Origin of the sequence: Fibrobacter sp. UWT3, assembly GCF_900230125.1 — a bacterium.
Taxonomy (GTDB): Bacteria; Fibrobacterota; Fibrobacteria; order Fibrobacterales; family Fibrobacteraceae; genus Fibrobacter.
Genome location: NZ_OCSS01000001.1, coordinates 57,672 through 115,342, shown reverse-complemented (window position 1 = coordinate 115,342; position 57,671 = coordinate 57,672). Strand labels below are relative to the sequence as shown.

Annotated in this window: 45 protein-coding genes and 2 tRNA genes (2 of these 47 cut by a window edge); 13 read left to right on the top strand and 34 right to left on the bottom strand. The window is 55.7% G+C overall.

The genetic code is table 11. The annotated features are described in order from the left end of the window. Together CRO08_RS00520 and CRO08_RS00515 are read right to left on the bottom strand one after the other, a co-directional pair. Positions 1 to 24, bottom strand: the beginning of a protein-coding gene (locus CRO08_RS00520; RefSeq protein ID WP_141398170.1) for a carboxypeptidase-like regulatory domain-containing protein. It extends 1,218 nt beyond the left edge of the window; 24 of the gene's 1,242 nt are visible here — the first part of the coding sequence; it begins with the start codon at positions 22 to 24; its stop codon lies off the left edge, out of view. Beyond that, positions 21 to 884 carry a DUF4423 domain-containing protein gene (locus CRO08_RS00515; RefSeq protein ID WP_097034635.1) on the bottom strand — a complete coding sequence of 288 codons (864 nt, stop codon included), beginning with the start codon at positions 882 to 884 and terminating at the stop codon, positions 21 to 23. The genes CRO08_RS00520 and CRO08_RS00515 overlap by 4 nt, the downstream gene beginning before the upstream one ends. Positions 885 to 1,103: 219 nt before the next feature. Here CRO08_RS00515 and CRO08_RS00510 point away from each other — a divergent pair, with 219 nt between their 5' ends. The 4 genes from CRO08_RS00510 (at position 1,104) to CRO08_RS00495 (ending at position 3,723) form a co-directional block, all read left to right on the top strand. Beyond that, complete coding sequence (locus CRO08_RS00510; RefSeq protein WP_097034634.1) at positions 1,104 to 2,147, top strand: HD domain-containing phosphohydrolase; 1,044 nt, start codon at positions 1,104 to 1,106, stop codon at positions 2,145 to 2,147. A 156-nt stretch (positions 2,148 to 2,303) separates the two neighbouring features. Further along, positions 2,304 to 2,795: an RNA polymerase sigma factor gene (locus CRO08_RS00505; RefSeq protein ID WP_255252178.1), complete on the top strand. Its 492-nt coding sequence runs from the start codon at positions 2,304 to 2,306 to the stop codon at positions 2,793 to 2,795. Further along, a complete protein-coding gene (locus CRO08_RS00500; protein ID WP_073113543.1) occupies positions 2,788 to 3,138 on the top strand; it encodes a hypothetical protein in 351 nt (116 codons plus the stop codon). Before CRO08_RS00505 ends, CRO08_RS00500 begins: the two co-directional genes overlap by 8 nt. 3 nt (positions 3,139 to 3,141) lie before the next feature. Then, complete coding sequence (locus CRO08_RS00495; protein WP_097034632.1) at positions 3,142 to 3,723, top strand: Spy/CpxP family protein refolding chaperone; 582 nt, start codon at positions 3,142 to 3,144, stop codon at positions 3,721 to 3,723. A 137-nt stretch (positions 3,724 to 3,860) separates the two neighbouring features. Here the strand turns inward: CRO08_RS00495 and pgi are convergent, their stop codons facing one another. Next, positions 3,861 to 5,525, bottom strand: coding sequence for a glucose-6-phosphate isomerase (gene pgi / locus CRO08_RS00490; protein ID WP_097034631.1), 1,665 nt, complete (start codon positions 5,523 to 5,525; stop codon positions 3,861 to 3,863). 70 nt (positions 5,526 to 5,595) lie between these two features. Between pgi and CRO08_RS00485 the strand changes: the two genes are divergently transcribed. The 3 genes from CRO08_RS00485 to CRO08_RS00475 are packed head-to-tail and all read left to right on the top strand — an operon-like array spanning position 5,596 to position 8,610. Continuing rightward, positions 5,596 to 6,996: a TIGR02172 family protein gene (locus tag CRO08_RS00485; RefSeq protein WP_176495009.1), complete on the top strand. Its 1,401-nt coding sequence runs from the start codon at positions 5,596 to 5,598 to the stop codon at positions 6,994 to 6,996. Positions 6,997 to 7,011: 15 nt separating this feature from the next. Further along, positions 7,012 to 8,124, top strand: a complete 1,113-nt coding sequence (locus CRO08_RS00480; protein ID WP_097034629.1) for a GTP pyrophosphokinase family protein — start codon at positions 7,012 to 7,014, stop codon at positions 8,122 to 8,124. A gap of 30 nt (positions 8,125 to 8,154) precedes the next feature. After that, positions 8,155 to 8,610, top strand: a complete 456-nt coding sequence (locus CRO08_RS00475) for a hypothetical protein (protein ID WP_097034628.1) — start codon at positions 8,155 to 8,157, stop codon at positions 8,608 to 8,610. Positions 8,611 to 8,695: 85 nt separating this feature from the next. On the opposite strand, the gene dacB is transcribed toward CRO08_RS00475, so the two are convergent. Genes dacB through aroA form a run of 3 tightly spaced genes read right to left on the bottom strand, consistent with a single transcriptional unit; the run spans position 8,696 to position 13,775 of the window. Then, a complete protein-coding gene (gene dacB / locus CRO08_RS00470) occupies positions 8,696 to 10,882 on the bottom strand; it encodes a D-alanyl-D-alanine carboxypeptidase/D-alanyl-D-alanine-endopeptidase (RefSeq protein ID WP_097034627.1) in 2,187 nt (728 codons plus the stop codon). After that, the gene (locus CRO08_RS00465; RefSeq protein ID WP_176495008.1) at positions 10,882 to 12,465 is read right to left on the bottom strand and encodes an extracellular solute-binding protein; all 1,584 of its coding nucleotides are present in this window, start codon (positions 12,463 to 12,465) and stop codon (positions 10,882 to 10,884) included. The genes dacB and CRO08_RS00465 overlap by 1 nt, the downstream gene beginning before the upstream one ends. Positions 12,466 to 12,470: 5 nt before the next feature. Beyond that, a complete protein-coding gene (gene aroA, locus CRO08_RS00460) occupies positions 12,471 to 13,775 on the bottom strand; it encodes a 3-phosphoshikimate 1-carboxyvinyltransferase (protein WP_097034625.1) in 1,305 nt (434 codons plus the stop codon). 102 nt (positions 13,776 to 13,877) lie between these two features. Between aroA and CRO08_RS00455 the strand changes: the two genes are divergently transcribed. Continuing rightward, positions 13,878 to 14,522, top strand: coding sequence for an acyl-[acyl-carrier-protein] thioesterase (locus tag CRO08_RS00455; protein WP_255252177.1), 645 nt, complete (start codon positions 13,878 to 13,880; stop codon positions 14,520 to 14,522). Between the two features lie 156 nt (positions 14,523 to 14,678). Here the strand turns inward: CRO08_RS00455 and CRO08_RS00450 are convergent, their stop codons facing one another. Beyond that, entirely contained in the window at positions 14,679 to 15,848 is a 1,170-nt protein-coding gene (locus CRO08_RS00450; RefSeq protein ID WP_255252176.1) for a ComEC/Rec2 family competence protein, read from the bottom strand. Between the two features lie 65 nt (positions 15,849 to 15,913). Here CRO08_RS00450 and CRO08_RS00445 point away from each other — a divergent pair, with 65 nt between their 5' ends. Both CRO08_RS00445 and CRO08_RS00440 read left to right on the top strand, forming a co-directional pair. Then, positions 15,914 to 16,276, top strand: coding sequence for a hypothetical protein (locus CRO08_RS00445; protein WP_072809268.1), 363 nt, complete (start codon positions 15,914 to 15,916; stop codon positions 16,274 to 16,276). Positions 16,277 to 16,374: 98 nt separating this feature from the next. Next, positions 16,375 to 16,448: transfer RNA gene (locus tag CRO08_RS00440), tRNA-His, on the top strand. A gap of 53 nt (positions 16,449 to 16,501) precedes the next feature. Here the strand turns inward: CRO08_RS00440 and CRO08_RS00435 are convergent. The 15 genes from CRO08_RS00435 to CRO08_RS00365 form a co-directional block, all read right to left on the bottom strand. After that, positions 16,502 to 18,085, bottom strand: coding sequence for a fibrobacter succinogenes major paralogous domain-containing protein (locus CRO08_RS00435; RefSeq protein ID WP_097034624.1), 1,584 nt, complete (start codon positions 18,083 to 18,085; stop codon positions 16,502 to 16,504). Between the two features lie 24 nt (positions 18,086 to 18,109). Beyond that, entirely contained in the window at positions 18,110 to 21,133 is a 3,024-nt protein-coding gene (locus tag CRO08_RS00430) for a fibrobacter succinogenes major paralogous domain-containing protein (protein ID WP_097034623.1), read from the bottom strand. Next, positions 21,123 to 21,986, bottom strand: coding sequence for a TIGR02147 family protein (locus CRO08_RS00425; RefSeq protein WP_097034622.1), 864 nt, complete (start codon positions 21,984 to 21,986; stop codon positions 21,123 to 21,125). Before CRO08_RS00425 ends, CRO08_RS00430 begins: the two co-directional genes overlap by 11 nt. A gap of 186 nt (positions 21,987 to 22,172) precedes the next feature. Then, on the bottom strand, positions 22,173 to 24,476 hold the full coding sequence (locus CRO08_RS00420; protein WP_141398169.1) for a hypothetical protein: 2,304 nt from the start codon (positions 24,474 to 24,476) through the stop codon (positions 22,173 to 22,175). Between the two features lie 38 nt (positions 24,477 to 24,514). Continuing rightward, complete coding sequence (locus CRO08_RS00415) at positions 24,515 to 25,360, bottom strand: TIGR02147 family protein (RefSeq protein WP_176495007.1); 846 nt, start codon at positions 25,358 to 25,360, stop codon at positions 24,515 to 24,517. A gap of 182 nt (positions 25,361 to 25,542) precedes the next feature. Next, positions 25,543 to 27,351 carry an FISUMP domain-containing protein gene (locus tag CRO08_RS00410; RefSeq protein ID WP_097034619.1) on the bottom strand — a complete coding sequence of 603 codons (1,809 nt, stop codon included), beginning with the start codon at positions 27,349 to 27,351 and terminating at the stop codon, positions 25,543 to 25,545. 2 nt (positions 27,352 to 27,353) lie between these two features. After that, the gene (locus CRO08_RS00405) at positions 27,354 to 28,202 is read right to left on the bottom strand and encodes a TIGR02147 family protein (RefSeq protein WP_097034618.1); all 849 of its coding nucleotides are present in this window, start codon (positions 28,200 to 28,202) and stop codon (positions 27,354 to 27,356) included. Between the two features lie 172 nt (positions 28,203 to 28,374). After that, complete coding sequence (locus tag CRO08_RS00400; RefSeq protein WP_176495006.1) at positions 28,375 to 30,123, bottom strand: FISUMP domain-containing protein; 1,749 nt, start codon at positions 30,121 to 30,123, stop codon at positions 28,375 to 28,377. A gap of 8 nt (positions 30,124 to 30,131) precedes the next feature. Beyond that, positions 30,132 to 30,998: a TIGR02147 family protein gene (locus tag CRO08_RS00395; RefSeq protein ID WP_097034616.1), complete on the bottom strand. Its 867-nt coding sequence runs from the start codon at positions 30,996 to 30,998 to the stop codon at positions 30,132 to 30,134. A gap of 299 nt (positions 30,999 to 31,297) precedes the next feature. Beyond that, positions 31,298 to 32,374, bottom strand: coding sequence for a TIGR04133 family radical SAM/SPASM protein (locus CRO08_RS00390; RefSeq protein WP_097034615.1), 1,077 nt, complete (start codon positions 32,372 to 32,374; stop codon positions 31,298 to 31,300). Continuing rightward, positions 32,374 to 33,093: a hypothetical protein gene (locus tag CRO08_RS00385; protein WP_097034614.1), complete on the bottom strand. Its 720-nt coding sequence runs from the start codon at positions 33,091 to 33,093 to the stop codon at positions 32,374 to 32,376. The genes CRO08_RS00390 and CRO08_RS00385 overlap by 1 nt, the downstream gene beginning before the upstream one ends. Before the next feature lie 171 nt (positions 33,094 to 33,264). Beyond that, entirely contained in the window at positions 33,265 to 34,425 is a 1,161-nt protein-coding gene (locus CRO08_RS00380; protein WP_097034613.1) for a sodium ion-translocating decarboxylase subunit beta, read from the bottom strand. Positions 34,426 to 34,438: 13 nt separating this feature from the next. Beyond that, entirely contained in the window at positions 34,439 to 34,798 is a 360-nt protein-coding gene (locus tag CRO08_RS00375) for an acetyl-CoA carboxylase biotin carboxyl carrier protein subunit (protein WP_073188184.1), read from the bottom strand. Positions 34,799 to 34,845: 47 nt separating this feature from the next. Further along, the gene (locus tag CRO08_RS00370) at positions 34,846 to 35,700 is read right to left on the bottom strand and encodes a hypothetical protein (RefSeq protein ID WP_255252175.1); all 855 of its coding nucleotides are present in this window, start codon (positions 35,698 to 35,700) and stop codon (positions 34,846 to 34,848) included. 168 nt (positions 35,701 to 35,868) lie between these two features. Continuing rightward, positions 35,869 to 37,614, bottom strand: coding sequence for a beta-galactosidase (locus CRO08_RS00365; protein ID WP_176495005.1), 1,746 nt, complete (start codon positions 37,612 to 37,614; stop codon positions 35,869 to 35,871). 163 nt (positions 37,615 to 37,777) lie between these two features. Here CRO08_RS00365 and CRO08_RS00355 point away from each other — a divergent pair. Next, a tRNA-Lys gene (locus CRO08_RS00355) sits at positions 37,778 to 37,850 on the top strand. 42 nt (positions 37,851 to 37,892) lie between these two features. Here the strand turns inward: CRO08_RS00355 and CRO08_RS00350 are convergent. The 8 genes from CRO08_RS00350 to CRO08_RS00315 all read right to left on the bottom strand — a co-directional run bounded on the left by CRO08_RS00350 (position 37,893) and on the right by CRO08_RS00315 (position 52,281). Then, complete coding sequence (locus CRO08_RS00350; RefSeq protein ID WP_097034610.1) at positions 37,893 to 39,368, bottom strand: PP2C family protein-serine/threonine phosphatase; 1,476 nt, start codon at positions 39,366 to 39,368, stop codon at positions 37,893 to 37,895. 42 nt (positions 39,369 to 39,410) lie between these two features. Next, positions 39,411 to 40,958 (bottom strand): histidine phosphatase family protein, encoded by a 1,548-nt coding sequence (locus tag CRO08_RS00345; protein WP_255252174.1) that lies wholly within the window; start codon positions 40,956 to 40,958, stop codon positions 39,411 to 39,413. A gap of 7 nt (positions 40,959 to 40,965) precedes the next feature. After that, positions 40,966 to 43,266 (bottom strand): histidine phosphatase family protein, encoded by a 2,301-nt coding sequence (locus CRO08_RS00340; RefSeq protein ID WP_141398167.1) that lies wholly within the window; start codon positions 43,264 to 43,266, stop codon positions 40,966 to 40,968. Positions 43,267 to 43,302: 36 nt separating this feature from the next. Then, a complete protein-coding gene (locus tag CRO08_RS00335) occupies positions 43,303 to 45,324 on the bottom strand; it encodes a histidine phosphatase family protein (RefSeq protein WP_097034608.1) in 2,022 nt (673 codons plus the stop codon). A gap of 131 nt (positions 45,325 to 45,455) precedes the next feature. Then, positions 45,456 to 46,943: an acetyl-CoA hydrolase/transferase C-terminal domain-containing protein gene (locus tag CRO08_RS00330; protein WP_097034607.1), complete on the bottom strand. Its 1,488-nt coding sequence runs from the start codon at positions 46,941 to 46,943 to the stop codon at positions 45,456 to 45,458. Positions 46,944 to 46,958: 15 nt separating this feature from the next. Continuing rightward, complete coding sequence (locus CRO08_RS00325) at positions 46,959 to 47,375, bottom strand: GtrA family protein (RefSeq protein WP_072809649.1); 417 nt, start codon at positions 47,373 to 47,375, stop codon at positions 46,959 to 46,961. A 299-nt stretch (positions 47,376 to 47,674) separates the two neighbouring features. Beyond that, on the bottom strand, positions 47,675 to 50,140 hold the full coding sequence (locus CRO08_RS17475; RefSeq protein WP_097034606.1) for an OmpA family protein: 2,466 nt from the start codon (positions 50,138 to 50,140) through the stop codon (positions 47,675 to 47,677). Positions 50,141 to 50,160: 20 nt separating this feature from the next. Further along, positions 50,161 to 52,281, bottom strand: coding sequence for a polysaccharide biosynthesis tyrosine autokinase (locus CRO08_RS00315; RefSeq protein WP_097034605.1), 2,121 nt, complete (start codon positions 52,279 to 52,281; stop codon positions 50,161 to 50,163). A gap of 208 nt (positions 52,282 to 52,489) precedes the next feature. On the opposite strand from CRO08_RS00315, the gene CRO08_RS00310 reads away from it, so the two are divergent. Together CRO08_RS00310 and CRO08_RS00305 are read left to right on the top strand one after the other, a co-directional pair. Continuing rightward, complete coding sequence (locus CRO08_RS00310) at positions 52,490 to 53,248, top strand: ABC transporter ATP-binding protein (protein ID WP_097035669.1); 759 nt, start codon at positions 52,490 to 52,492, stop codon at positions 53,246 to 53,248. A 44-nt stretch (positions 53,249 to 53,292) separates the two neighbouring features. Continuing rightward, complete coding sequence (locus tag CRO08_RS00305; protein WP_097034604.1) at positions 53,293 to 54,498, top strand: ABC transporter permease; 1,206 nt, start codon at positions 53,293 to 53,295, stop codon at positions 54,496 to 54,498. Between the two features lie 19 nt (positions 54,499 to 54,517). Here the strand turns inward: CRO08_RS00305 and CRO08_RS00300 are convergent, their stop codons facing one another. The 4 genes in view from CRO08_RS00300 to CRO08_RS00285 are tightly spaced (at most 23 nt apart) and all read right to left on the bottom strand, a layout consistent with a single transcriptional unit that may run on beyond the window. Next, positions 54,518 to 56,542, bottom strand: a complete 2,025-nt coding sequence (locus CRO08_RS00300; RefSeq protein ID WP_097034603.1) for a GTP-binding protein — start codon at positions 56,540 to 56,542, stop codon at positions 54,518 to 54,520. Positions 56,543 to 56,565: 23 nt separating this feature from the next. Further along, positions 56,566 to 57,216 carry a fibrobacter succinogenes major paralogous domain-containing protein gene (locus tag CRO08_RS00295; protein ID WP_097034602.1) on the bottom strand — a complete coding sequence of 217 codons (651 nt, stop codon included), beginning with the start codon at positions 57,214 to 57,216 and terminating at the stop codon, positions 56,566 to 56,568. 8 nt (positions 57,217 to 57,224) lie between these two features. Next, positions 57,225 to 57,470, bottom strand: coding sequence for a hypothetical protein (locus CRO08_RS00290; protein WP_097034601.1), 246 nt, complete (start codon positions 57,468 to 57,470; stop codon positions 57,225 to 57,227). A 10-nt stretch (positions 57,471 to 57,480) separates the two neighbouring features. Beyond that, on the bottom strand, positions 57,481 to 57,671 hold the 3' portion of the coding sequence (locus CRO08_RS00285) for a DNA methylase (RefSeq protein ID WP_097034600.1). The gene runs 1,198 nt beyond the window's last position; 191 of the gene's 1,389 nt are visible here — the last part of the coding sequence; its start codon lies off the right edge, out of view; it ends in the stop codon at positions 57,481 to 57,483.

Genomic DNA, 57,671 nt, shown 5'->3' with positions numbered 1-57,671 from the left:
TAATTTCCACACCCTATTCATCATTTTTTAACTCCTGCGCCTTCCCCCATTATAGCATTTTCAGGGAAGCCTCCTTTTCTGGCGACCGGATAAAATGCCATCGAAAGTTGCATAACGCGGTCGGAATTCTTGGCTTCGTCAACCCGTTTTTGCACTAATCTGCGGAATTCCCTCAGCATATCGCCCAAATCCTCGAAACAGGCCTGGTCTACGGAGAGGGTAAGAGTGGACACGTTGCGCTCGGTAACGGGCACGTTATCCAGGGAATCGCTGGCAAGGGAGAGCACCTGGCGCTGGAACTTGCGGACCGCCTGTGCCTTTTCGGGGCCACCTACCGTGAGGTGCGCATCCGTGAGGGCAAGTCGACCGCTGGCAAGTTTCTTCACCAGGCCCACCTCTTTCAGGATTTCAATAGCCTCGGTAACCTGCTCCTCCGAAATCGGGGGGCAGATGTCCTTTGCAATCTGCTTCACGTTCACCACGCCGCCGTTCAAGTCCAGGTAGGCACGCACGGCAGGGATCCACCAGTTCTCGAGCAGCTTGAGTTCCGCCGCCTGGAGGCTGTGGCGTTCGACATCGCGAAGGGAAAGCGCCTTCGCCATGAGTTCTTCTTTCTTCGCCTTGTCCTTGCTGACCGCGGCAGAGAAGAGCAAATCAAAGTATTCGGCCTCGCGACCGCTCAGGGCCAAAATTTCCTTGGCCGCCTGTAACGCATGGGCGGGGAGGTGCTGCTTCTTTTGCAACACGCGGTAGAGGTAGCTGGAATCCAGCCCCAGCTTATCGCCCATCATGCGATAACTGTAGAAGGGCATCTCCGCCTTGCGGCGGTCGTAGTAGTCCTTCAAAAAATCGCGGTAGTCCGCTATGTCCGAAAAAGTAACCATCAACAATAAGATACCTTTTCCAAATTAGAAAAATTTACATTGCAGCCCATCTTTCATTGACGTTTTATCCATAGCGGACTTGACAAAAATCACATTTTTGATGAATTTCTGCAATTTTCGGGACAAAAAGTGCCTTTTTTCCTAAGAAAAAAACGCGTTCCCCCCTATACAACAGGCCCTCAGTTTTTTACTATATGTAAATAAAAGACAAAAAAATGTATGATGTCAGCCAACCTAGACGCAACAAATAATGACGTGATATCGCGGAACATCATCCGCGACATGGGGAACGGAGTCCTCGTGATAGACAAGGCGAACAGGATAATCTCGTTCGTGAACGATTCCGCCGCAAAGATTCTCGACAAGACCAAGGAAGAGATGATTGGCCAGAAGTTCGCCGCGTGCTTCTTCGAGTACGAAGAGAACGACGCCTTCAACGACTGCGTCAACAAGGCCATCTACGAATCCGACGTGTCGCACAAGATGACGACGCCCTACTATACCGGCAAGGAAACCAAGACGCTCTACGTGACATCCTCGTACACCAAGGACGACAACGGGAAGCCGGTCGGCGTGGTGCTCATCCTCGATGACATTACCGAGAAAGCCAAGCTGGAACAGCGCCTGATGAAAAACCAGGTCGGCACCATCATGATGATGGCAGAACTGGTGGAAAGCCGCGACGGCAACACGGGCGGGCACATCAAGCGCACGGCGGAGTACGTGAAGATTATCGCGCAGCAGCTCTTTGACGACAAGAAGTTCCCGGAAGAAATCGACGACAAGTTCTTAAACGACATCACCACAGCGGCCCCGCTGCACGACGTGGGCAAGATAAGCGTATCCGACGCCATCCTCAACAAGCCGGGCAGGCTTACCGACGAGGAATTCGCCATCATGAAGAGCCACGCCGCCGTTGGGCGCAAGCTCCTGAAGGACGCCGTAGAGGCAACCGAGCACTCCTCGTTCCTCGATACCGCCATCGACATGGCGGGGGCGCACCACGAATGGTGGAACGGCAGGGGCTACCCCGATGGAATTGCAGGTGAAATAATCCCCCTCAGCGCAAGAATCATGGCGATTGCCGATGTATTCGATGCACTTGTATCAAAACGCGTCTACAAGCCGGGCATGCCGCTAGAGAAGGCTTACGCCATCATCCGCGAAGAGACGGGCACGCATTTTGACCCGGTTTGCGTGGAAGCGTTCTTCAAGGCGCAGGATAAGATCGAGAACGTGCTCAAGAGCCACGCGGAAGACTAGTTATTGGTCATTGGTTATTAGAGATTGCGGGTATGGGGATGTTTTTTTTCGGGAAAATAGATGCAACCGAAGGTTTTTCCCGTGCATCCAAATAGCAGAATGGACGAACAGGTTATTGCAAAAGGTATCCGTGAAGGCAGCCGGGAGGCACTTGGAATGCTGTGGAGAGAACACAGCACCAAGATGCTGAACCTCGCCTTCCGCATGCTCAAGGACCGCGACCGCGCCGAAGACATCCTCATGGACGTATTTGTCGGCATTCCGGACGCCATCCGGGCATTCCGCGGGCAAAGCGCCCTCGGGACCTGGCTCTACCGGCTCACCGTGAACGCCTGCCTCATGAAGCTGCGGGCAGAAAAGCGCCACGGCGAACTCGAGGAACTGAACCTCGACACGATTGTCGAGGAGACCCTCGGGAAGCAGGAAGCCCCCCGCAACGACCAGTTCGACCCGGAACTCTTGCAACTCGGGCTGAACGCACTCCCCGCCGAGACGCGGGGCATGCTCTGGCTCAAGGATGCCGAAGACCTCGACGTGAAGGACCTCGCCGAAATATATGGCATGCCGGACGGCACCATCAAGGCGCGTCTCAGCCGCGCAAGGCACTTCGTGAAGGACTACATAACGGAGAAACTGAAAAATGCTTGACAAGATCGACTTCTCGAAAATGGAGCGCATTACACCCCGGGAGGATTCCTGGAGCAAGGTATGCGCACGCCTCGACGCGAAGGCCAACGCCAGCGCCCACAAGGGGAATATCTTGAGCATCAGGAGCCTGTACAGCGCCATCCCGCTCGCGGCAAGCCTCGTGCTGGTAAGCCTCACCGCAATTCTCCCCGCAATCGAAAGTTCCACCGAAGAAATCTCCCTCGAGAACGTCGCCTCGGAAGATATCACCAGCTGGTACAACGGCCTAGGGAATTCAACAAACGACGACGATTTCGAAACCCTCGAGGAAACTGTCGGGTTCAGCTATTTAACCAAGGAGTAATCTATGAAAGATTCCAAACTGTTCATCGCAGGCATAGTCGCATTCGCGCTTGCCCTCGGGGTTATCCTCGGGAACTTCTGCAGCAAGAACAGCGCCTGCTGCTGCCAGAAGGCAGACATGTCGCAGTGCATGCGCCAAGGCATGACGCCTCCCCCGCCTCCGGGACCGCATGGCGATTTTCACAAGGACCACCGCCCGCACGGCGACTTCCACAAGGGGCATAAGCACAGGGGGCACATGAACCCGGAAGTCATCGATTCGCTCCTGCAGGTGACACCCGAGCAGAAGGCTGCCCTCGATGCCAACCGCGCGAAGGGAGATTCCATATTCAAGGAACTGCGCCAGCAGAAGCACGACGCAGAGAAGGCACTGGGCGAAGCGCTCGAAAGCGGCGACCAGGCCGCAACCGAAAACGCGAAGGCCAAGGTGCTCGATGCCGACAAGGCCCTGCTCGAACACCGCATCAACGGCGTGCAGTCCCTCGCGAAAGTGCTTTCCAAGGAACAGCTGGAAAAGTTCAATCAGTTCCGCAAGGAGCGCATGAAAGAATTCAAGGACCGCAGGAAAAAGGGCCCGCAGGAATAACTTTTAGACAAACTTGTCGTAAATAGCAAAAAACCGCGGTTTAAACCGCGGTTTTTTAAGTTCCTAGATTCTATCGTGTCCTTGCGGACACTCCAGAACGACATGTCACCCTGGAGTGCGAAGCGCGATAGGGTCCATTAAGCCTGGTGAGCCTTGAACCACTTGATGAGCCCGTTGGTAGAGCTGTCGTGGTTCAGTTCGGCATCGGCCTTGGCGAGTTCCGGAAGGATCTTCTTGGCAAGCTGCTTGCCGAGTTCAACACCCCACTGGTCGTAGCTGTTGATGTTCCAGATAACGCCCTGAGTGAAGATCTTGTGTTCGTACATGGCGATGAGGGCGCCGAGCGTTTCCGGAGAAACGTAGTCCATCATGATGGAGTTGGTCGGCTTGTTGCCTTCGAACACCTTGTGCGGGGCGAGGAATGCGATTTCTTCTTCGCTCTTGCCATCCTTGCGGAGTTCTTCCTGGGCCTGGGCGAGGGTCTTGCCGTTCATCAAGGCTTCGGGCTGTGCAAAGAAGTTGGAGAGGAGCTTCTGGTGATGGTCGCCGACCTTGTTGTGGCTGTTGGCCGGGGCGATGAAGTCGCAAGGAATCATCTTGGTGCCCTGGTGGATGAGCTGGTAGAAGGCGTGCTGGCCGTTCGTACCCGGTTCGCCCCAGAGGATCGGACCCGTCTGGTAGTTCACGCGCTTGGAGTCGCGGTCAACGGTCTTGCCGTTGGATTCCATGTCGGCCTGCTGGAAGTAAGCGGCGAGGCGGTGGAGGTACTGGTCGTACGGGAGCATCGCGTAGCTGGAGGCACCGAAGAAGTTGTTGTACCACACGCCGATGAGGGCGAGGATAACCGGCATGTTCTTGTCAGCCGGAGCGGTCTTGAAGTGCTGATCCATTTCGTAAGCGCCCTGGTGGAGCTTCATGTAGTTTTCGAAGCCGATGCGGAGCGCGATGGAGAGGCCGATGGCAGACCACAGGGAGTAGCGGCCGCCGACCCAGTTCCAGAATTCGAACATATTGGCAGTGTCGATACCGAAGGCAGCGACGGCCTCGGTGTTGGTGGAAAGCGCAACGAAGTGCTTGGCGATGGACTTTTCGTCGCCATTGAAAGCCTTGAGGACGGCGGCCTTTGCGGTTTCGGCGTTCGTCATGGTTTCAAGAGTGGTGAAGGTCTTGGAAGCGACGATGAAGAGCGTTTCTTCGATGTTCACCTTCTTGAGGGTCTCGGCCATGTGGGTGCCATCGATGTTAGAAACGAAGTAGACTTCCGGGGAGTATTCGCCGGCAATCGGCTTGTCGGCATACGGCTTGAGGGCTTCGGTGACCATCACCGGACCGAGGTCAGAGCCGCCGATACCGATGTTCACCACGTACTTGATGGACTTGCCGGTGTGGCCTTTCCACTTACCGCTGCGGACGAGGTGGGTGAAGTCTTCCATGTGCTTGAGAACCGCACGGACTTCGGGCATCACGTCCTTGCCGTCGACGCAAATCGGGTCATTACCCTTGTAGCGGAGAGCGGTGTGGAGCACGGCGCGCTTTTCGGTGGTATTAATCTTCTCGCCGGCGAAGTACTTCTTGCGCATGTCTTCGAAGTTCGCGGACTTGAGCAAGTCCTGGAGCTTCGCCATGGTCTCGTCGGTGATGATGTTCTTGGAGTAGTCCAGGAAGAGTCCGCAGGCTTCCAGGCTGAACTTCTCGGCACGGGCCGGGTCCTTCGCGAAGAGTTCCTTCATGTGCCAAGTCTTGGCGACTTCGGCGTGGGCCTCAAGGGCCTTCCATTCCTGAGAATCAGTCAGTTTCGACATAGATTAATCCTTTCCGCAAAAGCGGTTATTGTTGCGGAGCTAAATATAGAAATTTTATTACATTATGAACATGGATACTTCATTACTTGACAAGGCAATCGTCTTTGCCGTAAAAGCGCACCAGGGCATAGAGCGCCGGGGCAAGGACTTCCCGTACATTGTCCACCCGATGGAGGCAGTCTCGATTGCCGCCACCATGACCGGCGACCAGGAACTCCTGGCGGCAGCCGCACTGCACGATACGGTTGAAGATACCGATGTCACGCTCGACGACATCCGCCGTGAATTCGGCGAGCGCGTTGCGAAACTGGTAGAAGAGGAATCCGACGTATTTATGGAAGGGGTCTCCGAGGAAGCTTCCTGGCATGCCCGCAAGCAGGCCTCGATGGAGCGTCTCTCAAAAGCAAGCCGCGACGCAAAAATCGTAGCGCTTTCCGACAAGCTCAGTAACGCCCGTGCCATCTACCGCGACTTCAAGGAAAAGGGTGACGCCATCTGGAATATATTCCACGTGAAGGATGTTGCCGAACACGAATGGCACTACCGCGGGCTCCAGCGCGCACTGCACGAACTGGCGGGCACATTTGCCTTTACCGAATTCGGGCAACTCGTCCGCGAAATCTTTGGCGAGCCCAAGCCCGAACGCATCGATATGCAAGATTACGAAGAAAGTGGCGACGGCTTTACCGCGATAAGCTACAACCACAAGAACGGCAAGACGATGATGAAGCTCTACGCGCCGTTTGTCCCGATAAGCGAGCCCCACCGCGAACTTGAGGTGGCATGGAACCTTGCCGACAAGGGCCTCAATATCCCGCATGCGCACCGCCTGGTAACGGACGGCACCCGCATCGGCGTGGAATTCGAGCGCATCTCGCCCAAGAAGTCCTTTGCCCGCGCAATTTCGCAGGAACCGGAAACTCTCCAGCGCTATGCGGAGGAATTCGCCCGCGAATGCAAGAAACTCCACGCGATTCCCTGCGACACAAAACTGTTCAGCCCGACAGAGAACCGCTTCCGCGCGGCAATCACCAAGCTCAAGGAATACTCCGACGAGGAAAAGGCGAAAATCTCGGCGTTTATCGACAGCGTACCGAAGGCGACCACCTGCATCCATGGTGACATGCACATCGGGAACATCATCACGAACGGCGAAAAGAACTTCTGGATAGACCTTTCCGCCTTCAGTTACGGCAACCCGCTCTACGACGTGGGCATGCTCTATTTTGTTTCGCACACGGGCGACGACGAACTAGCGCAGAAGCTGTTCCACATCAGCGCGGCGCAGATGCTCGAGGTCTGGACCTACTTCGTTCCCGAATATTTCGGCAAGGAAGAGCCGCTCGCAAGCATCGACGAGAAGGTGAAGCCCTTCGCGGCACTCCTCATGCTCATGTACTACACCTGGACGGGAAACCCGCCCACGGGAATGTTCGAACTCGTGAAACATTCCATCCTGGAAAAATTCTAGCCGGAGACTTGCCCCATGCCTGTTGTTCCTGTAGAAAGTTACGGCCTGCATCCGCAGGGTACGTTCATTATCGAGGAATTCCGCGAGAAGCACGCGATGTTCGAGAAACTGCTTACGGTCGTGCGCGGGATTCTCGAGAACGCCATGGCAGAAAACCACATCTACGTGAATGCCATCGAGGCGCGCGTCAAGGACGAGAAGAGCCTCGTGGGCAAGCTCGAACGCAAGGGCGAAAAGTACCACACGCTCAGCGACCTTACCGACATTTTGGGTGCGCGCGTCATCACGTTCTACTACGACGAGGTCGACAAGATTGCGGCAATCGTCGGGAACACTTTCGAGGTGGACTGGGAAAACAGCATCGACAAGCGCAAGATGCACGACCTGCACAGTTTCGGCTACAGTTCGCTACACTACATCTGCCGAGTCCCGAAAAAGCTGTTCTTTGACCCGGAATTCCCCGAGATAAACGACATACGGTTCGAAGTGCAGATGCGTACCGCATTGCAACACGTATGGTCGGTGCTCGACCACGATACCGGATACAAGTCAGGGGTCGAAATCCCGAAGGAATACCTGCGCAGCATCAACAGGCTCGCGGGCCTGCTGGAACTTGCCGACGAGCAGTTCTGCCAGATACGCACGGGCATCAACGAATACCGGCGCCGCGTGCAGTCGCTCGTGAGTACCGGAAACTTCGAGGAGGTCTCGCTCGACGGCGATTCGTATGCGAACTACCTGAAGCTCAAGCCCTTCGATGCGCTCAACAACCGCATCGCATCCATAAACCAGGCCGAAATCAGCAAGTCCCCGCTGCGCCAGTACCTGGACGTGTTCAAGCATCTGGGGTTCAAGACCCTCGGCGATTTGGACAGGTTCATCAAGGAAAATTCCGATGACGCCTTCCAGTTAGCGGCATTCCAGCTCGCGAATACCGACCTGGACATTATCAGTTCTTCGCTCGGGGTAATGAGCCTCATTACCGTCTACGCGCTCAAGTCGGGCTCGGGCCCGCTCGGGCTCAAGGACATATTCGATATCCTGTACGGTGAATCCGACGGCAACAAACAGCGGGCCGAACGCCTTTACGAGAAGGCATCGCAGCTCTCGTTCATGCAGAAAAAATAGCGGGATTGTCCAGGAACAGCGGATTTGAACATGTCTGAAATTGAAGCTCTCATCAAGAAACTTTCACCGCTCATGGAAGAAGGTTCCGAAATTTTCAGGGAACTGGCGGTCTTTTTCGGGCCCGGGTCAAAGATTGCAACCCACCAGGGCGACCTCGCGAAGTTCCTGGGACGCAAGCGCCTTTACCGCGTGCTGAGGCTTTCGGGCAGCAGCTACAAGGATTGCGTGTACCAGCTGGTCGACGAGCATCCCGAATCGATGGAGGCGCTCGGGATGCTGCGCTACTACACATCGCCCGGCGGGAGCATCAAGTGGGAAGACATCGAGTCGGCAGAAATCGCCCTCGGGAAGGAACTGACGACAAACGCCTACGGGTGGATGCCTGACGCATGGACCGCTTTTGAAGGTGCGGACGGCGACGGGCAAGATTCTAGCGAAAAGACGCACGGGCTTGTCGCCATACTGGCATTCGATTACGGGGACTAGACTGTCATACCGCAGCCGGACATTGTCCAGCAAGAGTATCCATGGACACCCTTGCGCCGAGGGCGCTTCGGTGTGACGAGCAGGATTATGGTGCAATAAATTCGAACAAGGTAACGCCGGGAAGTTTCCCCTTGCGGCTTACAAGATATTCGGCAAAAGGCTGGTCCACGACGCGCTTCTTCTGGGACGATGCATGGCGCAGCCTGGGTGCCTCTCCCGGATTTAGCACGACAAACCCGGTGTGGGTAGCATCGATTTTTTCGGACTTCGCGACAAAGGCAACGCCAAGCACCTTCAGGCTATCGGAATGCGGGACCTTCGCCCATTCAAGCGCCTTGTCGTAGGGCAGGTAACGGATTTCCACCTGCGGGTCATCGGCCTCCTTGCCATCGACCAGGTACTTCATGCGTTTCGCCTTGAAAAAGTCCTTCTTCGGGAGCGTGCGCGATATTACCGTATCGCCTTCCACGGGGAGCACGCGGGCAAACCTGCCCTCGCCCACCCAGTCGGCAAGCAGGTAGTGTTTGCGGGTGCGGTAACTTATTTCCCCGCCAAGATAGCGGATTTTCTGCAGTACGTTAAACAGCGAATCCTCGCTCGGGGCAAGAGCCATTGCCAGCGTGTGTTCCAGGAAGGTCACACAGTCCACGGAATCCAGATAAACGAGCGGCTTGGGCTCAATCGGATCAAGCGTTCCCTCGCCCATGGGCCCGAGACGGTAGGGCGTTCCCTGCAATTTCTTGGAGAAGTATTCCAGGCGGGCATCGAGGCCCTTCACGCCCTGCGCGGCAATCCACATGTCCTTCATGCGCACAAGCGACGGGAAGCCCTCATTCGCCCACTCGACAAGCTTGACCCACAGGGTATCCATCACATCCTTGCAGTCGCCGTCCTTGTTCTTGCCCGTCTTGTTCAGGTACATTGCCACGGCAAGCGTATCGCCCTGCGCAAATATGTAACCCGCAAGGCCATGCACCTCCGCAATGTAACCCGTCTTGAAGCGCGTCGCCCACGGGTACTGCAGCGTGTACATGCGCTTGCTGCCGGAACCGATCTTGGGGCTCGCGAAGGAATTGATGTAGTATTCGTGCTTGGGGTGGCGCGCCATGGCGGCAAGCATCTGCGATTCGGCGGAGGGTTTCAGTTTATTCTTTGGAGCAAGCCCGCAACCGTCGTACACTTCGAACCCGCTGGAATCCACCCCGATGGAGGCAAGGAACCTGCGTTCAAGCATCTTGCCCGTCTCGACGCTCCCCACCCCGAACTCGCGGGCGGCGGCGTTGCGGAAAAGCGTTTCGGCATGCAGATTCTGGCTCCGCTGGTTAATCTCATCGAGCATGCTGAGCAACGGCGCGGTAGAGAACGCATACTGTTTCACGAGAGGGTTCGCAGGAGCCGTCGTATCTTCGCGGAAGGCTACCCCGCGGTCACGGAGCGCGGTAAGCATTGCCGCACGGAAATACCCGATACCGCCACGGACGGGAATCACGAACTGGCTCGAGTCGGAATCGATATCGAACTCGCCCTCTACGGTAACTACGGGTTCTACCGGGTCAAGAGAACGGTTCCACTTGAGTTTCATCTTGCGCCCGCGCTTGTTCAAGGGCGCCTTCGTCGTAATTAACTTGTTCACAACACGCACATAACCCACGTCGGGCAACACGGAAACACGCACCGTATCCCCCTCGTTTACACCGGGCCTAATACGCACTACAGCACTGTTGTCGTTGAACTGGAGCGGAGTCACCTCGGCCCCGTACCAGAAATCGTAAAAGTCGCTGCGCCAGTGTTCCGGTTTCCAGGGTGGCAAAAAATACGACGTGTCGAGAACGAGCCTTCCCCTGAGGGTATCGACGCCGAGCGCCTTGATGGAATCGGCAATACCGTAGAGCCACATGAGCGGATCAGTGTAGTAACGTGCCGAAATGTTCGGGTCGCCCTCGCCGCGGACGTTCAGCGTGCCTCTAAACACATTCCCATCCTGCGCCCCCATAAGCGAGAACTTCGTCTCGGGTTCGTAATCGAGCGGCAAGAAATGGAGTGCCGTCGCCGTGGAGAGCGTCTTCATGGTGCTCGCGGGCGTAAACAGTTCGTTCCCGTTGATGTTCGCCAGCTCCTTGCCCGTATTTACGGAACGCACGGATAGCCCGAAACTCACCTCGGGCAACAGCGAATCCACGTAAGCCTGGTATTCCGCGACATCCAGCCCCGCGCCAACCGCAGGCAGTACCGCCCAAAGGGCAAGGGAAACCAACCTCGCGAAAAACTTCATCAGGACTTCGTCCCTTTTTTCTTGCGGTTATGAACAAAATAAACAATCAGCCGCGCGAAAAGGGCAATCATCACGAGCCCCGCGGCAATACCCGCAAAGAACACCATGCGCCACGCCGGCTGCGGAGTCGGGAGCGGTTCGAACTGCAGGTCTTCGGGTTCGATTTCCTGTATTTCTGTCGCAAAGGCAGTTTCCGCGCGCGCAACCAGGTCAGCTTCCTTTTCAGTTTCCTTCTGGCCCAGTATCTCCATTATCCTGAAATGCGCCTGCACCAGGAGTTCCGCGAGTTCATGGTTGCGGGCAGCCTTGTCTTCCGTCACGGCGAACATGGAGCCCATGTCGTTTGCAAACTTGATAAGCACGCCCTCGATGGCGCCCCACTGAGGAATGTTCGGGAAGCTCTTGCCGCTTTCGAGGCTCTGTACCAACTGCGAGTAACGGCGGTCCTGGTTCCAGATGCTTATGAGCCCGCGGTCGGAAGGCAAAAAGCCCACGGCACGGCAGTACGCGTCCAGGTTGTCGGTACGCAACAGGTAAGCAAGCAGGGACTGCGCCGCGGCAAACTTCGTCGAATCGCCCCCTGTCGGCAAGGCAAGGTGGCTCCCGCCCACAAACGTGGACTTGAACGAGGACGCAAGGAAGGGAAGGATGATGATGCCGTCATCGGCAATCGCGCTGGAACGCAGCCCGCCCGCCTCTTCGGAAAACTCCAGCTGGCGGATAAGTTCGGAGGTACCGTAATGGATAAGCAGTTCGGAATTGATGAACCGCACCGCGTTCTGCTGGGAATTTTCGTGCAGGCTTTGCGGGGCCAGTTCCTCGTCACCGAGAATCGCCGCATACACGGCAAGCCCGTCAAGCGTCTTCTGGTCAAGCAGGGCACTCGTGCATGCGCCCTGCCTGCAGTCCAGGAAATCACCACCGAGATTCCAGATAAACGGAGCCATCTGCTGGGGGCCGGTCCAATCCTCGTGACCGGGCAGAGCGAACGCCGCCACGCGCTTCATCTCGGAATTCTTGAGTTCACCACGATTGATGGCACGGAGCGCACCCATGAACTTGGAATACGACGCGATGTCCGATTCCTCGATACCGAGCGTATGCCACAGCCACTCGTTCGCAAAAAGTGCACGCACGTCGAGGAACCACGGGAACGAGTACACTTCCTTGCCTGCGCCGATGTGACTTGCGCGGAACGCTTCCACATAGAATCGGGACGAATCGACCTGGGCAATGAGGGAATCGAGAGGGCGAAGGTTGCCAACCGAGGCAAAGTGCGGAACCCACGTGGAACCCAGCTGGATGATATCCGGGAAATCCGGAACGGAATCCGGATGCGCAAACGCCTTCGTAATTACATCGTACGCCTCGCCCCAGTTGAGCACGCGCACCTCTACGGGGACTCCCGTATCGCGGTGATATTTTTTCACCAGTTTCTTGACCGCCTTCTGCGAGCCAAGCCCGTTGTCCATCATCCACAGGTGCAGCGTATCGACATCGGCACGCCTCAGTTCGGGCACCGCAAGCGACGCCGTCGCCACCATGGCAACCGCAACTGCTGCACGCACGATATGTCGGGACAAACGGATCATTTTGCGAGTCGGGTAAAGTCTTCGAAGAAGTGGGGGTAAGTCTTGTTTACGCAGGCGGGGTCCATGATCTTCACCGCAACACCACCGAGCGAGACCAGGCTAAAGCACATCGCCATGCGGTGGTCGTTGTATGTCTCGACTGTCGCGGGCACAAGTTTTTCCGGAGGCACAATCGTGATGCTGTCCATGTCGGTCGTCACGCGCGCGCCGAACTTCTGGAGTTCCGCAGAAATCGCCGCAATGCGGTCGGTTTCCTTCACGCGCCAGCTCGCGATACCGCTTATCTTCGAGGGGCTGTCGGCAAACAGTGCAAGCACCGATACCGTCATCGCCGCGTCGGGAATGTCGTTCAGGTTCAGGTCCACTCCGTGGAGGCTGCATCCGCTACCGTCGCACTCGATCCAGTCCGGACCGACTTCCACCCTTGCCCCCATCTTGCGGAGGACATCCACAAACGCGACATCGCCCTGGATGCTGTCCTTGCCCACGCCGAGCACGCGCACCTTGCCGCGAGCAATGGCAGCAGCGGCCAGCGGGTAGCTTGCCGAACTCGCGTCGCCCTCCACGTCGTAATCGGCGGGAGCAGTGTACACGCCCTGCGGCACGTAGAAGTCGCGCAGGTTTTCGTGCCTGACCTCGATACCGAAACTGCGCATGACATCCATCGTCAGTTCGATATACGGAGCAGAAATAAGTTCACCCTTCACGTGGATATGCAGCGGAGCCTTGCAATACGGCGCACAAATGAGGAGCGCCGTCAGGTACTGGCTCGAAATATTGCCGTTTACCTCCACATAGCCGCCCGCAAGGCCCGAGGCCTTGATATGCACCGGCGGGTAGCCTTCCGTCTCGCGATACTCGATGCTTGCCCCGAGCGAACGGAGAGCGTCCACCAGGTCGCGTATCGGGCGTTCGCTCATGCGTTCTTCGCCCCCGAGGGAAAATTCCCCGCGGCCGAGCGTGAGCGCCGCCGTAAGCGAGCGCATCGCCGTACCCGCATTGCCGAGGTACAAATCTACCACGCCCTCGACCGAAATCGGGCCCGCGTTCCCGGTCACTACCGCCTCGGAATAGTCATCCGAAAAATCAATCTTCACGCCGAGTTTCTGGAGCGCCTCGCCCATGTAGCGGGTATCGCCGCTCTTGAGCAGGTTATGGAGCCGGGTTGTGCCGCGCGCGAGGGCCGCAATCAAAAAAGCCCTGTTGGTAATGCTCTTGGAGCCCGGGAGCCGGACTTCACCGCTAAAAGTGCTAAATGCCGATAACTGTATAAAAGAGGGGCGGAACTGAAACTCATCCATATTTCAAAATTATACATTTTTACAAGATAACCGTAAATCAGCCCGTTCCAAAAACGGGCCATTTGACGGCACCGGCAATCACATACAACGTGCAGGTAAAAAATGGAACAAGGCATCACGACCAAAGACTTTGAAGTCCGTTTCTCGGACTGCGACCACCACAGCCGCCTGAAGCTTTCAAACCTGTTCCTGTTCATGGAAGAGACCGCCATCGCCGATGCCGAGGCGAACGGGTTCGGGCTCTGGAAGATGATGAAGGCGGGCTACACCACCGTCATCACGCGCATCAAGATACGCATACTGCACCAGCCCGTGTGGGGCGAGAAGATTTCGATATCCACCTGGGCGAAGGACTTCTACAAGGACAAGGTCGTCCTGAAGGACTACTCCATCGTGGATTCGCAGGGGCATTCCATCGCGCAGGCGACATCAAGCTGGCTGCTCGTGAACATGCAGACGGGCAAGTCGGAAAACCCGGCGAACAGCCCCTACCCCATCCCGCTATTTGCGGGCAAGAACGCTCTCCCCGAGATGATGGACATCCTGAATCCGGAAATCGAGCCGCGGGTACTGCGTACCGAGCAGGCGCACTACAGCGACCTCGACATGAACAACCACGTGAACCACTGCCGCTACGTGGACTGGGTTATGGACTCGCTCGATGCCGACGAGGTCAAGAGCCGCCGCATCCGTTCCATACAAATGAATTTCATCTCGCAGGTCCCGCTCGGGGGAACGTCGCCATAGTGCGCTTCAAGAACACGAACCACCACGCCTATATATTCGGGATGAACGAGGGCGACATGCAAGCCGCGCAGACCGCAGGAGGTTTGCTAGCCACGGGGAATGCGCAACCTCCACGCTGCCATTTCCAGGCACGCATCGGTTTCGCGGACTAGTTCACTAGTCGCTGCCGGCAACCACCCCGATATCGGGCCACATTTCAAACGCGACACTCCCCTGCAGGTCGGTGCGGAAGAACCGCGCCGTATCCCCGAGCACGTAGGCGTACTTGCGCACGACATCTTCGCGGGGGTGCCCGTAGGCGTTGCCCGCACCCACACTCACCACGGCGTAATCCGGCGCAACACGCGAAATGAACCGGAGCGAACTGCTGCCTGCAGACCCGTGGTGCGGCACCTGCAACAAGCCCGCGGAGAGCGTGGGTGAAAGTTCCAGCAGGCGGCGTTCCCCCACAGAGTCCAGGTCGCCCGTCAACAGGAGGGAGGCCGCCCCGAATTCCACCCGCACTACCACACTTGCGGGGTTTCCGCCCTCCCGCACGTAGTCCGGCGGCCAGAGCACGTCAAACCCGGGGGCATCCCCGATGTTCGAAGACAGCCCGCGCGAACCTTCCCCGTCGCCCGAGGACTGCCCGAGCGACATGCCCCGCACCAGCGTATCCACCGGAATGCCAAACCCGCGGGCCACCCGCAGCACGCTATCCCGAATGAAGCCGCCCGAAGTATCGGGCCCGACGTACAGGCGGCGCACGTACACCCGCGGTGCAGTTCCGGCCCGAACAACACCAGCGCTCCCGCCCCGAGCGAGCCCCACATCCCGCGGCGCATCTCCGACCCGAGATAAACCTCCCACATCCCGCGGCGCATCTCCGACCCGAGATAAACCTCCCCCGATCCGCGGCGCACGCCTAACCCGCGATAAACTATCCCCAACCCGCGGCACAGTTCCGCCCAGAAACAAGCCATCTCCAGCCCGCGACAAACTTCCCTCGACCCGAGCGGAGCCCGAACCCCCACCGCGACCCGCAAGTTCCATGAACCCGCCCGCATGGTCCCTGTGGTTGTGGCTCACCACCACCCACTCGAGCGTATCGACCCCGCGGGCAACAAGCGAGTCAATCACGCCCGCGGAATCGGGCCCCATGTCGTACATCGCGAACCGCCCCCCGCAATCGAGCAGCACCGCAAGTCCCTGCCCCACGTTCAGGAACGTAACCCGCAGGGGCGAAGGTTCGGGCGCCCCCTCCTCGATAACGAACCCGCACGATGCCACCAGGGCGAAAATGGCCACGAAGGCCAGCATTTTTGCTTGCAAAAAGAAGTATCTCATACCTATATATACGGGATTACCCCCCAAAATGAGCCAAAACGCCACTTTTTTTCTATCTTTACAGCATGCAGTTACCCAAATACAAGAAAAAGAAGCGAATCAAGCTCAAAATCTGCCAGGAACCCGGCTGTGGCCGCGAGTTCTGGGGACACCCGATTGCCAAGTACTGCGAACTGCACCGCGACATCAAGTTGCGCCAGAAGCAGAAAAAGAACGTGGAGAGCATCGAGTCCAAGAACATCATCTTCCGCCACAACTACACGGAATCGATGGACCTGACCTTCAAGTGCTGTCTGGAAGGCTGCAACGAGCTGTTCACCATCAAGGTATTCCCCAAGCAGACCGTGTATCCGCGTTTCTGCATGGAACACCGCAACGACTTCAAGCGCGAGAACTTCATCCGCGTCATGCAAAAAAAGAACGCGTAAAACCGCTACCGGCGGCGCATTTTCGCCTTTTTTACCAAAAAATTCACGCCATCCCTTGAAATTTGGGATGGCTTTTTTATATTTGGTCTCGCTACATGGTGGATGTAGCTCAATTGGTTAGAGTCCCAGATTGTGATTCTGGATGTTGCCGGTTCGAGTCCGGTCATCCACCCGAAAAAGACCCCGCATCAAGCGGGGTCTTTTTTTGATTGGAGTACTCTTAAATTAATCTTTCACACAACGGACGGGGCGACCAATGCTCTTGTCTTTTGGGGTTAAGCGCGCTTCATCACCATAACCACCACTGCCCAAGGACAAGCAATAGGCGTCAAGACTACTGCCGCCATCGCTTGCACTCCAAAAACAAATCTGTTCACCCATAAAGCTGAATAAACCATAGACGCTCCTTTGACCAGCAGGAAACGCCGAGAATCCGAATTCATCCGTGCCGTTTTCGTCATTTTCCCAGCCGTATGTGGATTTGAGTTTTTTTCCAGCAATCTTTTCGCCCCCAACAGATGCGACCAGAGTGCCCCATTCTTCTTTTTCAGGCAGGTGCCAGCCCTCGGGACATACACTGCGAAATGGGTATTTCTTCGAACAAGTTGCCATATAGCCGCCTCGGCAGCCTTTCGTAGTTCCCGCACTGTCCATCACGGCAGACCACGTGTAAAAGCGACCATATCTGGCGCAGTATTCTGCAGAATCGTTATAGCACCAGCTAATGGAATCGGAAGTGTAGGCCTTACCGAGTACCTCAAATTTATAGGGAACACCAGTGTATGCATAATTCAAGTTCTCTGCCATCCACGTCTGCTCACCAATTTTAACAATCCTATATGTATGTCCGTCACGTTCGTCTTTAATGCAATTTTCATCCGTTTCAACATCACATGGCTCTCTTTCCTGCATCAAACTTGAAGACGAAGATTCACTGCTAGATGACTTTGGCTCGGGAATCGTAGACTCGTCACTAAGACAGCGGATGGAATATCCGCGGTCGCTGCTGCCGACGCGGGAACTGATAACGTCCATGAATACTCCATCGGAGTTATCCATTAGACCCATATCGATTGCCCCGCCCAAGACGCGGTACGAATAAGAGGATGTCCAGAAATCAGCGCGGAGGCCTTCATCGAAATAGTCGCCATCGAAACTGCCGCCGAACCGGCCTCCGACAGGGAGTGCCGAGAATCCGAATTCATCTGTGCCGTTGCCGTCGTTTTTCCAGCCACTCTTGGACTTGAGCGCCTTGCCGGCATCATCTTCGCCACCAGCCACATCAATCAGAACTCTCCATTCCATCGTATCGGGCAAATGCCAACCTTCAGGACAAATTCCGCGCACAGGGGGTATCGGGGTGCAATGTTCGCCATTGCCACAGCCCTTGGCATTCTCGCCGTATTTTCCAACACTGTCTATTGCAGCGCCCCAAGTGTAAAGCCTTCCATATTTGGTGCAGTTACTTTTTTCGTCGTCGTAGCAGGCACTGTTTCCTACCTTGAAGTTCAGATTTTCGGCCATCCAAATCTGCGTACCGATCTTGACAGTCCTATATGTCTGACCGTCACGTTCATCCTCAAAGCAATTCTTGTCTTTGCCCACAACGCAAGGTTTCTTCTCTGAACTAGACGATTTCGCAGAAGAACTACTGGACTTCGCCTTCGAACTACTTGAATCGTCGCAGTCCTCGCAAACAGACGAAGACGAATCCTCGTCGGGGCGGGTTGTGAAACCGCTGCTCTCGTCATCGCCGCAAGCCGCAAGCAGGAATGCGGACATGGCACATATTGCTAAAACTCTTTTCATTGTTTTTGCCTCTCTACCCTAAAATTAATCCTTCACGCAGCGGACAGAGTACCCGTAGTCCTTGCCGCTGCCGTACAAGTCAGCTTTGTCGAATTCGTCGTCCAAGCCCACGATATATGTGCGGGAACTATTGTACTCAGAGGAACTCCAGAAGTACGCATGGTAGCCAACGTTGTTGTAACCAGTGGCGTCCCTGAGGCCAGCAGGCAACGCCGAGAAGGAATAGGCATCCGTGCCGTATCCGTCGCGGACCCAGCCGCCAGGAACGCTGGACCAGCTGATAGTGGAGCTGAGCATCTTGCCCGCCGTTGACGCTCCACCGACAGCAGTAAACAATGTATTCCACTCCGCCTTATCCGGCAGATGCCAGCCCTCGGGGCATATGCCTCGCACCGGGTAAATCGGAGTACATTGCACGCCATAGCCGCAGTCCTTGCCATTCGTAGACCACGTTCCCACACTGTCCATCGCTGCAGCCCAGGTGTAAAGGCGACCATATTTGATGCAGTTGGCAGGGTCGTTACTAAAGCACCAACTAGTGGAATCGGAGGTGTAGCCACTATTATTATAGAGAACGCCAGTGTATGCGTAGTTCAAATTCTCCGCCATCCACACCTGACTGCCGATTTCTACGGTCTTGTAAGTTTGGCCGTCGCGGGAGTCCGTCATGGTTCCCGTAACTACTGTAGAAGGATCTACATACCCTTCAGGGACACTGCTGCTTGACACGCTTGTCACGCTGCTACTGGACTTCGTTTCGTCAACACTAGAACTTGAAGAAGGTCTTACCGGTGCAGTCGAAGGATCCCCTTTGACGCAACGGACACTTTGTCCATAAGACTTGCTATTCTGATACGTATAAGAATTGGTATAAACGTTGTTTATATTGAAATACCGGCCATCATTGGCACTGTATTCAGTAGCGCTCCAGTAATAAACATCCGAGCCCACCTTTTCCCATTTAGTAGCAGAAATTCTTCCGGTCGGGAGTGCGGCAAAGCCGTAAAGATCCGTACCGTTGTTGTCAGGCGTTCCGGCGTAGTTCCATCCAGTCAACGCCTTGAGTGGTTCACCAGATACAGGGGCATTTCCTAATGCCACGCTCAATAGGCCCCATTCATAGATTGACGGCAAATGCCAGCCGTCAGGGCAAATTCCCTGCACAGCTCGATCAAGTCCGCACTTTTTGCCATAGCCGCAATCCAACGGAGCCTCGGCATCGTTCGCTAGTGCTACCGAGTCAATCGCAGCGGCCCAGCTGTAATAACGGCCACTCACCTTGCATTTTTTTTCATCACCCTGATAGCACCAGTTGCCGCCCTTCAAGCTAGGCGTCCTATTGCTATCGGCATAGTTCAAGTTTTCAGCCATCCACACCTGCGAATAATTTTCATCTTCCACGTCAATTTTTACGACCTTATAAACTTTCTTGTCACGCGGGTCGATCATCGAGTCATATTTGATATTCGGATTCAGGCGAGTTTCCTTGGGCACATCCCAGCTCCACCCATCAGAATAACTGCTACTCGATTTCGCCAGGCTACCGCTAGAGCCAGCCACTGGGGATTCGCCTTTCAAGCAACGGACCGAACTCCCGATATACTTGTTACTGTAGCCCTTGCGTACAATGGTATCCGTGTACAATTTTATACCATACGCATAATCATCGTACCCTTCGTACCATTCAGAAGTCCAGAAGACAGCAGCCTCGCCCACAAAGTTCTTGCTCCCCCAGCCACCAGCAGGCAACACAGTGAAGCCGAAATCATCCGTACCATTGCCGTCACTATTCCAGCCACTCGTAGACTTGAGCATCGTGCCCGCAATCGAATCCCCACCAACCGCATCGAGCAGCGTTCTCCATTCCGCAGTATCAGGCAGGTGCCAGCCGCTAGGGCATGCATCCATTGCCGCACTCCATTCATAAAGGCGACCATACTTTGCACAGTATTCAGCAGAATCATTATAGCAGTAACTGGAATCTGTTTCAATGTTCAGGTTTTCTGCCATCCACACCTGATCGCCGATTTTTACGGTCCTGTAAACCTGGCCGTCGCGGGTATCCGTCAGGGTATTCTTTTCGGCATTGTACGTCGTATCTTGGGAAGAACTGGACACACTTGCCTCACGCCCGCTACTACTGGACCCTTCGGCAGGCTCAGGGTCCTTTGACGAACTGCTCAAAACAACGCTGTCGCCGTCCGCGTAGGCTTCGATGAACTTCTCGAAGGCGGGCACGGTATCCCCGAGGTCCCAGGCTTCGACGTTCTTGCGGATGGAATCGAGCCCGCCGTTCGCCGTGGCATTGACCGCCCATTCCGAAATTATTTTCTTCGTGTCGGAATCCTTCCACTCGCCAGTTTCCGCAAAAGAGTCCGCGAACTTTTCCATACGCGTAACAAGTCCCGCGTCATCCGTTTCGGCCTGCATCATTACGCTCACCGCAAGCAGCGCCGCATTCTCGTCGCCCGCCTCGAAGATATTCAGGTTCTCGAACTCCTCGAAACTGCCCGCGATGTCGAACGCCGCGAGCACTTCCTTCTCGGCCTGTTCCTTCGCTTCCTCGAACTTTTTGTCCTTTTCGGTCACGAGGTACATCAGGCGTTCGTATTCCAGTTCCGTAAGCACGTTGATGTTCACGTTCTTGCGGTCCTTCAAGTCGGTAAGCGCATGCAGCGTAATCTCGCCCGCCGACTTCTTGCCGGTAATTTCGCTGCGGTATTCACCCGTCACCTCGAACAATGCGCACGTAGACTTGAGCGATACATCCTCGACAGTAAAGTCGCCCTTGTCGCTCTTGACCTTGCCCTCGAACACCTCGTCCGTGAACTTGAGCGTCTTGCAGTCGATTCCCTGCACCGTCACCGCGGAACCCTCCACAAACGGGCCCTTCTGCGAAACGCCCGCCACGTCCAGGTTGGCGACAATGCCCTTGTCTTCTGTAACACCGCCCGAAATATTCTTGCTTTCGGAATCGGAACATGCCGCTAGCATTGCCAGCGCGCCAACCAATGCAATAGCCGAACCGGTCTTGATTTTACTCTTCATGATCTCTTCCTTTTCTTGGCGAACCCTTTTCTTTCTGTTTTAAGCACTCACTTATCGGGAACAACTGCAAGTTCAATCGGTACACTTGCTCCGTATCGTCGTCTTCGGTAACAATTGCCATGATGCGGCGGCGACAATCTGCAAGTTCCTGCTTGATGCGTTCATAAGAACGGCGCGTAATCCCCATGGTGAGGCCCGACATGTCGCGCTCCGATTGCGGGGAACTGAGCGACTTAATCGCAAGCTCACCCATTTGGCGTTGCAAGTCGCGCACTGCAATCGGTACCGCATCTACATCGCCAATAGAAACTGCTTTTTCGGTCTGCAAAAAATTACCCTTGGCATCTTTTTTCAAGAGCTTTGCACGCAGTAAAAAATCCAGGGTCTCGGAGACCTCGGCCGCAGTAATCGCCGGCCTACAGGCTTTCGCCATTTCAAGCGGCTTTGCCCCCGGCATGTGCGGAGCGATTTCACGCAGCAACTGATTTTTCCACGATTTGAAATACCTGTACTCTTCTTCGCCCAGCACACGCACCTTATGCGCCATCGCAAGCGCGCACCTTTTCTCGAACGCGGCCCGCTTCGCCTCATCACTTTTTGCGTGTGCGTACGAAACCATCAGCACAAAGTAGGTATGCTCGAATCCGGCGAGTCCCATGGCACTTGCAACTGAACCCGCAGCCCCTACACTCAAGCTCTTTTTCCCTTCACAAACATACTTCAGATAAACCGCCGACGAAAAGCCAGCCTTTTGGGCAAACTCCCGCCAGGTAAACGATGAACTTCGCTTACGCTCATCGTAGTAGTCCTGAATGAACTTGCGGTAATCGGAGTATTCTACGATTTCCTTCATGTTTACAAATATAGTCAAATTTCGCATTTTAGAACACAAATCTTGCAATTTTTAGCCATTTTTACCAATTTCACAAAAATTTCAAATAATTAAGCAAAAATTGGAACACACAATGTATTCCAGGAACACAAAGGCCCCGCTAGCGCACTAGCGGGGTCTTTTTTCTCCTCCTAACGAACAGCCTTCTTACTTGTCGTAAATACTCGTCTCCATATAGGCGTTGGCTTCATAGGAATAAATCCCTAAATCACTAAGGTGTGAAGTCACGCACGAATAGACATCGACCTTGTAGTAGAAGCCCGCCACTTCCTTTTCGAACCGATACAATGTAACCGGGGTGAAGTCATCGGTCATATTGCAAGACCAATAGCCCATCGATTGAAGTTTTGACGGTTCATATTCCTCCCGGCTCTTCAGGGTAAACCCGTGCGATTCCACCAAAGTGGCATATTCATCGGCCTTTTCTACCGCTTCAGCAGGGAGTTCCGACTCCCGGCCGACAGTGCTGTAGCATTTCCAGGTCGTCCGAAGCGAATCGTCGGAATAGGTCCTATAGAAGGAATCTGTCGCATCCATGATGAACGCCAGATCCGCAGGCATGTCCCTATACTTGGGCGAACTGTAGTCCTTCCTTGGTTCCGTGGGAATTTCATCAATTCCCGCATCACGAGCAATCACTTTAATGTACAACATCCCCGAAAGAAACATGCGCATCAAAACCGGAGAAACAACGCTAGTCTCGCCCTTTGTAATAACAAGCGAATAAACCTTACCGCCAGACGTTTTCGTGTAAACGTGCGAATCCTCGGTGTAGACGTTGTCCAGCGAATCGTTGGAATAGGTTCCCGCATCGGCAAAACCCTTTGCCGTCGCATCGCCGACCAGTTCCGCAGCAAGGTCGTCGCAGCCGCTGCCACAAGCATAGGTTTCGCCGCGCCACACGACCTGTTTCCCATCGGCATATTCAGTGTATTCCGTTTTGGTCTTTACGTATCGTTTCACGAAAGACATGTCGCTGGGATAATCCGGCAGGGAATCCCTGCTCGACGCATTTGTCGACAACTCCTCGAAGCCCTTCTTCAAAATGACAACCTTTATATCGAAATTGAAATTGTACGTAGCCGAATATTTCGTGATGGCGACCTTGTAAACAACGTTGTCCTTTTCCTTCTTGTAGACATAGGACGTATCACTATAGCCCGACATTTTCACCGAATCGTTCTGTACAATGCCCTCATAAGCAAAGTCCTTTTTCCCGAGAATCTTTACAAAGTCCCCCGCCGCGCTATCCCGCACGTTCGAATTGTCCATAGACTTCCGTCCAGAAAAGAACCATACCTTTTGATTGCCATCAGCCATGTTCATGTAGCCCAAGCGTTTGTAATTCGAATCCAGGAAGGCCAAATCAGCAGGGAGATCCGGGACCGTATCGAACGGATTGTAAATGGAACTCGACGACGTTTCGGCAGGCTCAACGTCCTTGCTGCTGGACGACGAACTGGATGCGGGCTCATCGCCCGGAATATGCCAGCGGCCGCCTTCGCAGACGAAGTACTCGTTATACATCTTACTCAGCTTGTTCACATTACGCTTGGTTTCGTTTTCGCGCTTGTCGTTGCAGGCGCCGAGGCCGTAGTTATTCCACCAGAAGTTCGTGACGTATTTTTCGAATTCGGGAACGGTATCGGCGTACTTCCAGTCTTCCACGTTCTTGCGCACCTTCGAAAGCGAGCCCTTCAAGTCAACATCGCTTGCCCAGTCCGCAATCGCCGTCTTCACGTCGGCATCGTCCCAGCTGCCGCCTTCCGCAAGCGATATGCTGAACTCGCCCATGCGCTCGGTAAGCCCAGCCACGTCGACATCGCTCTGCAAGAGCACGCTTATCGCAAGCAGAGCCGCATTGCCGTCACCCGTCTCGAAGATGTTCAAGTCCTCCGATTCCGCGAAGTCGCCCTCGATCCCGAACGTTGCGAGCACTTCCCTTTCGGCCTGTTCCTTCGCTTCGGCAATAGACTTTTTCTTCTCGGTCACGAGATACATCACGCGCTCGTATTCCAGGTGCGTGAGCAGGTTGATGTTCACGTGCTTTCTGTCCTTGAGGTCGGTCAAGGCGCGGAGCGTCACCTGACCAGAAGACTTCTTGCCCGAAATCTCGTCGCGGTAGTAGCCCGATGCCTCGAGAATCGCGTACTGCGATTCCAGATTGATGTCCTTGATGGCGAAGTCGCCCTTGTCGCTCTTGATGGAGCCCTTGAAGCTCTTGCCCGTCTGCTTGAGCGTGATACCGTCAAGTTCCTGCACGGTTACCGCAGAACCCGTGACGAACGGGCCCTTCTGCGACACGCCCGCAACTTCCCAGTCCGTGACGGCAACAATGCCCGCATCGCCCGAAGCACCGCCCGCAACGCCATTGTCGTCGGAACCCGTGTCCGAACAGCCCCAGAACATGGCCCCGGCAGCGAGGCAACCTAAAATACGATTCCACTTCATAATCGTTTCCTTTTTCATAAATCTACTCTTTTTCATGACTATCTCCCCTTTTTATCTTCATTTTTCTTCCCCAGGCGTTCGCTCATCGGGAACAACTGCACGTTCAGGCGATAAACCTGTTCCGTCTCGTCTTCTTCGGTGGCAATCGCCACCACTCGGCGGTAATAATCTTCAGTCTCTTTCTTGATGCGTTCGTACGCACGGCGCGTAAGGCCCAGCGTGTACCCCGACATCATGCGTTCCGATAGCGGCAGGTCCAGCGACTGGATGGCAAACTCCCCCATTTGCCTTTGCAGGTCGCGCGCCACCACCGGAACCGCATCCACGCTCCCCATCTTGATGGCCTTGTCCGTCTGCTGGTAGTTTCCGCTCCTGTCCTTCTTCAGGAGCTTCGCCTTCACCAAGAAGTTGAGCGTCTCGGAGACTTCCGCCGCCGAAATCTTCTGCCTGCAGGCCTTCGCCATTTCAAGCGGTCTTGCACCCGGCATGTGCGGGGCAAGTTCACGGATTACGGAATTTTTCCACGACTTGAAGTAATCGAATTCCTCGCGCCCGAGCACGCGCATCTTGTGGGCCTGCGCGAGAGCACAGCGCTCCTCGAACGCGGCCCGCTTGGCCGTATCGCTCTTGGCATGCGCATACGACACCATCAAGATAAAATAGTCGTACTCGAAACCGACCAGCCCCATGGCGCTTGCCACCGAGCCCGCCGAAGCGATGCTCAAATTCTTTTTCCCCTCGCACACGTACTTCAGGTACACATCCGACGAAAAGCCCGCCTTCTGGGCAAATGCATGCCATGAGAAAGCGGAGCAACGCTTTCGTTCATCGTAGTAGTCCTGGATGAACTTGCGATAATCTGTATATTCAATGATTTCCTTCATGGTATCAAATATAGGTTTGTTTTTGCAGTTTAGAACATAAAATTTGCGTTTTTGAGCAAATTTTACCACTTTTTGCAATTTTTCTAAAAATTGAGCAAATCAGAACATACACTACATGTTCTGAGAACATGAAAAACCCCGCCATTCCTGGCGGGGCCTTCTTCGTTCTCCTCCTAGCAAACTCAGTTCTTCACGCAGCGCACACGGCCAGCCTTTCTCCGGTTTTCGGTCGGCATGCCATAATCGATAGAGATTTCGAAGGCGTAAGTCTCAAGATCCCTGTAGTTGGCCAGCGCATTCGCGTATTCGGGAATCCATTCGATATCTTCGCTGCCATGGTGCGCTTCATAATAATTCAACCACATTGAACGTTCCGCATACACATTCTCGGGGATAAACGATTCATGCGTATACGTGTGGTAGTAAAGATCCAGGTATTTCTTTTCCATCGGGTATAGGTTGAAATCGAACCTGTTGTAGAACACGCCCACCAGGTCTTTATCAGATGCGGTTTCCGAATCCGTTCGCCAGGATTCATTGAGCAGGTTGTTCACCCCTCCCACGTAGGTAACCAGGGCCTCCCAATCCAGGCTGTTGGCAACGTGCCAACCACTGGGGCAAATTCCCTGATGCAGCGAATCCACCATGCCGGCTTTGACAGCCTTCGTCATATAGCTCTCGCTCAACCCCATGGCAGCCGCCCAGCTATAGATTCCAGGCTCGCTACGTCCTCCGTTCCTACCCTTGGAAGTCTTGGTCGAGGCGTCCGAATACATCAGGTCTTCGGCCATCCATTCATACTTCGTCCCGAGAAATTCAAAACTTACCGTCTTGTATTCCCGGCCGTCGCGCGGGTCCTTCATAGTTCCCGACCCGTGAGGAATCGGCATCTTGAGGGAATCGAGATGCCCCTTCGTCGTATACTTCCAGCCCATTCCGTCGCAAAGGAAGTAGGCCGGGTTCACATACTCCATCCGATCTAGGTCATAGTTGTAATACCCAAACGGCTTGTCGAGTATCCTCGATTCTCCCCAGCGTTTGTCGTTGCATTCTTCGAATCCAAGGTAATGGTCCAGTACCAAATGGTGGAAATAACGCCTCTCCGCCATAAGGTCGTACTCGTCCCTACCAATCAAGCCGGTTTCGCCAGAGTGCATCACATTGCCCAAGGAATTGTATAAATAGGCAGTGTAAGCAAGAGGCGCAATCAAGGAATCGCTGAGGGTTCCGTCTTCTTCCAGGTCATCGGCGTATCCATCCACATAATCCTGTAACATGCCACAGTCCGTATTGGCCGGGTCCATCCTATATTCCCACTCGTTTCCTTCGCCATTCCAAGGAATAATGAAGTCTCGAGTATCCACAAAAATACTGATATGATAAAGAGCCATGTCCGCAGCGGATGTACTGAAGATGTTCAGGTCTTCCGCAGAATTTACGGGAATGAAGACACCGAATGCGGCGAGCACTTCCGCAGCGGCCTGTTTCTTGGCCTGGGCAAAGGGCACGCCATCCTTGACCAACTTCAATACACGCTTGTATTCAAAATGCGTCAGCAAGTTGATATTTGCGGTAATACGTTTTTCCATGTTGGTAATGGCATTAAGGTGCAAGACGCACACAGAACGTTCGCCACTGACATCATGAATATAGTGGCCTTCGGCGGAAAGAAGCGCATACGGGCTTTCCAAATCAAGACTATCGAATTCGAAGTCACCCTTGTCGTTAGTGACCGTGGTATTGAATTCCTTGCCCGTGGGTTCCAGGCTCCCTTCTGCAGATGTTTCCCGGAGCACGACGCTGGAGCCCTCCACAAACGGGCCCTTCTGCACCGCGCCCGAAAGCTTTTTGCCCGCGAGGGCGACAATGCCGGCATCTTCCGAAGTTCCTCCCGCGACATCCCTGCCATCGGAACAAGCGTCAAGCACAAACACACAGGCCGGAGCCAAAACGAGTCGAATGCACGTCCTTAATTTTTCACACAAATTCATCTTTACTTATCCTCCTTTCCAAATTTCTTTTCCTTGTCCAGCTTTTCGGTCATCGGGAACAGTTGCAAGTTCAGGCGATACACCTGCTCCGTCTCGTCGTCTTCCGCGGCAATCGCCACGATGCGCCGGCGGCAATCCGCCAGTTCCTTCCGAATCCGTTCGTACGCACGGCGCGTAAGCCCGAGGGTCAGCCCCGACATGTCGCGTTCAGAAAGCGGCAGGTCCAAGGCCTTCACCGCAAACTCCCCCATCTGTCGCTGCATATCGCGGGCCGCCACGGGGACCGCATCTACCGAGCCCATCGAGATGGAGTTGTCCGTCTGGCGGTAGTTCCCGCTCCTGTCCTTCTTCAGGAGCTTCGCCTTTACTAAAAAGTCGAGCGTTTCGGAAACTTCCGCAGCAGAGATTTTCTGCTTGCAGGCATGTGCCATCTCGAGCGGTCTTGCTCCCGGCATGTGCGGGGCAAGTTCGCGCAGTACAGGATTCTTCCACGACTTGAAGTAGTCGAATTCCTCCTTCCCGAGCACCCGCACCTTGTGTGCCCTCGCCAGCGCACACCTTTCCTCGAACGCGGCCCGTTTCGCCTCATCCCCCTTTGCATGGGCGTACGAAACCATCAGGACAAAGTATGTGCTCTCGAAACCGGCGAGACCCATCGCGGCGGCGACAGAACCTGCAGCCCCAACACTCAGGTTCTTCTTCCCCTCGCAAACGTACTTCAGGTAAATCGGCGACGAGAACCCGGCATCGCGCGCGAAGTCGCGCCACGTGAATGCCGAGCTGCGCTTGCGTTCATCGTAGTAGTCCTGAATGAACTTGCGGTAGTCTGTGTATTCAATGATCTCCTTCATGTGCACAAATATAGGAAATTTCGACTAATTCGGAATACAAAATTGCGTTTTTTGCTTAATTTTTACTATTTTTAAGGAAATTTTAGAAAATTATGCATTTCGGAATACAAACAGGTATTCCTGGAATACAGCTAACGAGACAAGGGAGGGCGCCGCCCTCCCTAATCTTAATCTAGTTCCTTACGCAGCGCACAAAGCCTTTAGGCTGTACTTCCGAGTCGGATACATAATTCCAGTTAATCGAAATCTCGATGGTCGTGAAATCCGTTTTCGTCAAGGGGTAGTCATTATATTCATCCCGCATAAAGAACTCTCGGTTCCACACATCGTCATTGGGACTGGTTGGCTGGAAGGACATCCTTGGAGCATAGGTATGGAAATAGGCTTCCAGGAATTGCTTATCTAGCGGAACGAGATTGAAGTCCAGCCTGTTGTAGAACACTCCCGTCAGGCCCTTCGCAATGGCGGTTTCCCTGTCAGTCCTCCAATTTTCGTCGAGCAGGTTGTTGGGATTGCCGTCCACGTAATCTAGCAGGGTTTTCCACTCCTCGCTATTCGCCACGTGCCAGCCGTCGGGGCAGATTCCCTGATGGAGCGAATCGATCAGGCCTTCGCGCACAAACCTCGTCATGTAGCCCTCGTTAAGGTGCATGGCCTCGGTCCAGCTATAGACACCCGGCTGATGGAGGTTTGCGCGACCTCCCTTCGTACGCGTTACCGGGGCAACGCTATACATGAGGTTTTCCGCCATCCATTCATACCTTTTCCCTTCGTACTCAAAGCTTATCGTCTTGTATTCCCGACCGTCACGCGGGTCAATCATGGTGCCATTTTCATGTTCAAACATCGTTGTGAGCGAATCGATGTATCCCCTTGTCTTTATATCCCACTTATAGCCATCGCAAAGGACGTAGCCGGAATCCAAGATACGCTGTTCCCCCTCCTGATAGTCATAGACCTCTATGGGCTTGTGAAACGCCGTATATTCGCCCCAGCGATTCTCGGTGCATGCATCTATCTCCAGATGGTGCAAGAGCACCAGCTTGCTGAACTCGTATTCCTTTTTCATGACCACCAGATCGTCATACGACCCTGGGTCAGCGGCTTCCTTTTCCCACATGTCGTCTTCATCGATAAATTCCATATGGGAATACATACGGGTGACTTCGTAGGCATGGCCTGCGATAGCCTGCATAATGGAATCACTGAGTTCACCATCATCGGCAAAATCTTCCGCAAAACCATCAAGATAATTCTGCAATTTCGGGCAATCTTCTTTTTCATCATCAACCCAATAAGTCCATTCCGGGGTATTATCGATAAGAAGACTGATATTGAACAGGGTACTGTCCCCTTCGGACGTATTGAATATATTCAAGTCCTCCGCAGAGGAGACGTCAATATCGACACCGAACGCAGCGAGAACTTCCCTGGAAGCCTGCTTCTTGGCTTCGGCGAAAGGCACGCCTTCCTTAACCAGTTTCAATACGCGCTTGTACTCGAAATGCGTCAGGATGTTGACGTTAGCCGTACTGCGGTTATTCAGGTTCGTGACCGCATCAAGGCGCATGGGGCATTCCGAACGTTCACCGTCGTATTCGTGAGCATAGTAACCTTCGGCAGAAAGCAGCGCATACTGGCTTTCCAGATCAAGCTCGCCAAACTGGAATTCACCCTTGTCGTTCACAGTCGTCGTATGGAATTCCCTGCCCGTGGGCTCAAGAGTCCCTTCTGCCGACGTTTCGCGGAGAACGACGTCCGAGCCCTTTACGAGCGGCCCCTTCTGCGCAGCACCCTTGATTTCCTTACCCGCAAGAGCAATAATGCCTTCGGATTCCTCGCTCGTGCCCGCCGTCTGAGTGGAACACGCACAAAGCGCGAGGCTCAAGGCAGATACACCCATAAAAATATTCTTTCGCATAAACATAATCACTCTCCTTTACCCGATGTGGACTTGCCACGATTCTTGCCACTGTTCAAGTTTTCCGTCAGCGGGAAAAACTGGAAGTTGAGTCTACAGACCTTATCCGGATGCGGCTCGTCGGCGACAATCGACACGATGCGCTTGCGGCACTGCGCAAGTTCCTCCACGACCTTCGCGTAGGTCTCGGCGGTCACGCCCATAGTAATTCCGCTAAAGTGACGTTCCGAAATGGGCAACTTGTCAAGCGCCTCGAGCGCGAACTCGCCCATCTGGCGTAGCAGCGAATGCACCGCGACGGCGACCACGTTCAGGCGGCCCGTAGTCAGCGAGCGGTTCGTCTGGTGGTAATTGCCCTTGATGTCGCGCGTGATGAGCCCCGCCTTCATGAGAAAGTTCAGGCTCGCGCTCACGTCCGCCGCAGAAATCGCGGGCCTGCAAGCCTTCGCAATCTCGTGCGGCTTTGCACCCGGCATGGCAACCGCCAGCTCGCGCACCACAGAATGCTTCCAGGTTTCGTAGAACGTGTAGAGTTCGCTCCCCAGGATCTTCACGTGGTGTGCGGCGCTCAGCGCCTGCATCTCCTCGAAGCACTTCTTCTTTTCGCGATCCGTCTTCGCGCCTTCGTAACGCACCATCAAAATAAAGTAGTCGTACTCGAAGCCGAGCAACCCCATAGCAAGCGCAGTTTTCTTCGCTCCTTCTTCCCGAAGACGCGTCTTGCCGTCGCAAACCAGCTTCAAGTACGACCCCGATGCGAACCCGGCAATCTTCGCGAACTCGCGCCACGTGAAAGCCGAGGTGCGCTTGCGTTCACGGTAGTAATCCAGTACGTACTCGCGGTAATCCTTGTATTCAACAACCGATTTCATCATGACTATAAGATAGATTTATACAGGCGGCCGTGCAACATTTTTGTTAAAACAAAATTGGCGATTTTAAACAAATTTCGCGGTTTTTAATTATAAGGAAAAGATTTTTGTTAAAGTAAAAAACAAAAGTGGGAATTCTATAGAACAAAAAAGGAGCCCCCGAACGAGTCGGGGGTGACATGCGGGAATACAGATTCGCGGGGATGCGGGAATATAGATGTATGAGATGCGGGAGTACAAGTGCGCGAGAATGTGGGATTACAAAAGCGCATGGATGCAGGAAATACAAGTGCGCGCGGGCGCTAGACGCCGGCGGCTTCAAGGCGCTTCACGTGGCAGTAAGCCAGTTCCTTTGTCTTCTCATCTCTGAGATGCAAGCTGGAACCTTCGCAGTAGCGCCAGTACTTGCAGTCCCTGCATTCGCCAATTCGTGCCCAGCGGCGGTCGCGCATTACCTGGTAGCGGTTCTGCCACACGTCCCAAAGGTCGTCCTTGTAGATGTTGCCTTGTATGTAGTCACCGCGCAGGCTCGGGCACGCCGAAATACTCCCGTCGCAAAGCACGGAGGCAATGTTCACGCCCGCCCAGCAGAAGAACGGCTGGTCGCGCACGACCTTCTCGTAACTCCCTAGGAACCCTTCGCAGTCGTAGTTCACGTTGATCTGGCCCTGTTTCTTGGCCTCACGAATAAACTCGAACACCTGGCGGAACTCGTCGTTCGTGAGCATGAACAGCGGGTTGTCCTTCGCGCGGCCCTTCGGGAACACGTTCGAGACCCTCCAGCGCCTGACACCGAGATTCACGAGCAGGTTATGGATACGCGGGAGTTCCGCAAGGTTTCTCTTGTTCACGCAGGTCATCACGTCGAAGATGAGTTCCTTGACGCTTGCCGCCATGTGGATGGCGCGCACGGCGCGTTCAAAGCTGTGCGGGTTGCCGCGGAAAAGATTGTGGTTTTCCTCGAGCCCGTCAAGGCTTATCGTAAGCGAGCGGAGCCCCGCGTTCATAAGGTTGGTAAAGCGTTCGGGATTCAGGCCGAGCCCGTTTGTCACCATGCCCCAGGCGTAACCGCGGTTCTTGATTTCCTGTACGCATTCCTCGAGGTCGGCACGCATCAGCGGCTCGCCGCCGGTAATCACGACTGCAAAGTTCCTGGGGTCGATATGAGGGGCAAGGCTATCGAGCACCCGCAAAAAATCTTCGCGAGGCATATCCGGAATGGCGTCGGCAACGCAGTCGCTCCCGCAGTGCTGGCAATGCAGGTTACAACGCAGCGTGCATTCCCAAAAGAAATACGTCAGCGGGTGCGCCTTGATCTCATTATGACGGTAGAGGCGGTATGCCTCGAGCGCGAGTTTTTTCTTGAGGCCAAGCTGCATCAGATGCCGTACAGGGGCTTGGGCTCGTCAATCGTGGTGTCGGGGCCGCAGATATCGCTCGGGCAACCGTACAGGTCCACGGCTCCATCCAGGATATTGTACTTGGACTGGAATTCAGCGTAGTTGTAGACCCTGCCGTCATCGCACTTGTAAGTCGTTTCCTTGACGTAGACAACACCGTACTTGGCACAAATCTGGTCGCCACTACATTCCGGAACCTGCGCAGTTTCTGTTTCCTCTTCCGTGCAGGTGACACCGTCTTCGCAGGCAATCTTCTTGCCCTTCCGTTCGCAAGTGAACATCACGCCATACTTAGGAGCAATCGACTCGCTGCTGGAACTGGGGGCAATGACACCGTACTTCGCGGCAATCATGCTGGAACTCATCGGCACGCCGTACTTCGGCGCAATAATGTTCCCGCTGTCGGAACTTTTCGCATCGGAACTCGTGACATTTCGGTCGTCGCTAGATGCAGGCGTTGCGGCAGAGGAACTCGAAGCCGTAGCCTCGTCTGCAGAACTTGCAGCTTCGGCACTGGATTCCGGAGTTCCGGATGCAGAACTAGTATCGGCACCTTCCGTCGCGGAACTGGACCTCGGGTCCGGATTATCAATCGGAGGCGTATTGCTACCATCGTCGGCAGAGGAAGTAGTATCGCAACTGGCCCAGAAGAAAGCGGTCAGCGAAAGCAGGACTTTTTTCCAATGTTTGTAGAGCATCTGAAACTCCTCCCTAAAAGACGCTTATAGTAATATATATAAAAGGGAATCGCTAGTCAAGCAGACACAAGACGACAAAAACGGAGCATATATAAAAAAAGGAGCCCCCGGCGCATTGCCGAGGGCATTCCTTATAAGATCCTCGCCTTCGCGAGGATGACGTATTGTCGGCTAGCTCAGGCGGCTAATCATGTAACCGGCGCAGACTGCAGTACCGATAACGCCGGCCACGTTCGGGCCCATAGCATGCATCAGCAAGAAGTTCTGCGGGTCATACTTGGCACCTTCCACCTGGGAAACACGTGCAGCCATCGGCACGGCGGACACGCCAGCAGAACCGATAAGCGGGTTCACGGGGTTCTTCGGAGAGCACCAGTTCATGATCTTCGCGAGGAAGAGGCCGGCTGCGGTCGAGAAACCGAAGGCGACAACGCCCATGGCGATAATCATGAGGGTCTGCGGCTTCAGGAAGATGTCGGCAGACATCGTGAGGCCCACGGAAGTACCGAGGAAGATAGTCACGATGTTCATGAGTTCGTTGGAAGAGGTCTTCACCAAGCGTTCCACGACGCCGGCTTCCTTGAAGATGTTGCCGAGCATGAGCATGATGATAAGGGCAGAAGCGTCGGGCACCACGAGGATGCAGACGATCATCACCATCACGGCGAACACGATGCGTTCGGCCTTAGAGACCGGGCGCAGGGCCTTCATGCGGATCTTGCGTTCCTTGTCGTTGGTCATCAGGCGCATGATAGGCGGCTGGATGAGCGGGACAAGAGCCATGTAGGTGTAGGCCGCCACGGCGATAGGTCCGATGAGGTGCTTTGCGAGTTTGTTCGCAGTGAAGATGGAGGTCGGACCGTCGGCGCCGCCGATGATACCGATGGAGGCTGCTTCACCGAGAGTAAAGCCACCGAGAGCCACGGCACAGAACATGGTCGCGAACACGCCGAACTGAGCGCCACCGCCGAGAAGCAGCGTACGCGGGTTGGCGATAAGCGGTCCGAAGTCCGTCATGGCACCCACGCCCAAGAAGATGATGGGCGGGAAGAGTTCCAGGTGGATACCCTGGCTGATGTAGTAGTAGAGGCCGGCAGTCGGCGTGAACATACCTTCGATGCTCCAGCCGCCATCGTAGAACCCGGCGCTCGGGATATTCACCGCCAGTGCGCCGAGAGAAATCGGCAAGAGCAGCAGCGGCTCATACTTTTTGACAATCGCCAAGTACATCAGCACGAAACTCACGATCCACATAATCACCATGGGGCCGGTGACATATGCGAATCCGGTATCGCACGCGAACTCGACGACCGAATTTAAGAGTGAACTCATTTATCTGTACCTCTTAGGCGATGGTCATGAGGGTCTGGCCGTCGACGACGGTATCGGTTTCCTTGACGGAGATGGAGTTGACGGTGCCGGCGCACGGAGCGACGACCGGGTTTTCCATCTTGAGGGCTTCGATGATGGCCACTTCCTGGTTGGCTTCGACCTTGTCACCGACCTTGACCTTCAGCTTGAACACGGAACCGGCGAGCGGGCACTTCACTTCAGTACCACCGGCTGCGGCGGGAGCTGCGGCAGGAGCGGCAGCAGGGGCAGCGGCGACCGGGGCTGCCGGAGCGGCGGCGACGGCGGAATCAAGAACTTCTACTTCGACGTCGTAGGTCTTGCCTTCGAAACTGATACGGACTGTTTTCTTCATTTTGATTTTTCCTGGCTAATAAGCCTGTTAAGTTTTAAAAGTTGACCTTACTTGACAATCGTCCAAGCAGGGGAGTTAATGTTCTTGTAGGCGGTCACGCGGCAGGGCTGACCGATGGCCTGGGTCGCAGCGGCGGTCACCAGGGCAAGGAACGTATCGTTGCTCATGCCGGGGTGTTCTTCCAGGGCGGCCACAGCGGCAATGCCGAGGAAGGCCTGGAGCTGCTTGTTGGTGAAGCCCGGGTGGACGCTCTTGGCGTTCGGGTCCCAGTCGCAGTGGGCCGGGGCGATCGTCTTGGGAGTGGCGGCGGCAGCCGGAGCAGCCTTGACCGCGGGTGCCGGAGCCTTGACCTTGTTGAGGCCGAGCTTCGCCATGATGAAGTTCATGAGGTAGCAGAGCACCGTGAGGCCCACGATGACGCACATCACCACGATAAGGCCGGTGGCCTGGAATTCGACCAGGGAACCGATGCCGAAGGTGTCGGATTCGCCCTTGCAGCCCTGTTCGGTGGAGTATTCGCCCTTGCAGTAGGTGGTCCCGAGCTTCGCCTTCGCGATGGGGAGCACCTTGTGGCCGGCGGCGTTCTCGATGGAATCGCGCACGTCGCGGGCAAGCACTGCCTGGTCGTAAGTCTTGTAGAGAACCGCATGGTTACCGCCGTGGGTTTCCACGATCTTGTAAACCATGTCATCGCTCATGCCCGGCATGGAAAGCTGCGCCTGGACCTGTGCTGCGTCGGAGGGGAGCATGAGCCCGAGCTGTTCGTCGAACTTGCCCTTCACCTTGGCAGCCGGTTCGCTTGCAACGATAGCCGGTTGCTGCACAGCCGCTTCGGCGACAGGAGCTTCGGCCGGGGCCGGGGCTACTGCGGAATCAGCTGCATTCTGTACTGTTTCATTCATATAGGAATGTGTCCATTTAATTAAGTGAACTGTTTGATAAAATCAACGCGGGTAAAGATAGTTTTTTAGACGATAGACGATAGACGATAGACGAAAGATTAAGCGGGAAAAACAGTACTTAGCCTGTAAAAGCACCGTTCGCGAACCATATTGGCAGATTCTGAAAAACTACGGTTTCAGCAGCAGCTTGTTGTTTTTCTGGAGGCCCTCGTTATCGAAACGGACGGTCGAGGCTTTTCCGCCCCTGAAGGCGCCTTCGCTCTCGTAGAGCGAAAGTGCCACGGAAACGCCCGGCAGGGTCGCAACGTTTTTCTCCCCCGCTGCAACTTTATATGTAAAAGCAAACTCCTGCGAACTATCGTCCTTGAAGGTGCCCTTGGGTATGTGGACCGTCTCGCCGATTTGCGCAAGCGCCTTGCCAGTGCTGTCGACGAATTCCGCCACCATGTAGATATCGAAAAAGCAGGGCGCCACGCCGGTATTCCTGACGGTAATGTTCAACGTGCTCGTCTCAGCATTGCCCGCAGCAGCATCGGCGGAATTACCCGCGGTGGGCGGCGCGACGGTCAAAAGTTCCGCGTGCGTCACCGTGAAGTTGTAGCCGATGACCTTGGTCATGGAATCCGCCAGCGCCTTGTTGTCGTTGTAGAACCGGTAACCGCAATCGTCGAAGTCCTGGTCCAGCACGTAGTAGGTCAGGTGCGCCGTCCTGATGGCATCGACCCAGCGCTCCGGAGTCCACTTGAGGTAGCCGCCGGGAATGATGTCGGTGTAGTTCAGCATGATGGCATAGCCGCCGCAGTTCTCCGCGACGGTGGGCATGTTCGCCTCGTAGGCGCGCACCAGCGAATCTGCGGTCCCGGGAATGCCGATGAGGCAGTCGTCGCGCTTGGTAATGCCGAGACTTAGCGCGTAGGTATAGACGTCGCCATAGCCGTCGGAAGGGAGCACCAGCAGGGATTTCTTGAACACGGAGGCGTAATGCTTCAGCATGTCCTTCTGGATTTCAACCGAAGGCATGTGGCTGCCGTCCAGGTTCGAGACGTGCCACTCGCCCCATTCGCCAAACGAGCGAACGTCGATGTATTCGATGCGCGGGTCGCCGTCGTACTTTGCCGCGAGCGCCGTCGCAAATTCCTTCGCGTAATGCAGGTAGACGGAATCATCCCACACGGGAACGGCCGCACTGGCACCATTTTCCTTGTACCTGGCCGTAATCTTTTTCGCGCCCGCCTCGTAAACATATTTCGGAGTCCAGTCGTAGTTCTCCTCGGGGGTGCTATCGTCCCTGATGAATGACGGCGAATACGGGAATACGCGCAGGGCGTACCCCATATTGTGCGCCGCAAGCGCTTCCAGCAGTTCTTCCAGCCCGCTCCAGTCGTAGACACCCTTTGCCGGGTTCAGCTTGTTCCACTGCTGGTAGCCGGAACCGTAGGTAACCAGGTTCCATGCGCCGTTGTTCAGGGAGCCGTGGGGGCCGTATTCGAATCCTGGGTCAAAGGTCCATGCAGCTTCGGTCGGGACCGTAAAGCCCTTGTGCGGGTTCGTGAGCGGACCGTCGAAGCGCCTGAGAGTGTAGGAGATTCTGGAGGTGTCGCCGGGTTCACCAGCCAAACTACTGCTGGTTCCAGTCAGACTGCTGCTGGAATTCACGCGAGATGTATCGGCGCTACTGGATCCTATCGTTTCTGTCACCCTGGAGTCGCTAGACGATAGGGTCAAGGATGACGATGTAAGTAAAGAGCTACTAGACGAACCCTCTGTTCCCCCGGATTCGCTGGAAGTAAATGCTGGCACCGTGTCCGCAGAACTCGACTCCTCGACCGGGGCAGAACTGCTACTGTCGTCACTGCAGGCGACGAGACCCATAACCACGGAAAGCAGCATAGCGGGCAACGCAAATCGTTTCATTCTAACCTCTTGACGTCTAACGGGTTTAGGCGGGCACACCATATATATACATAAATATAACCTCGGCACGCCCAGTTTGCCTCTATATTTTTTCAGGACTTGCCACCAGACCCCTTGCCACGGGGCAAAATTTTTCTATAATTGAGCCCGTCGAAAGACCTTCGGATGATTAGCTCAGTTGGTAGAGCAGCTGACTCTTAATCAGCGGGTCGCAGGTTCGACCCCTGCATCATCCACGAAAACCTCTCCCCAGCGGAGAGGTTTTTCTTTTAGGCTTATTACCGAGCGGCACCCTTGTAGCGGATGGCGAGCATGGTGAGGTCGTCGCTCTGTTCGGCACCGCGCACAAATCCCGCAACCGCCTGCGACATCGTGCACAGCAACTGCGACACACTTTCGTCGCCTTCCACCTTGCGTCCGCAAACAGTAGAAGCCACGCGTTCCCTGCCAAAAAGTTCCCCTTCCGCGTTCATCGCCTCGGTAAGCCCGTCGGTAAAGAGCAGCACCGTATCGCCGGGGGCAATTTGCGATTCATGGTCCACGTAGCGGGTCCCTTCCATCGCGCCGATGGGCAGGTTCGACTTCGCATCCAGCGTGCGAACGTTTTTCCCTGATATGACAAGCGGGTGCTCGTGCCCTGCGTTGCAATAGCGCAGGAGCCCTGTCGAAAGGTCCAGAACGCCCGCAAAGAAGGTAACGAACATTCCTGTGGTGTTCCCGCGGTTTGCCTGCGTGTTCATGCTGCGCACGATATCCGAGGGGCGGTCCTTGTGGGTCGCGACAGAACGGAAAACAGCCTGTGTCATCGACATGAAAAGTGCCGCCGGGATCCCCTTGCCACACACGTCGCCGATGCTGAAGTACAACCTGCCGTTATGGACAAAATAATCATAGAAGTCGCCACCCACCTGTTTGGCGGGCACGAGGCTCCCAGCAACATCGATGGCATCATCGACAAACGTTTCCGTGGGGAGCATCGCTTGCTGGATACGGCTCGCGATTACGAGTTCCCTGTTTATGAATTCCTTTTCGGCATTCGCCTCGTTCAGGCGGCGCGCACTCCGGATGCTCCTGTAAATGATAATCCCGAGAAGCAACAGGCCAAACAGCTGGAAGGCAATAACGGGCAACATGGCGCGCTGCTGGTTTTCGTAGAGCTGCACGGAGAGCGCCGAAAGTTCGTGCATGGGGATATCCGCACCGATGACGGCAACCGCATTCCCGTTTTTATCGCGCACGGCACGCGAGTACGTGGACATGAGGATAACGTAATAGCGGCTCATGTAGGGCTCGCTCCAGAATCCGTCGCTGACGATGCCGTCGCGGTACCAGGAACGTTCCGTGTAGTCGAAACCTATGACGGTATCCGCGATGTTCCCGGTCGATTCGTCCACGAAGGTAAAGTACCCGTTGCGCACGCCATCTTCGCCCACACGGTGGGCAAAGTCGACACCCACGATTTCGGGATGCTCACTCACGACCCGGCGCAGGGCTCGGTGCAGGGAATCCTCCTGCCCCAGGGCAAGAAGGCGTTCCACCTCGGGCAACACGCCGGCAATGGCATCTTCCGCAATGCGCTTCACCTCGACGATATGGTTGGTCGCCTTCAGGTCGCGTTGCGCCATTTCTTCGACCTGCGACGAAATGGAATGCCTCATGGAAACATACTGCACGACAGCCGCAAGTTCCAGCACGACTGCAGCCGCGACAATCACCCCGATTCCCTGTAGCCTAGTTATCCGCGAAAAAATCATACGATGCCGTTTTTCTTTAATATATCTTTTTTGTCGTCGCAGTTACATTATTCCCGTTTCGAGGCCCTTCACGGGAATATAGCGCACGGATCCGTCGGCAGAGATAATCATCGCCACGCCCGCCATGTAGTTGACCCAGCGGTTCTTCTCGTAGTAGCGCACGTTCGCATGGCCGTCAGTCGTGTAGGCAAGCAATGGCACTACCAGGTAGTCGTGCGTGCACATCACGTTCACGCGCTTCATGCTCCCGATGTTCGCAAGAATCTGGTCCTTGAGCAACTGCTCGCTGCGCGTTTCCAAATCGTAGAATGCATCCGGGTAGGCGCCGGTGAACCCGTACTTGGAATACACCACCCAGCCACCGCCATCGGAATTCGTGTAGGCCTCCGCCTTGTCGGCATCCTTCACGTACCACGCGCCATCCATGTACGGGAGTTCCACGATGCTGTAGTTCACCTGGCCCTTGCCCTGCGCAATGTTCTCGCACGTCTCGTACGTGCGCGTGTAGCCCGAATACCCGAAGTAGAAATCCTCCGTCCCGACTTTCGCAAGGCGCGCGCCCAGCTCGCGGGCATATTTCTTCCCGTTGTCGGTCAGGTGGCCGCTTGCGCCCGTTTCACTCGTGCGCTCGCTGTGCCGGATGATGAACACCACCTTTTCGCTCGACTTGAGATTCGCGTAGACATCTACGAGATCGGTAAAGCCGTCGGCCTCCTGCGGGGTCGCGACGCGCCAGTTGCCCGCATCGAATATGTAGTAGTTGTCGTGGTTCACGCGGCCTTCGCGAATCTCGCGGTCGTATTCGCCCGCGCCGAAGCCCGCGGTATCCTTCTCAATAGCGTTCGCGACGCGCCACTGGAATCCATTTGCATCGCAGATGAATCGCACCCGCGAATGGTCCGCATGCTCGTAGTTGTTCGCGAAATAAACGCTCTGGCCCTGGTTCACGTACGTGACCGTCCCTGCATTCGCGGTACCACACGGTTCGAACCCGTAGGCAATCGGGAAAAACTCTCGCATGTACCTCTCGAAATAAGGTTCGTTCCCGCCATAGTAAGGAGCGGCGTTGTTGCGGACATCGTTATACCGCCAGCTGGAATCAAGCCCTACGACCCAGTCCGCAATCCTGATTTTCCAGTTCGGGTCGTTCCACACGCCGTCCCCCTTCAGGTCCTCCCCCAGATTGCGGATAAAGTTCTGCGTCTCTTCCTTGCTGGCACGGTTCTGCACCATCGTAGAGACGGCGAGCATCACCGCACCAGAATCGCTTGCGAGCTGTACGGAATCTATCCCGAAGGCGGCGGCCGCTTCGCGTTTCGCCTGCACATGCACCAGTTCCTCGGGAACGTGGTTCATCAGAAGCTGTTCCACGCGCGGTTCGGACAACATGTCCAGTATGTCGATCGAAGTCGAATCCGCAGCCATCCGGTCTGCCAGTATTTCATAGACAAAGAGCGGGGCGTCAATCGTCTCGTAAACCTCAGGGGAATCCGACCCGTTTACAGGGCCATGACCGTCGCTACAACCAGCAACAAGCGCGCCAGCCAAGGCGGCCACCAAGCATCCAACAAACCATACAACCTGTTTCACCGAACACCTACATCGTCATAGTCGCCTTGTCGAGCCCCTTCACCGGCACATAGCGGATGTTGCCCTTCGAATCCATGATGACGGCAAGCCCTGCCAGGTAGTAAATCCACTGCTTGGTATCGAAGTAGCGCAGGTTCACCTTCTTGTTCGAACCGTAAACCGTTATGGGTACCACGAACGTATCGTGCGAAATCCACACGCCCACGCGGTTAACCTTCGCGAATTCCGGCTTGACAATGTCCAAAATAAACGCCTCGCTCCGGGAATCGAAATCGTAGTAGACGCCCGGGCAAATGCCGCCCTTGTAGGCATACGCAGAAGTCGCCTGCCAGCCACCGCCGTTTTCACTCTTGCAGGATTCGTACTTGGATTCGTCCTTCACGTACCATTCGCCATCCAAGTCCGCAATGGTGTTCTCGGTATAGGTCACGCCCGCACCCGAAGCCACGCCTTCGCAGGTTTCCATGCTGCGCGTGTAGGTAGAGTTCGCGAAATAAATCTGCTCACCCTTGAGCTTTTCGCCCACGGCCTTCGACTGCTTCTTGCCGCCATCCGTCAGGTGGCCCTTCTTGCCCGTATCGTCGGTGCGTTCCGCATGGCGCAAGATGAATATGACTTTCTCGTCCGGAGCAAGGCCCGCCATGACTTCCGCGATATCCACGAATTCCATGATGTCGTCGCCTGTCGCCGCGCGCCACATGCCCTTACTTTGCTCGTAGACATAATACTTTTCTGCGTTAATCTTGCCGTTCTTGATTTGCCCGTCGTAATCGCCCTTGCCAAAGCCGACCGTATCCTTCTCGATATCGGTTGCCGCGCGCCACAGGTGCGTCTCGGCATCGCAAATGAATCGCGTGCGAGGGCCATCGGGCTGTTCGTAATACGAAATGAAGAACTTGCTCAAACTGTTGTTCACGTGCTTCACGGTCCCCGCAGTCATGGAGTTGCAGGCCCCGAACTGGTAGATGCTTGTCCAGAAGTTGCGCAGGTGCTTCTCGAAATCGGGAACCTCGCCCAACTTCCAGCTTGCAATGTTGTTCCTGATAGTCGCGTACGAGCCGCTCGTATCGAGCACCATGAGCCAGTCCGCAAGGTCCGCCTTCGCGTTGTTGTCGTCCCAGTTGCCGTTACCCTTGATACGTTCGGCAATGCCCGAGGTGTACTGGAGCATGTCGTTGCCGGAGCCGTTCCTCTGCATCATGATAGAAACCGCAAGGAGCGCCGCACTGTACTCGTCACCGTCGAACAGGCTGATGTCTTCGGCAAAGCGACCGTCGGTCGAAGTCGTTGTCTGCTGTTGCTGGCCCCAGCCCCAACCCGGGAAAGCGCTGTTACCGCCCGAAGAGCCACCCAGGCTAATCTCGAACGAGCCGAGAATCTCCTTCAGGGCCTGAGCCTTCACCGAACGTATCGGCTGGTTGTTGCCGCTATTCTCCACAAGTTTCAAGACGCGCGGGGATTCCATGTGGGTAAGCATGTTCACGTTCACCGTATCGCGGTCCGTCACGTCAACAATCGCCTTGAGCGTTACCATGTGCGAAGAAAGCCCGCCGGTCAGTTCGTTCTGGAAATACCCGTTCGCCTCCACGCGCAGGTACGGCGACACCAGGTCCACGCTATCGAAACTGAAGTTGCCCGCAGCCTCGGTAATGCAGGTCTTGTGCGTCTTCCTGGAATCGGCAAGCCTCTGCGTGCTGTCGAGTTCGATAATCTTCACGGAAGCGCCGTAACGGAACGGCCCCTTCTCGGCAATGCCCACAATGTGCGCACCGGGGCGACGCGCGGGCATCGTGTCGAGCGCCGAGGACGTGCTACCACCGCCAAAGTTAAAGTTACCGCCCCAAGGGTTCGTCTGCCCCTGGCTGGGAGATTCTTCCACCTCTTCTTCCTCGCCAGTCATGTTCAGCGTCAAGACGCCATTGTGGCAACCGACCTGGAAAACTTCCGTCACCGTTTCGGAGGGGTGCCATTCCGACCCGATGCAAAAATAGAGGGCACGCTCACCTTCGACATAGAAGGACTCGCCTTCCTTGTCGGGCGTACAGGCCGGTAGGTCGCTCTTGCTTGCCACCGCAGTAGTGTCCTCAATCAGCGTGTCCGTCACCGCAGAGATGGGCTCCACCTTCATGGAACTCGAACTGCCCGAATGATGGCCTCCGCTCGAATGCCCTCCGGAGTGCTCGCCGCCGGAATAAGCGATATCCCCGCCAGACGGATCGTCGACAGCGGGGTCTTCGGATGCAGGATTGTCAGAACCACAGCATACGAGAAAAAAGGCGAGCAGTACTAGGGGCCATGTCGTCTTCATAATGAGGAACAATAGTAAAATAAACCGGAATTACGGCTACATGTAGGCCGAATCGAGCCCTTTGACGGGCACATAGCGCCTGTTTCCGAGCTCGTCAATGATAATGGCGACCCCCGCGAGGTAATTGAGCCACTTCCCGCCGTCATGCTTCTTGAGGTTCACCTTGCCCTGCGTGCAGTAGACCACCAGCGGGACCATCACCTTGTCGTGCGAACTGAGCATCACGAACCGCTGCGTCGGGTCGTTGTACTTCGCGAGGAGCACATCAACAATCAGTTCCACGGAGCGTTCGTCCAGCGCATAGAACGCCGCCTTGTCGCCAGACGTGTAGGCACCCGTGTAGGCATACTTGGAAGTCAGTTCCCAGCCGCCACAATTACAGTCGGACTTCGCCTTGTCATTCGCTTCCTGGCTAAACGTGTACCAGTCGTCATTGAGTTCGGGGAAAGTGTCACGTACATCGTACTGCTGACCACGCCCCCTCGCGATGTATTCTACCGTCTGGTGTGCGCGCTTGAATTCGGAGCCGCCCAGCAGGAAGGGTTCCTCGAACTTGGTGAGTTTTTCGCCGACTGCCTTCGATTGTGCCTTGCCATTGTCCGTAAGCGAACCGCCCTTGCTCGTATCGTCACCGCGTTCCGCATGGCGGAGCACGAAAATCACGCGTTCATTCGGCTTGATGCTTTCGTAAACATCCTTGATATCGGTAAAGGTCGACATCGCCGACATTTGAACAAAGTAAGAGTCCTTCTCCACCTCGGTAGAGGGCACCCAAGCGTTCTTCGAAGAACTGTAAGTGTAGTAGCGGTTCTTGGTAAATGCGCCCTGGCGCACTTCGCCAGCCTTACCTTCACCGAACGCATAAACATCCTTCAGGGATTCCGAGGCAAGTTCTATGCCACCTGCAGCATTGCAGGTAAACCGCTCGGAGACCTTCGAAAAATCCGATTCGTCCGTAACAAAGTAGCGGCTCGCGACATTCCCCACATGGAGCACCGTTCCCACATTTTCGCTACTGCACTCGGGTATCCCGAGTTCTTTCTGGTAGAACAGGCGCAGGTACTTTTCGAAACCGGGAACAGACGGAGCCCGATCCGAAAGCCACTCACGGACTCCGGCAAAGGCATCTTCCGCATCCGCATGCAGAGCCCAGTCAGCAGCCGCCGCACGTGCAGCCGAATCATTCCAGAGTCCGTCATCCGCAATGTCGTCCACGATATCTGCAAACGCAAATCCATCGCCCACCGCCACGCGCGAAGAAACAAGCAGGTGGATGGCGAGGAAATGTGCCGCCACATCCTCTTCAGACAAGTCGGTAAAATCGTCCATGTGGAACACACGCAGAACCTCTGTTGCCGCCTGCTCCATCGCCATGGCCAGGGGTTGCCCTGCGGCCACAAGGGTTTCGGCACGCGAAAGTTCGGCGGTCGAAACAAAATCCACTTTCACCGTATCGCTCAAAGTCAAATCGCCCAATGCCGAAAGCGAAATCCCTGCAACCGCCGATGCACCCGGGAAACCGAGAGCGATACCATCGATTGACACCCTGACATAGGGCTTCCAGTAAGTGATCGGTAAAAAGGCCTCGATAACGGAAACACTTCCAGAATCCACCCCGTTCGAGGAGATGCCGCTTTGGGTATCCAGATATTCAATCCTCATCGAGGAGTTCGGAGTCAGGCCGAATAACGCGGACACGCGGCCATCAATAGCAAGACGGCTAAAATAATAGACGGAATCCGGATTCCTGACCCAATCCGTATCGTGCGAAAGGGTATCGTCCGACACAAGAGTATCACCTACCGTAACCGTATCGGAGGTCTGCACGGAACTGCTGCTGGCGCTGACCGAAGACGAATAAGAAATTGCCGGGTCCGGGGCATCAGCCTTAAAATCAGAAGACGAGGATTCCGGAACCTGCTCGTCGGAAGAGGAATCCTGAACCTGTTCTTCGGGCGAGGCAGATGAGGAATCGCCGCCACAGGCAACAAGCCCGAAGGCCAGCGCACACACAAATGCCCAAAAAGTAGCAAGTCTATTTTCTTTTCGTGTACCCATCAAAACGCCCCATGAACGTACAAACGTGGAGTCACACACCCGTTCTAAAGATATAATAATTTTCTTACATGCGCAAAAATATGCCGCAAATCGGGCATTCCAAATGCGAATGATGCGAAAGCCGAGCTTTCCTAGAGCATCTTCCCGGTTTCGAGGAAGCGGTTGTGCATCTCGAAGGCGCGTTCGAGCGCGAGCGGCAGGTGCCTGCCTTTTGCATGCTTCAGGCCGTATTCCAGGAAATCGGTCAGCGGTTCGCGGAAGTCGGGGTGGGCGCAGTTCTTGATAATGAGCCGTGCGCGGTCTTCCGAGGCGAGCCCGCGGAGGTCGGCAAGGCCCTGCTCCGTCACGAAAATCTGCGTGTCGTGTTCCGTGTGGTCCACGTGGCTCACGTAGGGCACGATGCTGCTGATGGCGCCACCCTTCGCGACAGAGGGCGTGAGGAAGAATCCGAGGGCGCAGTTGCGGGCAAAGTCCGCCGAGCCGCCGATGCCGTTCATCATGGCCGAGCCGCACACCAGGCTGCTGTTCACGTTCCCGAAGATGTCGGCCTCGAGGGCAGTGTTCATCGAGATGACGCCCACGCGGCGGATGATGTCGGGACTATTGCTCACTTCCTGCTGGCGGAGCACGAAATACTTTTTCCAATCGGCGGCGTTCTGCACGAACTCCTGCTGCGCCGCCTGCGAAAGCGTGAGCGCCGTGCCGGAGGCAACACCGAGCTTGCCCTTCTTGAGTAGCGGGAGCACCGCTTCCTGGATGACTTCGGTGAACAGGTCGATGCGCCCGAGACGATCGTCGTTCGCCATCGCGCAGAGGACGGCATTCGCGACCTTCCCGACTCCGCTCTGGTAGGCCATTCCCTTCGGGAGCCTGCCGTGCAATTCCTCGAACCGGATAAAATCGAGAATGCGCTCGCCGATATTGCGGGAAACGTCGTCGGGTTCTACAAACGGGGTCACCTCGTCGTACGCGTCGTTCTCGACAATTGCAATTACTTTATTCGTATCAATCTTGACAAATTCGCTACCCACGCGGTCACCTGCGGAATAGACCGGCAGGGGCTTCGCATGCGGGGGCAGTTCCGGGAGGGCGTCGTCGTGCATGCCGACGCAGCTCTCGCCCAGGCGGGTATTGAGTTCCAGGATGATTTTCGGCGCCATGTCGAGGTAGCAGACCGAATTGCCTCCCGAGGTAGAAAGGCACACGCGTCCATCGGGGAGAATTGCGCTCACTTCTATCACGGCGACAGTGGGCGCAGGGACTGCGCCCGTGCGCACAAGGTAACCCATCTTGCCGAGGTGCGCGTCGATATAGCGGATGCTCCCGTCGTTGATGCCCTTGCGGAGGCTCGGGTTGCTCTGGTAGGGCATGCGCAGCTTGAGCGCACCTGCGCGGGCCAGGGCCCCGTCGCAGCTGTCGCCGGTCGATGCACCCGCATAGAGCGTCACCTGGAAAGGCGTGCCGGCAGCGTGCAGTTTTTCGGCGCGGGCGGCAAGCGCGAGGGGAACCGCCTTCGGGTAACCCGCGAGCGTAAAGCCCGAAACGCCAAGAATATCGCCATCCTGAATCATCGCCGCGGCATCTTCCGCGGAACACTTCTTGCCTTCAATCCAATTCATGCTATAAACCACCAGTCATTTCTTAAAAACCCACTTCTTATACAGCATAAAGCTCGCCAGCACGTAGACAATGTTCGCGACAATGTTCGCAAAGTACGTAGGCTTCATGAACTGCGAAATCCACACGGTAAACGACCTGCACCACTGCGCGTTCTCGAGCAGGTACGCAGTGCCCTCGAGCGCCGCGAGATTGAGCGCGTAGCTCAGCAAAAAGACAACGAGGAACCGCACGACTTCCGTCCGCTTGCGGTTATGGCTCTTGAAATTCCAGATGCGGTTCATGAGGTAGCTGTTGACGCCACCCGCGACGAACCCCAGAAAGTTCGAGACTTCCTTGCCCCAGTCCAGCCACTGGTGCAACACCCACACCACGGCAAGCGTAATGAGCGTGTTTATGATACCAATGGCATTGTACTTGATGAAATGGAGCACGTGTATAATTTAGAATTTTTGAGACTAGGGAGGGCATACGCATGGCTAGCCCTCCCTAAGACCCACCCAACGCGCGCATAATCGCCTAGAGCAAGGCAATTATTTTAGGATAGAGGCGATTAAGCGCACGCGCACACCTTCGGTGTGCATTTGAGAAAAGGGCGGGGCTCGCACGGCGGCCCCTCCCTAAGACCCTCCCGACATGCACCTAATTTTCAATTAGGTGCATGTGCACACCTTCGGTGTGCAAAAAAGCACCCGCGATTGCGGGTGCTTTTTCAGCAAACTCTTAGCGAGAATTACTTGTCGAACGGAACGAATTCCACGCGACGGTTCTGCTTACGACCCTTCTTGGTGGAGTTGCTGGCAATCGGCTTGTCCGGACCGAAACCGACAGCGCGGAGACGGTCGGCGGCGATGCCACCCTTCTTCACAAAGTAGTCAACCACAGCCTGAGCACGCTTCTGAGAGAGAGCCTTGTTCTTCTTGGCGGAGCCGACGTTGTCGGTGTGGCCCTGAACTTCAAGGTTCACGTTCGGGTACTGCTTCAGGAGGTTCACGAGGTCGTTCAACTTGCCGTAGCTGTTCTTGGTGAACTTGGTGGAGTTCGTCTGGAACTCGATACCGTGCTTCAGTTCGTTGAGGTCCTGCTTCTTGTCGAGCGGGCAGCCCTTCTCGTCGACCTTCACGCCTTCGAGCGTGTAGGCACACTTGTCGAGGTAGTCGGCAACGCCGTCCTTATCGGTATCCATCGGGCAACCGACAGAGTCAACAGAGACGTCGGCCGGAGTTTCCTGGCACTGGTCAAGGCCATCGAACACGCCGTCCCTATCGCTATCCTGCGGGCAACCGGTAGAGTCGACAGTGATACCCGGCTTGGTGTTCGGGCACTTGTCGTTGTCATCGGGCACGCCGTCCTTGTCGTAGTCCATCGGGCAACCGGTGTTGTCAACGGTGGTGCCGGCCGGAGTATTCGGGCACTTGTCGTTCACGTCAAACACGCCGTCCTTGTCGCTATCGGCCGGGCAGCCGGTAGAATCGACAGGCACGCCCTGCTTGGTGTTCGGGCACTGGTCAGCATCGTCCGGTACGCCGTCACCATCGTAGTCGCCTTCGCAACCTTCAGCATTCACCTGAGCACCCAGCTTGGTGTTCGGGCACTTGTCGAGAGCATCAGCAACGCCATCCTTGTCAGCATCAGCCGGGCAGCCGAGAGAGTCAACCGGGAGGCCAGCCGGAGTGTTGAGGCACTTGTCGAGAGCATCGGGCACGCCGTCCTTGTCGCTATCCATCGGGCAACCGAGAGAGTCAACCGAGAAGCCGGCCGGAGTGTCGGCACACTTGTCGAGGTCATCCGTCACGCCGTCCTTGTCGGTATCCTTCGGGCAACCCGTGGTATCGACAGAAACGCCCTTCGGGGTATTCGGGCAGCGGTCGAAGGAATCTTCCACGCCGTCACCGTCGAAGTCACCTTCGCAGCCGTTGATGCCGACCTGGTGGCCTTCCGGAGTTTCGTTGCACTTGTCAATGCCATCATACACGCCATCCTTGTCGGTGTCGAACGGGCAGCCGACAGAGTCAATGGTAGCGCCCTGCGGAGTACCCGGGCACTTGTCGAATCCATCGAGAACGCCGTCCTTGTCGCCATCGAGCGGGCAGCCGAGGGAATCAACCACGGCACCCTTCGGGGTGTTGGCGCAGGAATCCTTCTTGTCGACAACGCCATCTTCATCGGTGTCCTTATCCTTGCCGCCGAAGCGCCAGACGAGGGCGGCAGTACCGGCATAGCGCGGAGTCGGAACGTAGCCGTAGGTAACCTTGTTGCCACGTTCATCCATGTAGCGGACCGTGTAGAGGTTGGCCGTTTCCATTTCGTCCTTCATGTCGTAACCGAAGTTCTTGAGAGCGCGGACGGCAATGTCGAGGCCCATGGCAAAGTCGATGTTCCAAGGCAGGTGGAAGCGCAGACCCGGAGTAATGAGCATCGGGTCTTCGATGGCTTCGCGCGGGTAACCCGTCTTCTGCACGCGGAATTCGCCGGAGTATTCTACGAAGGCATCCATCCAGGAGAGCGGGAGCCAGTTGATACCCGTACCATAGACGAGCGTGTTGGCCTGGCCGTCGCCCGTCGCAAGCACGAAGCCCGCATGGGTGTTCCAGCGAATGGGGATGTTCTTCTTGGTGAGGTCCAAGGTGAACTCGAGAGTACCGGCCATCGCAAAGGCGTCGGCAGAGAACGGCTGGGTAAAGCCTTCGTCGTTCAAGTACCAGGCGTGGCGGGGGCGAGTACCCACGGAATTTTCACCGGTCGGAATATAGAAGTCGAACATGGCGGCAAGGCCGAAGATGCTCTCGTCGCTGAACGGCACGCCAACCTTGAACCAGAGATCAAGGTCGCCACGGCTCGTGGTCCACATGTCCAGGTAACCGGACGGACCTTCGTCATCGTTTGCGTGGTCGTAGTAGAGCGGAAGGCTCACACCGACATCCAAGAAGTCGAGAAGACCAATCGCGGCATTGAAGTTGCCGGCGAGAGTCCAGTCCCACTGGTTGAGGTCATAGGTCTTGCCCTTGTAGGTGTAGAGGCCACCACGGGTAAGGGACCAGGAATCCAGAGTAATGTCACCACCCGTGCCAATGGAGAAATTCCACTGGCCAAGAGTACTGGCATTGTGCTGGTGGATACCGTCCACACCGCCCATCAACCCGCTTTGGGCGAAGGCCATGCTACCGGCAAGTAGAGAAAGAGCGATTGCTTTTTTCATCTATACTCCTTATTGTGTTGTTAATACTTCTTGTAGCCATAGTAGCCGTAGTAGCCACCATAGCCGTAACCCGAATGGCGTTCGCACTTGTTGAACACGAAGGCCTTGGGCAAAGGTGTTTCGGTACTGCGGTCGAAGGTAGAGAGCGCTTCCTGGATGTTATCCATGCTTTGCGCCGACTGCTTCAGCACGCACAAAAGGTAATCCGCATATTTTTCGACCAGGAGCGCATCGCTGCACTGGAATATAGGCGGGGTATCAAGAATAATCAGGTCGTATTTTTTACGGAACGTGTCGAGGAACGTACCGAAGCGGTTCTTGTTCAAGAGGTCGCCCGGGTTCACCACGCGCTTGCCCGAACCGATGATGTGGTAGTTCTCGCTAACCATCTCGATGTACTCGTCATCGAACTTTTCGGCACGGAGCATTTCGCAGAGGCCCTTGTGGCCCTTCTTGAACATGCGGCCACGGCGCAGGTCCATATCCACAAGCAAAACCTTCTTGCCCGACATGGCAAAGGAGCATGCGAGGTTCGTCGAGACGAACGACTTGCCCACGCCCTCTATGAGGCCCGATACCATAAGGACCTTCTTGCCGTCGGCAAAGAGCGAGAACTCGAGCGCCGTCCTGAGGGCACGGACCGCCTCGGCAAACGGTTCGTCGGGCTTTTCGTGCACGACCGGATCGAGCACGTTGTTCTCGGTGCCCTTGCCGAGCATCGGGAGCTTTCCGTACACGCCGATACCTGTAGCCTGCTCGACCTCGGTACTGCTCGCGACACCGTTATGCGACATGCGGCGCACGAGCACGATGGCACAGCCAAGGAGGAGGAACGCCAAGGCGACACCGCCAAAAATCAGCTTGCGGTTCGGCTTCGCGGGCTTTATGGGCACGTAGGCCTGGTCCACGATACGCACGTTTCCGACTTCACCCGCCTGCACCACGCGGAGCTGCTGGATATTGTTCAGGAGGTTCGTGTAAAGCTTGTTGTTGACTTCCACTTCCTCTTGCAGGGAGAGGAATTCCTGCTGGGTCTTGGGGAGCTTGTCCGCCGCCTTCTTCTGCTTCGCAAGTTCGCCATAGAGCCTTGCCTGCTGCTGCTCGATGGTACGGACCGTCGGGTGTTCCGCCTGGAACAGGCGCAGGGCTTCCTGCTTCTTCTGTTCAAGTTCGAGCAGGCGCTGCTGGAGGCTCACGTCCTTTTCGAGGTGCACGCGCGTTTCACCCGAAAGGTCGATAGTCCCGTTCGCGTTGCGGAACGAGGTAAGCTTCTGTTCGGAAGAATCGAGCTTTGCCTTAACGCTCGGGAGCTGTTCCTCGAGGAAGTCGAGGGTCTTCTTCGCCTCGGCGCTACGCATTTCGATATTCTGCTTGAGGTAGGTATTCGCGATGGAATTCAGGATATCCGCCACGCGGTCCGGGTAGGCGTGCTGCATCGAGACGCGGATAATCCCGGAATTTTTGCCCTCTTCCGAGACGCTCAGGCCACCCAGGAGACCGGCAACCGCCATCTGAGGATGGGTCGCACCCAGGAGGAATACCTGTCCCGGACGGGCCTTCATGGAACGCACGCAAATGGCAAGCGTATCGCCCGCATAGGGCTGCCTGTAGGTTTCCCCGACCTCGCCCTTCAGCAATACGGCATCGTCCTCGCCCAGGAGTTCGAACTTGGTGGAATCGGGCAGCACACGGGCCTTGATTTTGATTTTCGCCTCGGTAACGGCACGCGGGATGCTCAGGAACTCGAGGTCCATGCGGCCTTCCCTGTGCAAAAGGCGGTCCACCTTGTCGAGCGGCACTGCCGAATAGCACAGGCGCTGCTCATCGACAACCGTAGAGAGCACCATGCGACTCTTGATGAGTTGCATTTCTGCTTCGGAGGGGGTGGAAACATCCAGGAGGGCACCCATTTCGCCAAGCGCCTTGGACGACTTGTTGCCCTTAACATCCACCTGCAGAAGGATATCGCTCTTGTACGCGGGACGCATCCACATGGAAGCAACACCACCTGCAAAAAGCCCCAAAACAAGGAAAATCGTCAAGAACTTCCACTTGCTCTTCAAGAACACCAGAATTTCGAGAATGTCGATCTCGTCATCTTCCGGTTTCGCAGTAGCGCCTTGCGGTACCTTATTATCCATCAAAAAATCTCCAAGTCCTTATCAAACGTCAAGATACGTCCAACGAGGGAAAAATACATTATTATTACAAAAGCTAGCAAAAAAAGAAATAGTGACGAAAATCACCCCGGCTTTTGGGCCAGTTTTTCGCCACACATCAACCACAAATATATTATCTTCTACCCCCCGTGCAACGGAAATATGCGCCAAGACATCTAAAATGACGAAAATGAGTGAAAAAAGCCCCATACTTTCGATACAGGACATCCGTCGCGACTTCAAGATGGGCGACGAGACCGTACATGCGCTGCGCGGTGTAAACTTTAATATACATCCAGGCGAGTTCGTGACCATCATGGGGACCAGCGGATCGGGCAAGTCGACGATGCTCAACATACTCGGGTGCATGGACCGCCCCACCTCCGGGCACTACATACTGGACGGCGAGCATACCGAAAAGCTCAAGCGCGACGCGCTCGCACGCATAAGGAGCAAGAAAATCGGGTTCGTATTCCAGAGCTACAACCTGCTGAACCGCACGACCGCCATCGAGAACGTGGAACTGCCGCTCCTGTACAATTCCGGCGTATCGGCAAGCGAGAGGCGCCGCCGCGCCATCGAGGCGCTGGAAAGGGTCGGGCTTGCAGAACGCATGAACCACCTGCCGAACCAGCTTTCGGGCGGCCAGCAGCAGAGGGTCGCCATCGCGCGCGCCCTCGTGAACGACCCCGTGATTATCCTTGCCGACGAGGCCACGGGTAACCTGGATACGCGCACGAGCTACGAAATCATGATGATTTTCCAGGAACTCAACCGGCAGGGGAAAACTATCGCCTTCGTGACCCACGAACCCGACATCGCGACATTCAGCGGGCGCACCATCACGCTGCGCGACGGGCTCATCAAGAAGGACGTAATCAACGAAAACGTGCAGGACGCGAAAGCCGCGTTCGAGGCCCTGCCGCCACCGGAAATGATTGATGATTGATGATTGATGATTGATGATGGATGATTGATGATGGATAATTGACGATGGCTCCACTTACCTTAGCAAAAATCGCGATACGCGCGCTTCTCCGCAACCGCATGCGCACCTTCCTCTCGGTGCTCGGCATCGTCATTGGCGTGGCGGCAGTCATCGCCATGGTGGCGATGGGCGAAGGCTCCCGCATTTCCATCAAGGAGCAGATGACTTCGATGGGCTCGAACGCCATCATCATCATGCCGAACCGTGACAGGCGCGGCGGCGTGCAGAAGGAATCCAGCGAGATGCTCGAGGAAGCCGACGTGATTGCCATACGCGAGCAGGCGACATACATCGACGGGGTCTCCCCGATGGTCACTGTCGGCGGGCAGGCGATTGTCGGCAACAACAACTCCCCCACCACTCTCTCCGGGATTTCCGCAGACTACCTCAAGATACGCAACTACGAAATCGAGGACGGCGTGATGTTCGACGACGAGGCAGACCGCATGGCGAAAGTCTGCGTCATCGGGCAGTCCGTCGTGAAGAACCTATTCCCCGAAGGCGACCCCATCGGAAAGACCCTGCGCTACAAGAGCATTCCCCTGAAGGTCATCGGCACCCTGAAGGCGAAGGGCTCCGGCGATTTTGGACAAGATAACGACGACGTGATATTCACTCCGTACCAGACCGTAATGCGCAGGTTCTCGGCAACGACAAACATCCGGCAGATTTACGCGAACTCTATCGGTGAAGGGTATGCCGAGAAGGCGACCGAGGAGATTATGGGAATCCTGAAGGAACGGCGCAGCTGGACAAGGCCCACAGACCCGTTCCGCGTATTCACGCAAGAAGAAATGATACAGACCATCACGAGTACATCCGACCTGATTTCGCTCGTGCTCACCATCATCGCAGGAATTAGCTTGTTTGTAGGCGGCATCGGAATCATGAACATCATGTATGTTTCCGTCACCGAGCGCACCAAGGAAATCGGGCTCCGCATGGCAATAGGTGCACGCGGGCGCGATATCATGTTCCAGTTCCTGTTCGAATCCGTCATCATCAGCCTGCTGGGGGGTATCATCGGGATTGCGCTCGGCATTGCCGCCTCCGAGGTGGTAAAGAGCGTATTCAACATGCCTATGAGCGTTTCTATCACGAGCGTCGTCGTGAGCTTTGCCGTGTGCTTTGTCACCGGAGTATTCTTCGGATGGTACCCTGCAAGGAAGGCAAGCCGGCTCGACCCGATTGAAGCGCTTAGGTTTGAATAAGAAACTAGGGAGGGGCGGTTTAGTTGCTGGAGGGGCGGTAACCGAGAAGCCGCATGCTGTAGAGCGCGGTTCCCTTGCTGATGCTGCGCACACCGGTGGCATACCCGAAGATTTTTCGCAGGGGGACTTCCGCCTTCAAAAAATGCGTTTTGCCGTCACCGCCGATTTCCTTCACCTTGCCGTCACGGGACTGTATATCGCCCGTAACGAGGCCCGCAAAGTTCACCGGGCATTCGAGCGAAAGTTCCATCACGGGTTCGTACAGCCGAACATCGGCGGGCTTGATGAGTTTCACGACCGCATCGGCGCACGCCTTCTTAATCATGGGGGGCAAGGCGCCCTCGGTCCATGTGAACTCGTGAACGATAAACCGCACACCCACCAGGGCGCCCTTCCCGAGCACTCCCACCTCGGTCGATTCCAGGAGGGCAGAACGCACTCCCGCCAGAATCTCGCGGGGGGCGGTCTCCAGGAATTCCGCAGAAAGCCGGATGTCGTGCGCCTCGCTATCGAGCGGGCTTGCCGAAAGCCTTATGGAAATCTTGTGCGGGCCTACCTGGAACGTATTTTCCACCGGGCCCACCTCGCGGCACAGGCGTTCCTGCCAGCGCACCTCGGGGCTACCCGCGCGCACCTCGCAGCCGAACTCGCGCTTGAGGCGAGCCAGCAGCACCTCGAGCTGCACCTCGCCCACCGTATGCAGGTACCAGAAACCGCCATCATCCTTCTGCACGCGGAAACTCGGGTCCATGCGGCTGAGCGTATTCAGGCTCTTTTCTACATGCTGGTAGTCCTCAGAACCGAGGCACTCCACGCGGGTCTGCAACAGCGGGCGGTACTTCTCGCGAATAGACTGTTGTTCTTCTTGGATTCTATCGGGGCTGTGCCCCTCCGGAATGACATCGTGCTCCGCATCCAGATCCTTCGACTCCATGCCTTGCGGCATTCCACTCAGGATTACACGGCGCTGTCCGTCCAGGCTTATAACCTGCCCCAGTTCCGTCTCGAACGGGGCGCGCATCGCATATATGTCGCCCGGGCGTATCTCCTCTACGGGCACGAGCAAGTTTGCCTTGAGCCTCGAGAACTCGAAACCCGCGGGCCATTCCTTGCGCTGCATCGCCGTATGGCTACGGAACAGCGAGATTTCGCCCACGCCCTTGAAATGCCGCAGGCGAATCACCTGGCCGAGCTCGCCCGCATTAAACTCCGGGACTTCCGGCAAAAAGAACGACAGGGCCGTAATGAGGCTGCGCACGCCGTAACCCTCGAGCGCGGAACCCGCGTAACAGAGCGCGTATTCCCCGCTCTTCGCAAGCGCCTTGAGCCCGCGCAAAAGCAACTTCGGGGCAACCGCCTTCCCGTCCATGGCAAGCTTCAGAATCTCGTCATCAAAACTGCTCGCGAATTCCACCGCCTCGGCATAATGCTTCTTGAGCTCGCGCGAATTGTCCCAGCCGTCATCGACGTTCCAGCCCTCGTCCACGATCTCCTCGCCCGTCTCGGAATGCACAAGCCTGCTCTGGCTCAGCACATCCAGAATGCCGCTCATCTTGCCCGCGGTATATTCGGGAAGGGCCATCAGCACCGGCCGCACGCCCAGAAGTTCCTCCACGTTGATGAGGGTTTCGTCCAGCGAGTAGTCGGGATTGTCCAGCTTGTTTATGAACAGGATTACGGGGACGCCCGCCTCGCGTAACTTGCGGAAGGCGGCGACGGTCTGCGTCTCGACACCGCTCGCGGCACTCACCACCAACACGGCACCTTCCACCGCACCGAGCGCCATGTCCACCTCCGCGCCAAAATCCACGTGGCCCGGAGTATCTATAAAATTGAACCAGGTGTTCTTCCACTCGAAATGAGCGACGCCGCTCTCGATGGTAATACCGCGTTCCTTTTCTTCGGGCATGTAGTCCATCGTGGCAAGGCCCTCTTCCACCTTGCCCGGCCGGCGCACCTCGCCCGCCGCAAACAGAATGCGTTCCGACAGGGTCGTCTTGCCGGCGTCCACATGGGCGAGAATTGCAATGTTGCGAATGGGCATAAGTTTCAATCTAGCAAAAAACTTTACTTGACGCAGCGGAGCGAGAACGCGAACTTTTTGGATTTCGCGGTGTAACCGAAGGCCATCGACTTGTTCGTGAGGTACCACACGCGAGCCTCGCCCGCAGGGATATCTTCCGACTTGTCGTCCGCAGTCCAGAAGAAGGCGAACTTCGCGAGGTTACCGTACGTGCCGTCATCGAAGCGGTTGCCCGCAGGCATGGCAGAAAACTTGAGCGTATCGTTCCCGTTGGTGTCACCTTTCCAGCCGTAGTTTGTCTTCAATAGGTAACCCGCATTAAAATCCGCGCCAGCAGCCGTCCAGAGTTTCTCGAAATCTGCGTGTGTCGGCACGCGGAAACCCGCAGGGCACGCCTTCTGCGCAACATCCCAGCTGTACAGGCGCCCATAGGCCATGCAGCTGTTCTCGTCGTCATCGAGGCAAAAACTGCCTTCCGCATTGTAGTTCAGGTTGTCGCCCATCCAGATAAGGCCCGCAATATTTACCACGCGGTAAACCTGCCCGTCGCGGGCATCCTTCACTTCGGATTTCTTCACCGCCTTTGCTGCCGTCCTGGTGGGTTTCGGGCTAGCCTTCGCCTTCGCGGGCTTCGCTACGGATAAACTCGCAAACGCAAACACAAGTGCCGTTATCGCTACAATAAAATGCTTCATGACTGCAATTATAAAAAATCGGAGCCTTCCTCGGGCATCACCATATCCGGGTCCTCGAGCACGAACTCGTTTTCGACGGAATCCATCTTACGTTCCGCGGTGGCATCAAGCGCTTCCGCATGCCCGCGGAGTGCTGCAAACGGGTGGAAAATCTTCGCACGGGCCTCCATGCTCATGCGCGGGTGCTTCATGAGGAAATTCCAGTCGTCCCTCGGGTACGGCAAATTTATTATGTCTTTATAATCATCCATCATCAATCATCAATTAAGCTCGGTGCCCTCCGATCTGCCCATTCCGCTCGATGGTCGTCGCACCTTCCTGCAGGTCCATGCCCTTCACGATGGCGTTCTTGCCAAACCGCTTCTTTATAAGCAGTTCCGCCTTCAGGCGCTTCTTTTCGCGTTCCTGCTTCTGCACGTCAGTAAACAGGTCGAACCCGCGGTTCTTTTCGTCCA

What these genes read in the sequence shown, in the direction of transcription:
- CRO08_RS00515 (WP_097034635.1), bottom strand. Translation starts at nt 884, where the DNA reads ATGGTTACTTTTTCGGACATAGCGGACTACCGCGATTTTTTGAAGGAC.
- CRO08_RS00510 (WP_097034634.1), top strand. Translation starts at nt 1,104, where the DNA reads ATGATGTCAGCCAACCTAGACGCAACAAATAATGACGTGATATCGCGG.
- CRO08_RS00505 (WP_255252178.1), top strand. Translation starts at nt 2,304, where the DNA reads ATGCTGTGGAGAGAACACAGCACCAAGATGCTGAACCTCGCCTTCCGC.
- CRO08_RS00500 (WP_073113543.1), top strand. Translation starts at nt 2,788, where the DNA reads ATGCTTGACAAGATCGACTTCTCGAAAATGGAGCGCATTACACCCCGG.
- CRO08_RS00495 (WP_097034632.1), top strand. Translation starts at nt 3,142, where the DNA reads ATGAAAGATTCCAAACTGTTCATCGCAGGCATAGTCGCATTCGCGCTT.
- pgi (WP_097034631.1), bottom strand. Translation starts at nt 5,525, where the DNA reads ATGTCGAAACTGACTGATTCTCAGGAATGGAAGGCCCTTGAGGCCCAC.
- CRO08_RS00485 (WP_176495009.1), top strand. Translation starts at nt 5,596, where the DNA reads ATGGATACTTCATTACTTGACAAGGCAATCGTCTTTGCCGTAAAAGCG.
- CRO08_RS00480 (WP_097034629.1), top strand. Translation starts at nt 7,012, where the DNA reads ATGCCTGTTGTTCCTGTAGAAAGTTACGGCCTGCATCCGCAGGGTACG.
- CRO08_RS00475 (WP_097034628.1), top strand. Translation starts at nt 8,155, where the DNA reads ATGTCTGAAATTGAAGCTCTCATCAAGAAACTTTCACCGCTCATGGAA.
- dacB (WP_097034627.1), bottom strand. Translation starts at nt 10,882, where the DNA reads ATGAAGTTTTTCGCGAGGTTGGTTTCCCTTGCCCTTTGGGCGGTACTG.
- aroA (WP_097034625.1), bottom strand. Translation starts at nt 13,775, where the DNA reads ATGGATGAGTTTCAGTTCCGCCCCTCTTTTATACAGTTATCGGCATTT.
- CRO08_RS00455 (WP_255252177.1), top strand. Translation starts at nt 13,878, where the DNA reads ATGGAACAAGGCATCACGACCAAAGACTTTGAAGTCCGTTTCTCGGAC.
- CRO08_RS00450 (WP_255252176.1), bottom strand. Translation starts at nt 15,848, where the DNA reads ATGAGATACTTCTTTTTGCAAGCAAAAATGCTGGCCTTCGTGGCCATT.
- CRO08_RS00445 (WP_072809268.1), top strand. Translation starts at nt 15,914, where the DNA reads ATGCAGTTACCCAAATACAAGAAAAAGAAGCGAATCAAGCTCAAAATC.
- CRO08_RS00435 (WP_097034624.1), bottom strand. Translation starts at nt 18,085, where the DNA reads ATGAAAAGAGTTTTAGCAATATGTGCCATGTCCGCATTCCTGCTTGCG.
- CRO08_RS00430 (WP_097034623.1), bottom strand. Translation starts at nt 21,133, where the DNA reads ATGAAGAGTAAAATCAAGACCGGTTCGGCTATTGCATTGGTTGGCGCG.
- CRO08_RS00425 (WP_097034622.1), bottom strand. Translation starts at nt 21,986, where the DNA reads ATGAAGGAAATCGTAGAATACTCCGATTACCGCAAGTTCATTCAGGAC.
- CRO08_RS00420 (WP_141398169.1), bottom strand. Translation starts at nt 24,476, where the DNA reads ATGAAGTGGAATCGTATTTTAGGTTGCCTCGCTGCCGGGGCCATGTTC.
- CRO08_RS00415 (WP_176495007.1), bottom strand. Translation starts at nt 25,360, where the DNA reads ATGAAGGAAATCATTGAATATACAGATTATCGCAAGTTCATCCAGGAC.
- CRO08_RS00410 (WP_097034619.1), bottom strand. Translation starts at nt 27,351, where the DNA reads ATGAATTTGTGTGAAAAATTAAGGACGTGCATTCGACTCGTTTTGGCT.
- CRO08_RS00405 (WP_097034618.1), bottom strand. Translation starts at nt 28,202, where the DNA reads ATGAAGGAGATCATTGAATACACAGACTACCGCAAGTTCATTCAGGAC.
- CRO08_RS00400 (WP_176495006.1), bottom strand. Translation starts at nt 30,123, where the DNA reads ATGCGAAAGAATATTTTTATGGGTGTATCTGCCTTGAGCCTCGCGCTT.
- CRO08_RS00395 (WP_097034616.1), bottom strand. Translation starts at nt 30,998, where the DNA reads ATGATGAAATCGGTTGTTGAATACAAGGATTACCGCGAGTACGTACTG.
- CRO08_RS00390 (WP_097034615.1), bottom strand. Translation starts at nt 32,374, where the DNA reads ATGCAGCTTGGCCTCAAGAAAAAACTCGCGCTCGAGGCATACCGCCTC.
- CRO08_RS00385 (WP_097034614.1), bottom strand. Translation starts at nt 33,093, where the DNA reads ATGCTCTACAAACATTGGAAAAAAGTCCTGCTTTCGCTGACCGCTTTC.
- CRO08_RS00380 (WP_097034613.1), bottom strand. Translation starts at nt 34,425, where the DNA reads ATGAGTTCACTCTTAAATTCGGTCGTCGAGTTCGCGTGCGATACCGGA.
- CRO08_RS00375 (WP_073188184.1), bottom strand. Translation starts at nt 34,798, where the DNA reads ATGAAGAAAACAGTCCGTATCAGTTTCGAAGGCAAGACCTACGACGTC.
- CRO08_RS00370 (WP_255252175.1), bottom strand. Translation starts at nt 35,700, where the DNA reads ATGAATGAAACAGTACAGAATGCAGCTGATTCCGCAGTAGCCCCGGCC.
- CRO08_RS00365 (WP_176495005.1), bottom strand. Translation starts at nt 37,614, where the DNA reads ATGAAACGATTTGCGTTGCCCGCTATGCTGCTTTCCGTGGTTATGGGT.
- CRO08_RS00350 (WP_097034610.1), bottom strand. Translation starts at nt 39,368, where the DNA reads ATGATTTTTTCGCGGATAACTAGGCTACAGGGAATCGGGGTGATTGTC.
- CRO08_RS00340 (WP_141398167.1), bottom strand. Translation starts at nt 43,266, where the DNA reads ATGAAGACGACATGGCCCCTAGTACTGCTCGCCTTTTTTCTCGTATGC.
- CRO08_RS00335 (WP_097034608.1), bottom strand. Translation starts at nt 45,324, where the DNA reads ATGGGTACACGAAAAGAAAATAGACTTGCTACTTTTTGGGCATTTGTG.
- CRO08_RS00330 (WP_097034607.1), bottom strand. Translation starts at nt 46,943, where the DNA reads ATGAATTGGATTGAAGGCAAGAAGTGTTCCGCGGAAGATGCCGCGGCG.
- CRO08_RS17475 (WP_097034606.1), bottom strand. Translation starts at nt 50,140, where the DNA reads ATGAAAAAAGCAATCGCTCTTTCTCTACTTGCCGGTAGCATGGCCTTC.
- CRO08_RS00315 (WP_097034605.1), bottom strand. Translation starts at nt 52,281, where the DNA reads ATGGATAATAAGGTACCGCAAGGCGCTACTGCGAAACCGGAAGATGAC.
- CRO08_RS00310 (WP_097035669.1), top strand. Translation starts at nt 52,490, where the DNA reads ATGAGTGAAAAAAGCCCCATACTTTCGATACAGGACATCCGTCGCGAC.
- CRO08_RS00305 (WP_097034604.1), top strand. Translation starts at nt 53,293, where the DNA reads ATGGCTCCACTTACCTTAGCAAAAATCGCGATACGCGCGCTTCTCCGC.
- CRO08_RS00300 (WP_097034603.1), bottom strand. Translation starts at nt 56,542, where the DNA reads ATGCCCATTCGCAACATTGCAATTCTCGCCCATGTGGACGCCGGCAAG.
- CRO08_RS00295 (WP_097034602.1), bottom strand. Translation starts at nt 57,216, where the DNA reads ATGAAGCATTTTATTGTAGCGATAACGGCACTTGTGTTTGCGTTTGCG.
- CRO08_RS00290 (WP_097034601.1), bottom strand. Translation starts at nt 57,470, where the DNA reads ATGATGGATGATTATAAAGACATAATAAATTTGCCGTACCCGAGGGAC.